General features: G+C 40.0%; 43 protein-coding genes, 1 tRNA gene and 1 other annotated feature (1 of these 45 running past the window's edge). Of the genes, 34 read left to right on the forward strand and 10 right to left on the reverse strand.

The features are described from left to right. The 13 genes from fos to ihfA all read left to right on the forward strand — a co-directional run. A protein-coding gene (gene fos / locus PSF31_RS06450) for a fosfomycin resistance glutathione transferase (RefSeq protein ID WP_096863949.1) crosses the window boundary here: on the forward strand, positions 1-283 show its 3' portion. The gene continues 131 nt to the left of window position 1, outside the view; the window shows 283 of its 414 coding nt (coding positions 132-414); its start codon lies beyond the left edge, outside the window; the stop codon is at positions 281-283. A 103-nt stretch (positions 284-386) separates the two neighbouring features. Continuing rightward, the gene (locus PSF31_RS06455; protein WP_094961745.1) at positions 387-785 is read left to right on the forward strand and encodes a hypothetical protein; all 399 of its coding nucleotides are present in this window, start codon (positions 387-389) and stop codon (positions 783-785) included. 103 nt (positions 786-888) lie between these two features. Next, entirely contained in the window at positions 889-1338 is a 450-nt protein-coding gene (locus PSF31_RS06460; RefSeq protein WP_096863950.1) for a methyltransferase family protein, read from the forward strand. Positions 1339-1423: 85 nt separating this feature from the next. Further along, entirely contained in the window at positions 1424-2011 is a 588-nt protein-coding gene (locus PSF31_RS06465) for a hypothetical protein (protein WP_096863951.1), read from the forward strand. A 256-nt stretch (positions 2012-2267) separates the two neighbouring features. Next, positions 2268-4196, forward strand: coding sequence for a threonine--tRNA ligase (gene thrS, locus PSF31_RS06470; RefSeq protein WP_004910357.1), 1929 nt, complete (start codon positions 2268-2270; stop codon positions 4194-4196). A gap of 3 nt (positions 4197-4199) precedes the next feature. Next, positions 4200-4739, forward strand: coding sequence for a translation initiation factor IF-3 (gene infC, locus PSF31_RS06475; protein WP_096863952.1), 540 nt, complete (start codon positions 4200-4202; stop codon positions 4737-4739). Between the two features lie 346 nt (positions 4740-5085). Further along, positions 5086-5625: a translation initiation factor IF-3 gene (infC, locus tag PSF31_RS06480; RefSeq protein ID WP_071524539.1), complete on the forward strand. Its 540-nt coding sequence runs from the start codon at positions 5086-5088 to the stop codon at positions 5623-5625. A gap of 95 nt (positions 5626-5720) precedes the next feature. Continuing rightward, on the forward strand, positions 5721-5918 hold the full coding sequence (gene rpmI / locus PSF31_RS06485) for a 50S ribosomal protein L35 (protein ID WP_004263702.1): 198 nt from the start codon (positions 5721-5723) through the stop codon (positions 5916-5918). Positions 5919-5964: 46 nt separating this feature from the next. Continuing rightward, entirely contained in the window at positions 5965-6321 is a 357-nt protein-coding gene (gene rplT, locus PSF31_RS06490; protein WP_004263714.1) for a 50S ribosomal protein L20, read from the forward strand. Between the two features lie 89 nt (positions 6322-6410). After that, positions 6411-6540: a sequence feature (Phe leader region), on the forward strand. Further along, a complete protein-coding gene (gene pheM, locus PSF31_RS21090) occupies positions 6417-6461 on the forward strand; it encodes a pheST operon leader peptide PheM (RefSeq protein ID WP_136134757.1) in 45 nt (14 codons plus the stop codon). It overlaps the preceding feature by 45 nt. A gap of 123 nt (positions 6541-6663) precedes the next feature. Further along, positions 6664-7647, forward strand: a complete 984-nt coding sequence (gene pheS / locus PSF31_RS06495; RefSeq protein ID WP_004263717.1) for a phenylalanine--tRNA ligase subunit alpha — start codon at positions 6664-6666, stop codon at positions 7645-7647. Positions 7648-7661: 14 nt separating this feature from the next. Continuing rightward, positions 7662-10049: a phenylalanine--tRNA ligase subunit beta gene (gene pheT, locus PSF31_RS06500; protein WP_096863953.1), complete on the forward strand. Its 2388-nt coding sequence runs from the start codon at positions 7662-7664 to the stop codon at positions 10047-10049. A gap of 4 nt (positions 10050-10053) precedes the next feature. Further along, a complete protein-coding gene (ihfA, locus tag PSF31_RS06505) occupies positions 10054-10350 on the forward strand; it encodes an integration host factor subunit alpha (RefSeq protein WP_004263721.1) in 297 nt (98 codons plus the stop codon). A gap of 52 nt (positions 10351-10402) precedes the next feature. Here ihfA and PSF31_RS06510 read toward each other — a convergent pair whose 3' ends face one another. Next, a complete protein-coding gene (locus PSF31_RS06510) occupies positions 10403-11569 on the reverse strand; it encodes a hypothetical protein (RefSeq protein WP_164560983.1) in 1167 nt (388 codons plus the stop codon). A 108-nt stretch (positions 11570-11677) separates the two neighbouring features. On the opposite strand from PSF31_RS06510, the gene btuC reads away from it, so the two are divergent. The 11 genes from btuC to PSF31_RS06565 all read left to right on the forward strand — a co-directional run bounded on the left by btuC (position 11678) and on the right by PSF31_RS06565 (position 22654). After that, positions 11678-12682 carry a vitamin B12 ABC transporter permease BtuC gene (gene btuC, locus PSF31_RS06515; protein WP_176489292.1) on the forward strand — a complete coding sequence of 335 codons (1005 nt, stop codon included), beginning with the start codon at positions 11678-11680 and terminating at the stop codon, positions 12680-12682. Positions 12683-12684: 2 nt separating this feature from the next. Beyond that, positions 12685-13461 carry a vitamin B12 ABC transporter ATP-binding protein BtuD gene (locus tag PSF31_RS06520; RefSeq protein ID WP_096863956.1) on the forward strand — a complete coding sequence of 259 codons (777 nt, stop codon included), beginning with the start codon at positions 12685-12687 and terminating at the stop codon, positions 13459-13461. 119 nt (positions 13462-13580) lie between these two features. Continuing rightward, positions 13581-14726, forward strand: a complete 1146-nt coding sequence (gene arnB, locus PSF31_RS06525; protein ID WP_096863957.1) for a UDP-4-amino-4-deoxy-L-arabinose aminotransferase — start codon at positions 13581-13583, stop codon at positions 14724-14726. Continuing rightward, positions 14726-15718 carry an undecaprenyl-phosphate 4-deoxy-4-formamido-L-arabinose transferase gene (gene arnC / locus PSF31_RS06530; RefSeq protein ID WP_004263733.1) on the forward strand — a complete coding sequence of 331 codons (993 nt, stop codon included), beginning with the start codon at positions 14726-14728 and terminating at the stop codon, positions 15716-15718. Before arnB ends, arnC begins: the two co-directional genes overlap by 1 nt. Next, a complete protein-coding gene (gene arnA, locus PSF31_RS06535; protein WP_096863958.1) occupies positions 15718-17703 on the forward strand; it encodes a bifunctional UDP-4-amino-4-deoxy-L-arabinose formyltransferase/UDP-glucuronic acid oxidase ArnA in 1986 nt (661 codons plus the stop codon). Before arnC ends, arnA begins: the two co-directional genes overlap by 1 nt. After that, on the forward strand, positions 17703-18596 hold the full coding sequence (arnD, locus tag PSF31_RS06540; protein WP_004263737.1) for a 4-deoxy-4-formamido-L-arabinose-phosphoundecaprenol deformylase: 894 nt from the start codon (positions 17703-17705) through the stop codon (positions 18594-18596). Before arnA ends, arnD begins: the two co-directional genes overlap by 1 nt. A 7-nt stretch (positions 18597-18603) precedes the next feature. Then, positions 18604-20262 carry a lipid IV(A) 4-amino-4-deoxy-L-arabinosyltransferase gene (gene arnT / locus PSF31_RS06545; protein WP_096863959.1) on the forward strand — a complete coding sequence of 553 codons (1659 nt, stop codon included), beginning with the start codon at positions 18604-18606 and terminating at the stop codon, positions 20260-20262. Beyond that, complete coding sequence (gene arnE / locus PSF31_RS06550; RefSeq protein ID WP_004263742.1) at positions 20259-20606, forward strand: 4-amino-4-deoxy-L-arabinose-phosphoundecaprenol flippase subunit ArnE; 348 nt, start codon at positions 20259-20261, stop codon at positions 20604-20606. The genes arnT and arnE overlap by 4 nt, the downstream gene beginning before the upstream one ends. After that, positions 20603-21010, forward strand: a complete 408-nt coding sequence (gene arnF / locus PSF31_RS06555) for a 4-amino-4-deoxy-L-arabinose-phosphoundecaprenol flippase subunit ArnF (protein WP_004263744.1) — start codon at positions 20603-20605, stop codon at positions 21008-21010. The genes arnE and arnF overlap by 4 nt, the downstream gene beginning before the upstream one ends. A gap of 78 nt (positions 21011-21088) precedes the next feature. Continuing rightward, positions 21089-21574, forward strand: coding sequence for a C40 family peptidase (locus PSF31_RS06560; RefSeq protein WP_096863960.1), 486 nt, complete (start codon positions 21089-21091; stop codon positions 21572-21574). 63 nt (positions 21575-21637) lie between these two features. Then, complete coding sequence (locus PSF31_RS06565) at positions 21638-22654, forward strand: lipoate--protein ligase A (RefSeq protein WP_096863961.1); 1017 nt, start codon at positions 21638-21640, stop codon at positions 22652-22654. A gap of 78 nt (positions 22655-22732) precedes the next feature. Here PSF31_RS06565 and PSF31_RS06570 read toward each other — a convergent pair whose 3' ends face one another. From PSF31_RS06570 to ppsR, 5 genes are all read right to left on the reverse strand, one after another. Beyond that, a complete protein-coding gene (locus PSF31_RS06570) occupies positions 22733-23104 on the reverse strand; it encodes a helix-turn-helix domain-containing protein (RefSeq protein WP_004263751.1) in 372 nt (123 codons plus the stop codon). A gap of 630 nt (positions 23105-23734) precedes the next feature. After that, complete coding sequence (locus PSF31_RS06575; protein WP_096863962.1) at positions 23735-24784, reverse strand: hemin-degrading factor; 1050 nt, start codon at positions 24782-24784, stop codon at positions 23735-23737. 115 nt (positions 24785-24899) lie between these two features. Next, a complete protein-coding gene (locus tag PSF31_RS06580) occupies positions 24900-27044 on the reverse strand; it encodes a TonB-dependent receptor domain-containing protein (protein WP_096863963.1) in 2145 nt (714 codons plus the stop codon). A gap of 367 nt (positions 27045-27411) precedes the next feature. Further along, positions 27412-28461: a 3-deoxy-7-phosphoheptulonate synthase gene (locus PSF31_RS06585; RefSeq protein ID WP_096863964.1), complete on the reverse strand. Its 1050-nt coding sequence runs from the start codon at positions 28459-28461 to the stop codon at positions 27412-27414. A 123-nt stretch (positions 28462-28584) separates the two neighbouring features. Continuing rightward, positions 28585-29448 carry a posphoenolpyruvate synthetase regulatory kinase/phosphorylase PpsR gene (ppsR, locus tag PSF31_RS06590; RefSeq protein ID WP_004263762.1) on the reverse strand — a complete coding sequence of 288 codons (864 nt, stop codon included), beginning with the start codon at positions 29446-29448 and terminating at the stop codon, positions 28585-28587. A 261-nt stretch (positions 29449-29709) separates the two neighbouring features. Here ppsR and ppsA point away from each other — a divergent pair, with 261 nt between their 5' ends. Continuing rightward, positions 29710-32088, forward strand: coding sequence for a phosphoenolpyruvate synthase (ppsA, locus tag PSF31_RS06595; RefSeq protein ID WP_096863965.1), 2379 nt, complete (start codon positions 29710-29712; stop codon positions 32086-32088). Between the two features lie 707 nt (positions 32089-32795). Here ppsA and ydiK read toward each other — a convergent pair. Next, positions 32796-33911, reverse strand: a complete 1116-nt coding sequence (ydiK, locus tag PSF31_RS06600; RefSeq protein WP_004263767.1) for an AI-2E family transporter YdiK — start codon at positions 33909-33911, stop codon at positions 32796-32798. Between the two features lie 256 nt (positions 33912-34167). Between ydiK and ydiJ the strand changes: the two genes are divergently transcribed. From ydiJ to PSF31_RS06645, 9 genes are all read left to right on the forward strand, one after another. Continuing rightward, complete coding sequence (gene ydiJ, locus PSF31_RS06605; RefSeq protein WP_096863966.1) at positions 34168-37221, forward strand: D-2-hydroxyglutarate dehydrogenase YdiJ; 3054 nt, start codon at positions 34168-34170, stop codon at positions 37219-37221. Further along, positions 37221-37637, forward strand: a complete 417-nt coding sequence (gene menI / locus PSF31_RS06610; RefSeq protein ID WP_094961759.1) for a 1,4-dihydroxy-2-naphthoyl-CoA hydrolase — start codon at positions 37221-37223, stop codon at positions 37635-37637. Before ydiJ ends, menI begins: the two co-directional genes overlap by 1 nt. A 410-nt stretch (positions 37638-38047) precedes the next feature. Then, complete coding sequence (sufA, locus tag PSF31_RS06615; RefSeq protein WP_096863967.1) at positions 38048-38416, forward strand: Fe-S cluster assembly scaffold SufA; 369 nt, start codon at positions 38048-38050, stop codon at positions 38414-38416. Between the two features lie 16 nt (positions 38417-38432). Beyond that, positions 38433-39932 (forward strand): Fe-S cluster assembly protein SufB, encoded by a 1500-nt coding sequence (gene sufB, locus PSF31_RS06620; protein WP_004263774.1) that lies wholly within the window; start codon positions 38433-38435, stop codon positions 39930-39932. Positions 39933-39977: 45 nt separating this feature from the next. After that, entirely contained in the window at positions 39978-40724 is a 747-nt protein-coding gene (gene sufC / locus PSF31_RS06625; RefSeq protein WP_004263776.1) for a Fe-S cluster assembly ATPase SufC, read from the forward strand. Next, positions 40699-42006, forward strand: coding sequence for a Fe-S cluster assembly protein SufD (gene sufD, locus PSF31_RS06630; protein WP_096863968.1), 1308 nt, complete (start codon positions 40699-40701; stop codon positions 42004-42006). Before sufC ends, sufD begins: the two co-directional genes overlap by 26 nt. A 5-nt stretch (positions 42007-42011) precedes the next feature. Then, positions 42012-43250, forward strand: coding sequence for a cysteine desulfurase SufS (gene sufS, locus PSF31_RS06635; RefSeq protein ID WP_096863969.1), 1239 nt, complete (start codon positions 42012-42014; stop codon positions 43248-43250). Between the two features lie 33 nt (positions 43251-43283). Beyond that, entirely contained in the window at positions 43284-43700 is a 417-nt protein-coding gene (gene sufE, locus PSF31_RS06640) for a cysteine desulfuration protein SufE (protein ID WP_096863970.1), read from the forward strand. Positions 43701-43928: 228 nt separating this feature from the next. Beyond that, on the forward strand, positions 43929-44993 hold the full coding sequence (locus PSF31_RS06645) for a L,D-transpeptidase family protein (RefSeq protein ID WP_096863971.1): 1065 nt from the start codon (positions 43929-43931) through the stop codon (positions 44991-44993). 96 nt (positions 44994-45089) lie between these two features. Here the strand turns inward: PSF31_RS06645 and PSF31_RS06650 are convergent, their stop codons facing one another. The 3 genes from PSF31_RS06650 to PSF31_RS06660 all read right to left on the reverse strand — a co-directional run bounded on the left by PSF31_RS06650 (position 45090) and on the right by PSF31_RS06660 (position 47715). Beyond that, a complete protein-coding gene (locus PSF31_RS06650; RefSeq protein WP_004263789.1) occupies positions 45090-45326 on the reverse strand; it encodes a major outer membrane lipoprotein in 237 nt (78 codons plus the stop codon). Between the two features lie 481 nt (positions 45327-45807). After that, positions 45808-47220 carry a pyruvate kinase PykF gene (gene pykF, locus PSF31_RS06655; protein ID WP_164560984.1) on the reverse strand — a complete coding sequence of 471 codons (1413 nt, stop codon included), beginning with the start codon at positions 47218-47220 and terminating at the stop codon, positions 45808-45810. Between the two features lie 418 nt (positions 47221-47638). Continuing rightward, positions 47639-47715: transfer RNA gene (locus PSF31_RS06660), tRNA-Val, on the reverse strand. Between the last annotated feature and the right edge of the window lie 21 nt (positions 47716-47736).

Raw genomic sequence — 47736 nt, forward strand, 5'->3', positions numbered from 1 at the left:
TTTATGGTTATGTTTATCATTAGATATAACTCGCCAATTTTCGTCCCCAGAAAAAACGGATTACACACACTATGCCTTTAACGTTGATGCGAAAGACTTTCTTATCGTTGTTGATAGGCTAATGCAAGCAAATGTCATTGTCTGGAAAGAAAATAAAAGTGAAGGAGATTCTTTTTACTTTCTTGATCCAGATGGCCACAAATTAGAATTACATGTAGGCGGCTTATTACATCGCTTAAAGAGCTGCCAAGAAAAACCGTATGAAGAAATGAAATTTTATTAAAAAGAGTTATGGATTTCTTTACAAAGGATTTTTAGTTTTAAAAATAGCTTTACGCAGAGTTGGTTATCCTATTTTCAGTTAATTTTGAGTAATAGGAAAAAGAATGAAAAAACTTATAGCGACATTAGCCGGGGCGTCGATGCTATTAGTTTTGGCTGCCGCCATGTTACTAATCGTTTTTCCTCAGCAGTGGAAGCAAAGCATTTATCCGAATATATCCCAAGTCTTACCAACATCGCTCAGTGCTATTTTACCGCAGAGTTTAGCCAGTAATGATATTTGTAATAGTCTAGAGGATAACCTGCAAAGTTTTACTGATTATCTTAAAGTGAATCAGGACATTGTTGATGTAAAGGGAATGAATAGTTTAGATGAACAACTTGCCAATATTCAAACCAGAATTGATTCTATGCCCAGTGATGTACGAAATTTAGTTTGCCAGCAAGAGTATAGTAAATTAGAAGGTTTAAAGAGTGTGTTTTCCTTAACTCCCAATAACTAATTATTTTTGTAGTTAATATCACTCCTCTATATGTTCCTCCACTCAAATTTATATATTCATTTATGGTATGCTAATAGCATCATTTTGGCTTACAGGTAACGCAATGAATATATTTAAATTGCCATTATTGAATTGGTTAGTCGCTAATGGGGTCGCTGTATATTTTCTTTCCAAGCAAGGTCTTTTAGACTGGACGTTTTCTGGTTGGATGGGAATTTTAGGTATATTAATTGCACTGGAGAGTGTGAGTTGGGTCGCGACGAGTCTTTACTACTTTTATAAACATAAAACATCACCAAATCCTACGGTTAAGGCAACGCATTTAGTGACTAACGGGCCTTACCGATTTTCACGTAATCCAATGTATTTAGCTTTTACATCAATGAGCTTGGCTTTAGCTTTCTTTTCACATTCTCCTTATTTTTTGGTCGCAGGGTTAGTATTTTGGCTGATTACTGATTTATACACGATCCCACAGGAAGAACGTTTTTTATCTGCATCATTTAAGAATGAGTGGGAAAAATATAGCAAACAAACGAGACGTTGGTTATAGATTGGTGGAAATGAGACGCTTTATCATTTAATCTGTTTTGTACACTTCAAATTTAGAATTTACGCAAAACATATTTAGGATAATCATGAACTATCAGGTGGCGCCATTTTGGATATATTCCAGTAAACTCGCATGTTTTATAATGTTCAGCGTATTTTTTGCTTTTTTTTCGGTAAGTGGTTTTATACTTTATTTATTTACCATCGGGGTTGTTTGGGCTGTCGTAGTCTCATTTAAAATTCATGGAATGAAGGAAAAAGGAATAGTCTTAAAAAATAGCGATACATCTGATTGGATGGTATATGTGAATGGTATTCCAGTCCAAGAAAGAAGACAAACTCTCTCCAATCCCTGTTTTGCAACGATACAGCATGCGAAGTCATTCTTTAGTATTGCCTTTATTATTCGGGCGTTAATTCAAATTATCTTTTGTATTTATTTACTTTGGCAAATAGAGAAATTAGATAATACTTATGTACTATTACTCTCGTTAATAGCCACTTTCTACATCATTTACTCTTTATGGAAATCAATTCAATCGGTTATTACTCTTCAACAAAATAAGATAATCAGCGAAGAGATAATTGCACCTAGTGGATCCCATTGGTATCGCGTGTTTTTTGAGCAAAAAGAGAAACTATTTCCTGCATTAGATAACTTATTTGCCATTTAATCGGGAAGGTATTGATTTTTCATATGAAGAAGAACAATTAGCGGCATTACGCTATCACCATAAAATAGGTCTGTGTTATCATTAGTAGTTGAGTTACTCACGATGTAACGAAATAGGGTACTTAAATTGCCCATATTTGTGTACATGTCTTGCATTGTGAAGTGAGAAATCGTTAGTAACGTATTGATTTATAACTTTGGAATAATCAAGCAAGTGATCTTTCGTGTGGGTCACCACTGCTGATAAGGATTTTTTAATGCCTGTTATTACTCTTCCTGATGGAAGTCAGCGTCAGTTTGACCACCCCGTTTCTGTGATGGATGTTGCTCGTGACATCGGCGCAGGTTTAGCTAAAGCCTGTATTGCAGGACGAATTAATGGCGAACGTGTCGATGCATGTGAAATAATTGAACATGATGCAAATGTATCCATTATTACGAGTAAAGATGAAGACGGACTCGAAATTATTCGTCACTCTTGTGCTCACCTGTTAGGTCATGCAATTAAACAACTATGGCCAAACACGAAAATGGCGATTGGCCCTACTATCGATAATGGTTTTTACTATGATGTCGATTTAGACCATATGCTGACGCAGGAAGACTTGGAAAAGCTTGAAAAGCGTATGCTTGAGCTTGCCAAAACAGATTATGATGTGGTGAAAAAACGCGTTTCTTGGAGCGAAGCTCGTGAAACTTTCGTTGCCCGTGGCGAAGACTATAAAGTTGAAATTTTAGATCAAAATATTAGCCAAGATGACCGCCCTGGTTTATATCATCACGAAGAATATGTTGATATGTGTCGTGGTCCACATGTACCGAATATGCGTTTTTGCCACCATTTTAAATTACAGAAAGTGGCTGGCGCATACTGGCGTGGTAACAGCGATAACAAAATGCTGCAACGTATTTACGGCACCGCATGGGCCGATAAAAAACAATTAGCGGCCTATTTATTACGTTTAGAAGAAGCAGCTAAGCGTGACCACCGTAAAATTGGTAAACAATTAGATTTATACCATATGCAAGAAGAAGCGCCGGGTATGGCATTCTGGCATAATGACGGTTGGACAATTTTCCGTGAGCTGGAAACTTTTGTACGCACTAAACTGAAAGCTTATAACTATCAAGAAGTTAAAGGCCCGTTCATGATGGATCGCGTGCTGTGGGAAAAAACAGGTCACTGGGATAACTATAAAGACGCGATGTTTACGACTTCTTCTGAAAACCGTGAATATTGTGTGAAACCAATGAACTGCCCAGGTCACGTACAGATTTTCAACCAAGGTTTGAAATCATACCGTGACTTACCATTGCGTATGGCAGAGTTTGGTAGCTGTCACCGTAATGAGCCATCAGGTGCACTGCACGGCTTAATGCGTGTGCGTGGCTTTACTCAAGATGATGCACATATCTTCTGTACTGAAGAGCAAATCTTAAGCGAAGTAACTAGCTGTATTGAAATGATTTATGATGTTTACGCAACTTTCGGTTTCGAAAAGATTGTCGTAAAACTATCAACCCGTCCTGAAAAACGTATCGGTACTGACGAGATGTGGGATAGGGCGGAAGAAGACTTAGCGAATGCACTGAAATCAAAAGGTATTGAGTTTGAATACCAACCAGGTGAAGGCGCATTTTATGGTCCGAAAATCGAGTTTACACTGTACGACTGCCTTGACCGTGCATGGCAATGTGGTACTGTCCAGTTAGACTTCTTCTTACCGGGCCGTTTAACAGCTTCCTATGTAGGGGAAAATAACGAACGTATCGTTCCTGTTATGATCCACCGTGCAGTGTTAGGTTCACTAGAACGCTTTATTGGTATCTTAACAGAAGAGTATGCAGGCTTTTTCCCAACATGGTTAGCACCACAGCAAGTGGTTGTAATGAACATTACTGATAGCCAAGCAGATTATGTTCAAGAATTAGTAAGCAAGCTGCAAAGTGTTGGCATTCGTGCGAAAGCGGACTTACGTAACGAGAAAATCGGCTTTAAGATCCGTGAACACACGCTGCGTCGCGTCCCTTACATGTTAGTATGTGGTGATAAAGAAGTTGAATCAGGTAAAGTTGCTGTACGTACCCGTCGTGGTAAAGACTTAGGCAGCCTTGATGTCAACGAATTCATGACAAAACTGCTTGAAGAGATCCGCAGTCGTCAACTCAATCAGATGGAGGAATAAGGTATTAAAGGCGGAAAAAAACTCCCAACGGCGCGCCCAAATCGTATTAATGATGAAATTCGCGCAACAGAAATCCGTGTCACTGGTTTAGACGGTGAGCAACTTGGTGTAATGAGTGTGCGTGAAGCCCTCTTTAAAGCAGAAGAAGCAGGTGTCGACTTAGTCGAAATCAGCCCAAATGCTGAGCCACCAGTTTGTCGTATCATGGACTACGGTAAATATCTTTATGAGAAAAGCAAATCTCAAAAAGAACAAAAGAAAAAACAAAAAGTTGTTCAAGTGAAGGAAATTAAATTCCGTCCGGGAACAGACGAAGGCGACTACCAAGTTAAACTACGTAGTTTAATTCGCTTTTTGGAAGATGGTGACAAAGCTAAAGTGACACTGCGTTTCCGTGGTCGCGAAATGGCTCACCAACAGATTGGCTTAGAAGTGCTTAACCGCATCAAAGCCGATCTGGATGAACTGGCATCAGTAGAATCATTCCCATCAAGGATTGAAGGACGCCAGATGATCATGGTATTGGCACCAAAGAAAAAATAATTAAGCCAGTATGGTTATAGCGAAGTAATTGCTAGAGTCGAGCAGCGCTCATTTGGGCGCTGCTTCTCTATTTTATTTGTCTTATCTAATGAGTAAAAATAATTGCTTCAATGCTACAAATTTCCCTCAAAATCCAAGTTTTCAAACAGTTCAGTGTGATTTATTGCAAGATTTACTTGAGTAATCCGGCAAGAAGCATTAAAATCCGCGGTCGAATCACTTTGTCAGCGCATAGCGCATAAAGACAAACAAAGAATATCGTACACGCGTCAAGTAGTAACTATTGAGTGACGAGTGTATTTGCTTGAGAGAAGCAAATCTCTTTATCCAATTGGAGGAATGAAGTATTAAAGGCGGAAAAAGAATCCCAACAACACGTCCAAATCGTATCAATGATGAAATTCGTGTTCCAGAGGTCCGTTTAACGGGTTTAGACGGTGAACAGTTAGGCATCATGAGCGCACGCGAAGCGCTTGAAAAAGCTGAAGAAGCAGGTGTAGACCTAGTAGAAATCAGCCCAAATGCTGAACCGCCAGTTTGTCGTATCATGGATTACGGCAAATTCCTTTATGAGAAGAGCAAATCTCAAAAAGAGCAAAAAAAGAAACAAAAAGTTGTTCAGGTGAAGGAAATTAAATTCCGCCCTGGTACAGATGAAGGTGATTATCAGGTCAAACTACGCAACCTGACTCGCTTTCTGGAAGATGGTGATAAAGCTAAAGTTACACTGCGTTTTCGCGGTCGTGAAATGGCTCACCAGCAGATCGGTCTGGAAATGCTTAACCGCATCAAAGCTGATCTGGAAGAACTGGCATCCGTGGAGTCTTTCCCTTCAAGAATTGAAGGGCGTCAGATGATCATGGTGCTGGCACCGAAGAAGAAATAATTAGGCCTGCAAGTAATACTCGTTTATAGCAATATAGATGTTATTCGCCTAATTAATTCGTAGTTAATCACAATGCGAAGTTGGAAATAAAAGAAATGCCAAAGATTAAAACTGTACGTGGCGCAGCAAAGCGCTTTAAAAAAACTGCAGGCGGTGGCTTTAAGCGTAAGCATGCAAACCTTCGTCACATCCTGACTAAAAAGTCAACTAAGCGTAAACGCCATTTACGTCCGAAAGGAATGGTATCTAAGGGCGATCTGGGTCTGGTAGTTGCTTGCCTGCCTTACGCATAAGTAAACAATTTAGTTAATATAAGATAAAGACGATAGGAGATAGCTTATGGCTCGCGCAAAACGTGGTGTAATCGCCCGTGCACGTCACAAAAAAATTCTGAAGCAAGCGAAAGGTTACTATGGTGCACGTTCACGTGTTTACCGCGTAGCATTTCAAGCGGTAATCAAAGCTGGTCAATACGCTTACCGTGACCGCCGTCAACGTAAACGTCAGTTCCGTCAACTGTGGATCGCACGTATCAACGCTGCGGCTCGTCAGAACGGTCTGTCTTACAGCCGCTTCATCAATGGCTTGAAAAAAGCTTCAATTGAAATCGACCGTAAGATCTTAGCAGACATCGCAGTTTTCGATAAAGCAGCATTCACTGCTTTAGTTGAAAAAGCGAAAGGCGCTTTAGCTTAATTGTTTGCTTGGAAAGAGGAGGGAAACTTCCTCTTTTCATTTATAGCTATTTGTGTTAATACTTTAGATACAGTTAGTTATTGAGAGTTTACTACATGCATTCTGTGATTTTTCGTTTCTTTTTTTACTTTAGCACCTGAATTTCGGGGGTTTTTTCGCGTAAATAGAAAAAAGAAATGAAAAGTTACGCTAAAGCCTCCTTAGGGAGGCTTTTTCATTTCTAGTTTTAGATTAAGTACAGTAAAATCAGTTAAGTATTCATTCATTACCAAATAGAATGTGAAGCTTAATATATATAGTGAATAACTAGCAAAAAGACCAAGTGGTCATAAAGGGGAAACAATGCCACATCTCGCTGAGTTGGTTGCACAGGCAAAAGCAGCCATTGAACAGGCCCAAGATGTTGCTACGTTGGAATCAGTGCGTGTTGAATATTTAGGCAAGAGCGGCCATTTCACACTACAGATGAAAACGTTGCGTGATCTGCCTGCTGAGGAACGTCCAGCAGCAGGGGCTGTGATAAATGAAGCTAAAGTACAGGTTCAAGATGCACTGAACGCCCGTAAGGACGCGATGCAAGCTGAAATTCTTAATGCACGTCTAGTATCAGAAAAAATTGATGTGTCATTACCTGGGCGTCGTATGGAAAATGGTGGGTTACACCCAGTGACCCGTACAATTCAGCGAATTGAAGAGTTTTTTGGCGAATTAGGTTTCTCTGTTGAAACTGGTCCAGAAATCGAAGATGACTATCATAACTTTGATGCGTTAAATATACCAGCTCACCATCCCGCGCGTGCTGACCATGATACTTTTTGGTTTGATGCAAAACGCTTACTGCGTACGCAAACATCGGGTGTACAAATCCGTACAATGAATGGCCAACAACCACCGATTCGTATCATTGCTCCTGGTCGTGTATATCGTAATGATTACGACCAAACGCATACACCAATGTTCCATCAAACAGAAGGCCTGATTGTTGATAAAGATATCAGCTTTACCAATCTAAAAGGCACATTGCATGATTTCTTGAATAACTTCTTTGAAGAGGAAGTTCAAGTACGTTTCAGACCATCGTATTTCCCATTCACCGAACCTTCAGCGGAAGTTGATGTTATGGGTAAAAATGGTAAATGGTTAGAAGTATTAGGCTGCGGAATGGTGCATCCAAATGTATTGCGCAATGTAGGTATTGACCCTGAAGTCTACTCTGGATTTGCCTTTGGTATGGGGATGGAGCGCTTAACAATGCTACGCTACGGTGTTTCTGACCTACGTGCATTCTTCGAAAATGATCTTCGTTTCCTCAAACAGTTTAAATAAGGCGGGGTTATCTCATGAAATTCAGTGAACTATGGTTACGCGAATGGGTAAACCCGGCGATCAGTAGTGAAGCATTATCTGACCAAATCACGATGGCGGGTTTGGAAGTTGATGGTGTAGATGCAGTTGCTGGCCAATTTCACGGCGTTGTTGTTGGTGAAGTGGTTGAGTGTGGTCAACACCCAAATGCAGACAAACTGCGCGTTACAAAAGTTAACGTAGGCGGTGAGCGTTTATTAGATATCGTCTGCGGTGCACCAAACTGCCGTCAAGGCCTGAAAGTTGCTGTTGCAACGGTTGGCGCAGTATTACCGGGTGATTTTAAAATTAAAGCGGCAAAACTGCGTGGCGAACCTTCTGAAGGTATGCTGTGTTCTTATTCTGAACTGGGTATTTCTGATGACCACAGTGGCATTATTGAATTGCCACTAGATGCCACTATCGGTACCGATATTCGTGAATATCTAAAACTTGATGATAATGCGATTGAAATCAGCATTACACCTAACCGTGCAGATTGCTTAAGTATTCTTGGGGTTGCACGTGATGTCGCTGTTATTAATAAATTAGCGCTAAATGAGCCTGCTATTAATACAGTATCTGTGACCACAAAAGATACTTTCCCAATTCGAGTAGAAGCACCTAATGCCTGCCCACGTTTCTTAGGTCGTGTGATCAAAAATATTGATGTGTCAGCGCCAACGCCAATGTGGATGAAAGAAAAGTTGCGTCGTGGTGGCGTCCGTTCTATTGACGCGGTTGTGGATATTACCAACTACGTCTTATTAGAATTGGGTCAGCCTCAACACGCTTATGATCTAGACCGTTTAGATGGGGCTATTGTTGCTCGTATGGCAAAAGAAGGGGAGAAACTAGTTCTCCTTGATGGCAGTGAAGCAACGTTAAAATCAGACACATTAGTGATTGCTGATGAATCAAAAGCACTGGGGATTGCAGGTATTTTTGGCGGTGAACACTCAGGTGTTAATACGGAAACCAAAAATATTTTATTAGAGTGTGCATTCTTCGACCCATTATCGATCACAGGTCGTGCACGTAATTACGGTTTGCACACTGATGCATCTCACCGTTTTGAGCGTGGTGTTGACCCTCAATTACAGTTTAAAGCGATTGAACGTGCTACTGCGCTAATTGTTGAGATTTGTGGTGGTGAAGTCGGTGAAATTATTGATGTAACCAGTGAACAGCATTTACCAAAAGCCGCAAATATTAAACTGACACGCAATAAATTAGACCGTTTGGTTGGTCACTTTATTGAAGATGAGTTAGTTACTGATATTTTGACGCGTTTAGGGTGCAAAGTCACGGTTTCTGCTAATACATGGGATGTTGTCGCCCCAAGTTGGCGCTTCGATATGCAAATCGAAGAAGACTTAGTGGAAGAAGTTGCTCGTGTATATGGATATAACAGCATCCCTGATGTGCCATTACGTGCTGATTTGACCATGACTAACCACAAAGAAGCTAACTTACCTTTAAAACGTATTAAAGCAATGTTAGTTGACCGTGGTTACCAAGAAGCAATCACTTATAGTTTTGTTGACCCTAAAGTTCAAGCTTTACTGCATCCACAACAAGACGCGTTGCTTTTACCTAACCCTATTTCTGTTGATATGTCAGCGATGCGTTTATCGTTACTGGCTGGTTTATTAGGAACGGTTGTCTATAATCAAAATCGTCAACAAAATAGAATTCGTTTATTTGAGACAGGTCTGCGCTTTATTCCTGATAATCAAGCAGAATATGGAATTCGCCAAGAACCTATGTTGGCAGGGGTCATTACAGGTAACAGATTTGAAGAACATTGGTCATTAGATAAACAAGTTGTTGACTTCTTTGACTTAAAAGGTGATCTTGAAGCTGTTTTTGAATTGACTGGGAAACTAAATCAAATTACATTTAAATCTGAGGCACATCCTGCATTGCATCCAGGTCAAAGTGCTGGGATTTATCTGGAAAATGAACACATTGGCTTTATTGGTGTAGTTCACCCAGAATTAGAACGCAAACTCGATTTAAATGGTCGTACGGTGGTGTTTGAGGTTCGTAGTGATGCGATAGCACAACGTGTCATCCCTGAAGCTAAGGCGATTTCGCGCTATCCATCGAACCGCCGTGACATCGCTGTTGTCGTGCCAGAAGATGTGGCTGCTGCTGAAGTTTTAGCAGAGTGTAAAAAAGTTGGCATAAATCATATAGTTGGCATAAACTTATTTGATGTGTACTGTGGTGAAGGAATAGCGGATGGCTATAAGAGCCTTGCTATCAGTCTTGTCTTCCAAGATACCCAGCGTACTATGGAAGAAGAAGAGATCACTGCTACCGTTGATCTGTGTATTGCTGCGTTAAAACAGCGATTCCAAGCCTCCTTGAGGGACTAAACCTATGGCGCTTACTAAAGCTGAAATGTCAGAAAATTTGTTTGAAAAACTGGGTGTTAGCAAACGTGATGCTAAAGACCTTGTCGAAACTTTCTTTGAAGAGGTTCGCCTTTCCTTAGAAAATGGTGAGCAAGTAAAATTATCTGGATTCGGTAACTTTGATTTACGTGATAAAAATCAACGTCCCGGACGTAACCCTAAAACTGGGGAAGATATTCCAATTACTGCCCGCCGTGTTGTTACCTTCCGCCCAGGCCAAAAATTAAAAAGCCGTGTAGAAAAAGCAACGCCGAAAGAGTAATTATATCGTTTGATATGAAAAAAGACCGCCTAGGCGGTCTTTTGTTTTTTTGTCACATAAATTGCTTGAGCTCTCTATCTATTAACGTAATAAGAAGTTCATTCGCGGAATTCTTAAAAGCGGTTTCTTTCATTATAACTTTATGTTTTTTCTTTTCACTTAACTTATTGAAATTATTATATTCGGCAGTTGTTCTTCTGGTTGATGACAACCCTCCACCAACAGCTATGGCAATATTCTTTGGTTCCATTTTGTTTTCTTTTGAATGTATCGCGATTTTAACAAACAGCGGCATACAAATTTGTAAATGCAATGGTAGTTTTTGCAGCTCAGGCAATCTTTCATCCGCGTTGTTTTTGGCTATCTGTAAAGTTTTATCTCTCTTGTTTGGAGCCATATTTTTAACATTTTTTTTTGTTTTATTTTCTTTATCTCTCTTGTTTGGAGCCATATTTTTGACATTTTTTTTTGTTTTATTTTCTTTATCGATTGATTTTTCATATTTATTTATTAATTTTTTGAGTTTGTCTTCTTCATTTGAATGCTTGGTTATTATTTTGTTTCGTAACTCTTTAATGGCGCCGGTAAGTTCATTTTGTGTAAAACTATTATCTTCTCTTATTTTTTGACTAAAGCTTGCATTATCAGTTAGTTTTACTAAGAGGTCAGAAATTTTAGAGGTAACACCGTTTATCCTTAAGATACCTTCTTGTTTAATAAATGTTGGGTTACTCAGCAAAGCTAAAATAATCGTATTCATGGAATGAAACTCTGCTTTTTCACCCTCAGATATATCAGGATACTGGTTGATTAATTCAATATTTTTTAAGTAGATCTTGTTGGCTGCACTTGCCCATTCTTCAGTTGGGCACTGAGCTGACAAATCACTCGCTTCAAGTTTATATTGTTTCTGAAACTGTTCCGCATGATTTGGTTCAATAGGTTGATTTACAAAGTTGTTAGTAGGTTGGTTATTGGCAGATGGAGGTAAGACAGTTGTATTTTTAATATATGCGGGGTTATCTATAATCTTAATATTGTCAAACTTATGTTTTACCATAAATTTGAGTTCATGATACAGAGAATCAAGGGACTGCATTACTGTATTTTTAATGGCTTTTAGTGAATGAATAAAAGACGTGTTTTGTCTTTCATCAGATGATTTCGCTTTATTAACGTGTATCTGATTTGTAGACGAATATATTTTAGAACAGTTCATATGTATTACTCCAAAGTAAAAAAACTAAAGAAGTTTAGATTCATTCGTATACTATCTCTTACATAAAAAGCTATAATTCATTAACTTAATGAAAAAACATTTATTATCATGATAGCTAACCAACTTGAGCATTTGAAAAATAAACAAAAGGCAACGGACTTACGTTTGATTGTTATATTGGTTATCAGTCTGTGTATCGTGTCCGTTTTTTACCTTTGTGTTGGGGAAATATGGTATTGGCCGAATCAATGGGTCGGAGAAAGTGCCAAGCTTTTTGTTTGGCAAATTCGTTTTCCACGCCTATTAGCCGTGATAGTTATTGGTGCAGCGTTAGCTGTTACTGGGGCCCTTATGCAAGCTTTATTTGAAAACCCACTAGCTGAGCCTGGGTTATTAGGTGTAAGTAATGGAGCGGGTGTTGCGGTGGTGCTGGCTGTATTGTTGTCTTCAGGCGTGACGCATTATTGGCTATTAAGTATTAGCTCAATTATGGGAGCACTATTTTTTACCTCCATATTGCTCTATTTTGCTCGCCGTAAAAACTTGAATAATTCAAGTTTATTGCTTGTTGGTGTTGCTCTAGGCGTGATTAGTGGTGCCTGTATGACATGGATGGTGTACATGAGCAGCAACCTTGATTTGCGACAGTTACTCTATTGGATGATGGGGAGTTTTAGTGGGGTTGATTGGCGACAATTTGGTCTTGTTATTGGTTGCTTGCCATTTTTAATTTGGGTGCTTTTCCAAGGAAATATACTGAATTACCTTTCATTAGGAACAGTACAAGCTTATCAATTAGGTATATCAATCCATAAATGGCGCGTTATATTGATTATTATTAGCGGTGTATTAATTGGCCTCAGTGTTGCTATTGCGGGGGCGATTAGCTTTATTGGCTTAGTTATTCCTCATATATTGAGATTAAGTGGTTTAACAGATAACCGCGTATTATTGGTTGGTTCTGCAGTGGCTGGGGCATTAGGGTTATTAACAGCAGATATTCTGTCTCGGTTATTAATCGCCAATGCGGAAGTTCCCATTGGTGTTATTACGGCAACCTTAGGGGCCCCGGTATTTATTTTCTTGTTAATCCGTCACCAACAATGGCGGTAGAAATGATGGAAAATAAATTAATTATTGATATTAAAAATATTACCATCGATACACGCTTGGTCAATGTTTCAGCTCAAGTGCTAACTGGTGAACAAATTCATATATTGGGTGCCAATGGGGCCGGGAAAAGTACATTATTAGCTGCGATAAGCGGTTATTTGCCTGTAGGTGGCGATATTTTAATTGGTGGGCGAAGTATACGGCAATATCATATTGCTCAATTGAGCCAACAACGTGCTTATCTTTCACAATTAGTTAGTTACATTCCAATACTCAAAGTTTTTCAATATGTTGGCCTGTTTTCACCTAACACAGTGTTTTCTGCTGGTGTTTTTGAGCGTTTATGTAGCGATTTTCAACTAACATCATTATTAAGTAAACCTATTAACCAACTCTCGGGTGGTGAATGGCAAAGAGTCCGAATTGTAGCAGCATTTTTGCAGGTCTGGGATAAACAGCAATGCGAGGGGAAATTTATATTATTGGATGAGCCGACCAATAATTTAGATATTATTCAGCAAGCAATGCTTGATAAATGGATTAAATATTTTTGTGATTGCTTAGGAACCGTTATAATGAGTGGTCATGATCTTAGCCATTCGTATAAAAATGCATCTTGTATTTGGATGATAAAACAAGGACAGTTAGTCGCAGTAGGGAAACCAGAATGTATAATGACAGAAAAAAATTTATCTGACATATTTATGTCTGAAATTAAGTTAAGCCACAGTGCATCTCACCGGGTGTGGCAGGTTATAAATTTAACGGATAAGCAATAAGGTGTTTTTATCACTTATTTTTGCATGATAATCCCGCAATGTTTGCAGGTGTTGAGGTTCGGTTAAAGTATAATTAACTAGAATATTCTATTCACAATGAAAACTAGGCTATAAACAATATGAGCAATTTCTTACCATTTTCAAAACCGGCAATCGGTGATGAAGAGGTCAAGGCAGTTGAAAAAGTTCTGCGTTCAGGCTGGATAACTACAGGCCCACAGAATCATCAATTAGAAGAAGATTTTTGTAAGCGTTATGGCTGTAAGCATGCGATTGCACTTTCTTCTGCAACAGCGGGGATGCATGTTGTCTTAATGGCATTAGGTATTGGCCCTGGTGATGAAATTATTACACCATCACAAACATGGGTTTCTACGATTAACATGATTGAATTGCTTGGTGCAACCCCTGTGATGATTGATGTTGATCGTGACACATTAATGATCCAACCCGATGCCGTAGAAAAAGCGTTAACAGAAAAAACAAAGGCCATTATCCCAGTTCATTATGCGGGGGCTCCTTGTGATCTTGACGCATTGCGTTTGATTGCTCAAAAAGCCGGTGTAGCTTTAATCGAAGATGCAGCACATGCAGTGGGTACTCGTTATAAAGATGAGTGGATTGGCGAAAAGGGAACGTCTATTTTCTCTTTTCATGCCATCAAAAATGTCACCTGTGCGGAAGGGGGATTAGTCGCAACAGATGATGACAAGCTCGCTCAGCGTGTACGAACGCTTAAGTTTCACGGTCTAGGCGTTGATGCGTTTGATAGACAAATGCAAGGCCGTAAGCCGCAAGCAGAGGTTGTTGAACCCGGTTTTAAATATAATTTGTCGGATATTCATGCCGCGATTGCAGTGGTGCAGTTATCACGAGTAGAGCAATTAAATCAGCGTCGTGCTGAGCTAACTGCTCGTTATCGTGAATTGCTGAAAAACTCTCCTTTGCAAATGTTGAGTGTACCTAGCTACTCACATTTACATGCGAATCATTTATTTATGGTACGTGTCGATAAAGCCGAATGTGGAATTGATCGCGATACATTCATGGAAAAATTGAAAGAGCATGATATTGGAACAGGGTTGCACTTTCGCGCCGCACATACTCAAAAATATTATCGCGAAAAATACCCTGAATTAGTTTTACCTGAATCAACCTGGAATAGCGCCACATTGTGTTCATTACCTTTATTTCCCGATATGACGGATGCAGATGTTGAACGGGTTGTCAAAGCTGTAGAAGCAGTTCTTTTGGAGTCAAAATAGTGTCACACGCAGATGAATTTGATGAGATAAAAAAAGTCTCAGTGGTAATCCCTGTCTATAATGAAGAGCAGAGCTTACCGCAATTACTAGAACGTACTATCAAGTCATGTAAACAATTAACTCAATCTTATGAATTAATTTTAGTTGATGATGGTAGTAGCGATCGTTCAGCGCAAATGCTTACAGAAGCAGCGGAAAATCCAGAAAACCACGTTATTGCAATTATTTTAAACCGTAATTATGGGCAGCATTCTGCTATTATGGCAGGTTTTAACCAAGCGGATGGCGATTTAGTAATTACCTTGGATGCGGATTTGCAAAATCCGCCAGAGGAAATCCCTCGTTTAGTGCAAACAGCGATGCAAGGTTATGATGTAGTTGGTACACGCCGTGCGAATCGCCAAGATTCTTGGTTTCGCAAAACAGCGTCTAAAATGATTAATGCGATGATCACCAAAGCAACAGGCCGCTCTATGGGTGACTATGGCTGTATGTTACGTGCGTATCGCCGTCATATTATTCAAGCTATGTTGCAATGTCATGAAAGAAGTACATTTATTCCTATTTTAGCAAATACATTTGCACGTAGAACCATTGAAATTGATGTAGCGCATGCAGAACGCGAGTTTGGTGATTCTAAATACAGCTTTATGAAGCTGATTAATTTAATGTATGACTTATTAACATGCCTGACTACGGCACCACTGCGTTTATTGAGTGTTGTCGGTAGTATTATCGCCGCTGGCGGTTTTTTATTAGCGGTATTGTTAATTGCATTGCGTTTAATTTTTGGCGCAGAGTGGGCCGCAGATGGCGTATTCACGCTGTTTGCAGTACTCTTTATGTTTATTGGTGCACAGTTTGTTGCCATGGGTTTATTGGGCGAATACATTGGTAGGATCTACAATGATGTGCGCGCGAGACCCCGTTATTTTATTCAAAAAGTCGTTGGAGCAGATGCGAAATCCGACAAAAATCAGGAAGAAGACTAATGAAAGCTATTGTTTTTGCCTATCATGATATTGGCTGCGTAGGGCTAAAAGCGCTTGAAAAAGCAGGTTTTGATATCCAAGCAGTGTTTACCCACACTGATGACCCAAATGAAAACCACTTTTACTCCTCTGTTGCGCGTTTAAGTGCTGACATGGAGCTTCCTGTTTTTGCGCCTGAAAACGTTAATCACCCATTGTGGATTGAACGTATTCGCGAAATGAAACCTGATGTGATTTTCTCCTTCTACTATCGTGATATGTTGAGTGAAGAGCTGTTAGCTATCGCGCCTAAAGGTGCGTTTAATCTACATGGTTCATTACTCCCTAAATATCGCGGTCGTGCGCCTATTAATTGGGCATTATTAAAAGGCGAAAGCGAAACAGGTGTAACCTTACACAAAATGGTAGCTAAAGCCGACGCTGGCGATATCATTGCTCAAGAAAAAGTGGTTATTACCGATACAGACACTAGCCTAACTTTACATGCAAAAGTCCGTGAAGCGGCGGAAGTTTTGCTGGATAAAACACTGCCATTAATCGAAACTGGTAGCTACAAAGCCGTTGCACAAGACGAAAGTCAAGCAACGTACTTTGGTCGTCGTACCGCTGAAGATGGTTTGATTAATTGGAACGACAGTGCAAAAGACGTTAACTGCTTGATTCGTGCAGTGACTGAACCTTACCCAGGTGCGTTTACCTATTTAGGTGCACGCAAAATGGTTATTTGGCGCGCACGCGTTTTAGATGATAACCAAGGTAAACCAGCAGGTACGGTACTTTCGAGTGACCCACTGCGTATCGCTTGTGGTCAAGGTGCTATCGAAGTGATTAGCGGCCAAAGTGAGACGGGTTTATATATGCAAGGTAGCCGCCTTGCTAACGAAATGGGTATCGTGACAGATGTTCGTGTTGGTGCAAAACCAACGGCACAAGTAAAACGTCGTACACGTGTTCTGATCCTTGGTGTTAACGGCTTTATCGGTAACCACTTGACTGAGCGCCTGTTAAAAGACGGTAATTACGATATCTATGGTATGGATATCGGTTCTTCCGCAATTGAACGTTTTATTGGTAACCCACGTTTCCACTTTATTGAAGGTGACGTTAGCATCCATACAGAATGGATTGAATATCACATCAAAAAATGTGACGTTATTCTGCCTTTGGTTGCGATCGCGACGCCAATCGAATATACCCGTAACCCACTGCGTGTTTTCGAGTTAGACTTCGAAGAAAATTTAAAAGTTGTACGTTACTGTGTGAAATACAACAAACGCATCATTTTCCCATCAACTTCTGAAGTTTATGGTATGTGTGATGATAAAGAGTTTGATGAAGATGAATCACGCCTGATCGTAGGTCCAATCAATAAACAACGTTGGATTTACTCAGTATCTAAACAATTACTTGACCGAGTGATTTGGGCATACGGTGCAAAAGAAGGTCTGAAGTTCACCTTATTCCGTCCATTTAACTGGATGGGACCACGTTTAGATAGCTTGAACTCTGCGCGTATTGGTAGTTCTCGTGCAATTACACAGTTGATCTTGAACTTGGTTGAAGGTTCTCCGATTAAACTGGTTGATGGTGGAGCACAAAAACGCTGTTTTACAGATATTAAAGACGGTATTGAAGCACTGTTCCGTATTATCGAAAATAAAGATGGTAAGTGTGACGGCCAAATCATCAATATCGGTAATCCAACGAATGAAGCCAGTATTCGTGAATTAGCGGAAATGTTGCTGGAAAGCTTCGAAAAACACCCACAACGTGGAAAATTCCCTCCATTTGCAGGTTTCCGTGAAATCGAAAGCAGCAGCTATTATGGCCAAGGGTATCAAGACGTTGAACACCGTAAACCAAGTGTTGAAAACGCACGTCGTTTACTGGACTGGGTTCCAACTATCGATATGAAAGATACCATTGAAGAAACATTAGATTTCTTCTTACAAGGTGCTGTTGAAGAGTTAGGTAATAAAGACTAATGAAAAAAGTTGGCTTGAGAATTGATGTGGATACCTACCAAGGTACATTAAAAGGGGTTCCACAGTTACTCAAAGTGCTCAAAGAGCATAATATTCAGGCCAGCTTTTTCTTCAGCGTAGGACCCGATAACATGGGGCGCCATTTATGGCGCCTTTTGCGTCCTAAATTTCTGTGGAAAATGCTTAGGTCTAATGCAGCATCCCTTTATGGGTTAGATATCTTATTAGCGGGCACAGCATGGCCGGGTAAAAAAATTGCTAAGGATTTAGGTTACTTGATGAAACAAACCTTGGATGCTGGTCATGAAGTTGGCTTACATGCATGGGATCATCAAGGCTGGCAGGCTAAGGTTGCGAAATGGAGCAAACCGCAACTGACAGAGCAGGTTAAGCTAGGTGTTGATGCATTGGAGCAAGCTATTGGGCATCGTGTGACTTGTTCAGCCGTCGCTGGTTGGCGAGGCGATGAGCGCGTATTGGAAGTTAAACAAACGTTTAACTTTGACTACAACAGTGATTGCCGTGGTAAATATCCATTTAGGCCAATTTTAGCGGATGGCTCATTAGGGACAGTTCAAATTCCTGTAACACTGCCGACTTACGATGAAGTTGTGGGAACAGTCGTGAGTGATGAGGCATTTAATGATTTTATTCTTCAAGCAATTAAAGAAGATCAAGGCATTCCAGTTTATACTATTCACACTGAAGTGGAAGGGATGTCTAAATCGGAACAATTTTCACAATTATTGGAACGAATTACACAAGAAGATATCCAATTCTGTACATTGAGTGAATTACTGCCAGACGATTTGAATTCATTGCCAAAAGGGCGTGTGGTGAGGGCACCATTCCCTGGGCGTGAAGGCTGGTTAGGCTGCCAAGAAGAGGAATAAGCAACCTATGTTGAATAACCGAGCGAGCAAAATAGGAGCCTCTCTGCTGGCTCTTTTTTTTATCTTAACCTATTTATTGCCGTTGGATAGCCGTTTACTTTGGCAACCAGATGAAACACGATATGCGGAAATTAGCCGTGAAATGTTACAGCGTGGGGATTGGATTGTTCCTTACATGCTGGATGTACGTTATTTCGAAAAACCAGTAGCAGGTTACTGGATAAACAATATTAGCCAAATGATTTTTGGTGAAACTAATTTTGCTGTTCGCTTTGGTTCGGTTTTTTGTATTTTCCTCAGTGCATTACTTGTCTACCGTATGGCAAAAATGATGTGGCGTAATAACCACGTTGCTTATGTTGCTAGCCTCATTTATATCTCAATGTTCTTGGTATTCTCCATCGGAACTTACAGTGTACTCGACCCAATGTTGTCTTTATGGATAGCGGCAAGCATGTTCTGTTGCTTGTGGGCAATGAAATCGAGAGAAGTAAAATCTAAACTAGCGGCATGGCTTTGTCTTGGGCTGGCTTGCGGCATGGCATTTATGACTAAAGGCTTTTTAGCCCTTGCGATCCCCGTGATAGTCATGCTTCCTGTCACAATCTATCAAAAGCGGTTCCTTGAGTTACTTAAGTACGGGCCGCTTGCAATAATTTCGGCGGTTATTATCAGTTTGCCATGGGCTTTGGCGGTTGCAAAACAAGAACCAGACTATTGGCACTATTTCTTTTGGATTGAGCACATTAAGCGTTTCACAGCAGATGATGCGCAGCATATTGCACCGTTTTGGTATTATATTCCAATTATCATTCTTGGCGCTATTCCATGGGCAGGGCTGTTGCCAGGTGCGATAATGAAAGGCTGGAAAGAACGTAAATCTAGCCCCGATATGTTTTTCTTACTGTGCTGGTTTGTTGTTCCTGTTATCTTTTTCAGTATTTCCCGCGGTAAGTTACCAACGTATATGTTACCGTTTATGGCGCCATTGGCATTGCTTATGGCGAAGTATGGGGTTGATTGTGTTCGTAATGGTAAAATGAAAGCATTGAAAGCCAATGGGATCATTAATGTTGTATTAGGGATCGCTGCGGTTATAGCGGTAATTGTCGTGAGCACGGTGATCAAAAAACCGTTATACGAACCTGATGAATGGTCAAAAATGGTGTTAGGTGTCGTTGCATTTTCTATTTGGGCGATTATCGGTTACCTATGTACGGTATTAAATGCTAAATATTGGTTATGGGCAGCCTCGTGCTCTTTGGCCGTGAGTTTGTGTATTGGTAGTGCTCTGCCGAACAACACCATCGATTCTAAATTACCTCAAAACTTTATTCATCAAAATCATGATTTACTGATGAATAGCAAATATTTGATGGCAAGTAATGTTGGGGTCGCAGCAGGCCTTGCGTGGGAAACACAAAATTCCAATATCTATTTATACAATAGTAGTGGAGAGCTAAGTTACGGTTTGGAATACCCAGATAGCCAACATCGCTTAGTTAAACCGGATCAATTTGCACAGTGGCTAGAAAAAGCACGCAAAGAAGGGCAGGTAACTGTTGTCTTTTTATTAGGCCGTAAAGAAGGGTTACCGGATATTCCTAAGCCAGATGAAGTCATTAAAAATTCACGTATGGCGATTGTGGTTTACCATCAACAATGATTGCACAACTACTGCTGTTATTGCTGGTTAGCGTTTTGACCTGCGTTGGGCAAGTGGCTCAAAAGCAAGCCGTCGTCAATTGGCAAAGTAATAAAACCAATAAAACAGCATCAGCCTTTCGGTGGCTGGTGCTGGCGGTTTTTATGCTAGGCCTTGGCATGTTGTTTTGGTTGAAATTATTGGAAACCATGCCGCTGAGTATCGCTTATCCAATGTTAAGTATTAATTTTGTATTAATTACTTTAATTGGCCAGTTTGTTTATAAAGAGCAAACTGGGCTTAACCACTGGTTAGGGGTTGCTGCCATTATGTTTGGTATTTTGCTAATGAGTATCGGCGTATGAACAAGGGTTATTTGTGGGTGATTAGCAGTGCTTTATTAGTCACAGTCGCTCAACTGAGCTTAAAAGCCGGGGTAGTTGAACTACCCTCATTCACACTTGGCTGGCATTGGCTACAATTAGAGTGGTTACTCGCAAATATTACTAGCTTAGGAATTATTTTTTTAGGGTTAGTTTGTTATGCGTTATCGATGTTATGTTGGCTATTAGCTTTAAAACACATAGCATTGAATAAAGCTTATCCGCTTATTAGCTTAAGCTATGTTTTCGTTTATTTATTAGCAGTTTTCTTACCTTGGTTTAATGAACCTGCGACAGGGCTAAAGGCTATTGGAATTGGCTTTATTTTATTAGGGGTATGGCTAATTAGCCGGCCCAATAAATCACCAAGTGATAGAACGGAATAATTTCTTAGTTGCTTATATTATAGTCTTCACGCACTATAATATAAGCAAGTTATCGCAATAAGATAAATAAGGTGCTTTATGGTTATCAAAATACAACACCTACCACTATTATTGTGTTTAGTTTTAATTGGTTGTTCATCGACATCCCTTAAAAGAACACCGCCGCCATTAAAAACACAATTATCAGACCCAATCATGACGATAGCACAATTAAAAGACCAGCTAGAGCAGTGGTATGGTACGCCTTATCATTATGGTGGAATGAATCAGAATGGTGTGGATTGTTCCGGTTTTGTCTATCGCACATTTAACGACCGTTTTGCCATTCAGTTACCTCGAACAACAGTAGATCAAACTCAATTAGGCACACGGATTGATAAATCTGATTTGATGCCAGGGGATTTGGTGTTCTTTAAAACAGGCTCAGGGGAGAATGGATTGCATGTGGGGATTTACGATACCGATAATACATTCATTCACGCATCAACGAGTAAAGGGGTAATTCGTTCATCAATGGATAATGTTTATTGGCGAAAAGTGTTTTGGCAAGCAAGACGTATCTAAATTCACTATTTTATTCAGTGATTATGCTATCTTAAGGGCAAGTTTTGTTTTAAGGATAGCTCAATGTCAACAGTACGTTTACTCATCTCAGAATCCTACGACCCTTGGTTTAACCTTGCGGTTGAAGAAACTATTTTCCGACAAATGCCAACCGACCAACGTGTTATGTTTCTTTGGAGAAATGCGGATACCGTGGTCATAGGGCGCGCTCAGAATCCGTGGAAAGAATGTAATACACGGCGGATGGAAGAAGATAATGTTCGTTTAGCTCGGCGCAGTAGTGGTGGTGGTGCTGTCTTTCATGATCTAGGTAACACTTGTTTCACATTTATGGCGGGAAAGCCAGAATATGATAAAACAGTTTCTACACAAATCATTGTTGATGGATTAGCACAGGTCGGTATCAACGCACAAATTTCAGGTCGCAATGATTTGGTTTTAGATACAGAAAGTGGTCCGCGAAAAATATCCGGTTCTGCATACCGAGAAACGAAAGATAGAGGTTTTCACCATGGAACCTTGCTGATTAATGCAGATTTAAGTCGTTTAGCTAATTACCTGAACCCAGATCCTAAAAAATTACAGGCAAAAGGGATCACGTCAGTGCGTTCTCGTGTAGCTAATTTATCTGAACTTGTTCCTAATATTTCTCATGAAATTGTTTGTGAGGGAATAATTAAAAGCTTTTTTAATTACTTCGGTGAAACGGTCGAAGCGGAGTATATTTCCCCTGAAAAATTACCTGATTTGCCAAATTTTCCAGAAACTTTTGCTAAGCAAAGTAGTTGGGAATGGAATTTTGGGCAAGCACCAGCGTTTACTCACTATTCAGATACACGTTTTTCTTGGGGAGGAATTGAGTTTCATTTTGATATCGAAAAAGGCGTGATAAATCGCTGTCAGTTTTTTACAGATAGCTTAGACCCATCTCCTTTGGAGTGGTTAAGCGAGCAATTGACGGGTAAAACATATCAGACAGAAACAATACGTTCTTTAGGTGAACAAATGGCCGTAAAATGGCCTCAATTGCAGGAGCAGTTAGCTGATTTGGAAAACTGGCTAGTCCATGAATTAAGTTAAAAAAAGAGCCGACATAGTCGGCTCAGACATAGACTTCAAAATTGCAAATAACTAATAGGAAGGGATGTTCTAAAATAATCAGTTATGACAGCTACAAGTCATAAAGCTTTTGCATTCAGGTAATTCACCTGATTGGCGAAATTTTGCAGGCGTTGTATCAAAGTGCTTTTTAAAGATGCGGGTAAATGTCGCCTGTGAACTAAAGCCATATTGCAATGCGATATCAAGAATAGGTAAGTTGCCTTCACGTAATGATTTAGCTGCTTCTAATAAACGACGTTTACGGACGTATTCACCAAGCGTGCAGCCTTTCATTTCTTTGAAAACACGCTGTAAATGCCATTTTGAATAGCCGCTTTTATCGGCAATTGTGTCGATTTTGATGCCTTCATTGCGCTGCAACTGACTTTCAAGCCATTTAACAATATCGTTGACTACACTTTCTGACATATTTACCTCCTACTCAAGTAGGCTATTGTTCATTAATAACTAATAATAACTCACGAAATTAGGGTCTATTCTTCCTGTTTTTCCGATATATCGATAGGCTAAACGTGCGGTTTTTTAATGATAATAACTATCAGTACAATAGATGTTGAAAAAATTAACATTTTAAACATTCAATATTGTATGTTTAAAATTCTTTTAATTCAAGTATCTATGTTGCCATGTCATTTTTTTAGGTAAGAAAAAGAGAAAATTTTCATTATATTCAAAAAAATTGTTCAAGCTATTCGAAATTATTAACCAAGTAAATAATTGAAATATTATTGCTTCATTTATAATCGTATTTCTATAACAATAAACAGGAAATTCCGAGGTAATTGTTATGATTGAAAGTGCTTGTAACTACAGTTTTCGTAGTATGAATAACTAATATATGCGGTAAGTTAAATACTTTATGTGAGAGATGGATGATTATTCTATTTCTATATCAAAAAGTGGCTTGTATCGTTGTTGTGAATTAATGAGGTAAAGGGTCTATGGCAATTTTCATGTCTAATTCAAACCACAATTTCTGATTGAAAAGTATTTAGAAAATTACCATGACAGATTATCTACTTTCTTATTATTCTTTTATTATATGCGAGATATCGAAAGAATTTGCTTGCTCCATTCTATTTGTTCGGGAGTGCCTTCAATACGCTGGCCATACATTTGAATAATTTGGTTACCTTGGGTATCAAAGACCTCAAGACTTGTCACAAAGCCATCTTTAGTTGGCTTACGTGTGACCCAGCACTCAGAAATGCCATTTTCAATGATATGAAGTTTAAAGTTTGTACTTGAAACATTTAACCAATCAGTTTGAGAACTTTCAACAGAGAGTGATGATAGTTCATTTATTTTTCCTGTAAATATTTGCACACACCCACGGTTTCCTACAAAGAGCATAACTTCATTTTTTGCATGGTATGCAAGAGAGAGTAATTCAGATAAAGCCGTAGTAGGGACTTGCCATGCTAATTCTTGGCTAACGACACGAAAAACTTGCTGACGACTTAAATTGTGTTTCTTTAATATACCAAAAAACTGATGAACATTGGTCATCTCACGCCATTGTTGCTCTAATTGAGAGGCGAGTTCTTCGCTAATTTTCTGTTCTGAAAATGGCGAAATTGTTTTAGGTTCGATAGGCGGATTCTCTGATGTGCTGTAGCGCTCTATCATGGCTTGCCAAGCAGCTATATCAGAGTTGTCGGTGGAAAAGACCTTGTGTAACGAATCACCATATTTATCGAAAAATTGAATACTGTGGCGAGTTCCCTCTGGCATTTTTTCTGTGAGTGCAAAAACTGAGCTCCACTGCGCAAAGAACATGCGTAAGTCTAATGCTTTAGGGTTTAGAAATAGCCCACCGTGGTTACTAAATTTGGGGTTATTGTATGCACCCGTTTGAATACTAACAGCGTACTGATTACGAGTGATCCCTATAGCTTTGCCTATTGTGGTTAAATCTTGCAAGATATCAATAGGTTTACTGACCAATCGTTGAACATTATCTTTACCGACACGACAATGAATTAGTTGGGCCTCCGATACGCCAAGTAAGGCCGCTATTTCTTGGGAGTGCTTATCAGAGTGCGTTTTCTTAGCTTGCAGGTAATCATTATAGAGGTTTGAATTCACAAATTTTTCCTTAATAAAATTAAAAGACATAGTGAAAAGTTATCAACTGATTTATTTTTTATACTGCTGATAAATTTAATAAAATCAGTTGATAACATGGTTTTTTACTACTTAACTACCAGTTGTAATTCATGTTGAGATAAAAGTTCCGACCTTCTTGGGGTACACCAGTGGAAGATAGATATGGCTTATCAAATGCATTTTTCATTGTGAGAGTCGAACTTAACCCTTTTATGAATTGATCTGCTTGGTAATTCACATAGAAATCATGAATGCTATAGCCCGCATATTGAATGACTTCTTTATGATAGCGGTCTAATCCTTTATCAGACCTGTGATGCCACTTTTTATATTTATCGTTACCTTGAAGTTGCGTTCTTGCAGAGAATTCCCCTATCCAACCTAGAGTAAAGCCAGTACTAGCAACCGGTACATTGAATCGAGCCGTTAGTGTTTCAGGGCGTATAGATGAAAGAGAATAATGTGAGCCGTCTTCTCTACCTGTGGTTTTATTGTGATTGATATTTAACTCAAACCACCGTGTTCTGTAGCTTATAAAGCTATCGATGCCATAAATGGATGCGCTGGGGATATTGATATAATAAAGTTCATCTGGGAACCATTGGCCATATCTTGGCGTATAAAGACCTTCAAGGGCAATATGGTTTTTAGCTTTGGTCTTAAAGTAGGTTGAACCGAATTGAAGGTCGCTATTATCAATAAATACCCCATCAAAACTGATTTTTATACCTGTTTCGAGGGTTCTATTCGTTTCTGGACGTAAATCAGGCGATGGGCGAAAGTTCGAGGGAGTGCCAAAAAAGGGTATAGTGAAATGGTTTGAATTGTTATAAAGCTCGGACATACGTGGGGTACGGTATGCTTCAGCGTATGATGAGTAAAGATTGAGCCAATGGGTTGGAGTAATACTAACAGCCATACGGGATGACAAGTTGATATGTTTATTTTCAGGGAAATTATTCCTCGATGCACGGTATTGTGTAAAGCGCGTTCCAATTGATAAAGTTAACGGTAATTGATGCAATGTCATGTCATTGGCTAACCAGCCAGACAGGTTATCAAGTTCTGCTGGTGGATAACTTATTGCATACTGATTTGACGTTTGCTTTTGCTGATAATATTCGAAACCACTTTGAATATGATGATTTACCCAGTTATACATAGGTAAAGTGAAGCTATTAGTAAATTTAGTCCCATAGGTATATTGATTTCGCGTTTCAGAGCCATACTCTTTTGGTTTGCTCTTGATCTTAACTGTATCAGTTTGATCTAAATATAAATCTGTATAATAAATATCCCACTGGGCTTGCCAATTTACCTCATTTTTGGGTGTAAAAAATTGGCTAATGGCAACATCTCGCTGATGGCTTTGTCTTTCATGCGGTGTATTTGGATATCTATTTTTTTCTGAAGGTTTAGCGGGTTGTTTTACCCCTAAACTGTTGTTGCGGTATTCTTTTAATTGTAACGTCAAGTTATATGAAGGGTGGGCAAGCCAGCTGCTTTTGAGCATCCAGTTGCTTAGCTGTTCAGTATTATCAACCTCTTCAAACTCGGGTGAGCCGAGTAGGTGCTTTTTACGTTGACTATAGGTAAACAGAGTATCTGTTGATTCAGTTCTGCCTAATAGCGTTGCACCTGCATAGTAACCGTGATCATTACGGTTAATACCGCTAAAGACCTGACCACCGATTTTTTGCCCTGGTTTTAATATGTCAGCTGCATTTATTGTTTTGAATGATACGACTCCGGCTAACGCGCCGCCTCCATGATGTACAGATGATGCGCCTTTATGGACGTAGACTTTTTTTACTAAGGTGGGGTCAATAAATGTAGTTTCATATAAGCCGGAATAAAAGTCTTGGGTGATATTATCAACGGTGACTTTAACACCTCGTGAATCATAACCCCGCATTTGAATGCCCTGGCCATAAGTGCTATTGGAACCAGAAACAAATACCCCAGCTTGGCCTTTTAGTAAATCTAAGGCGGATGTCGCAGATTGATATTCAGGTGCTTTTGCATCAATTACATCGACTTGTTCTGCTACAGCGATATTTTCTAAACTAAGAGGTGAGGTCGAAACGTGAATAATGTCGCGGGTATCCGCTTTGGGAGTCGATAAATTTTCAGCCAAGACGGTGTTGCTAAACCCGGTCATTACAACGGTGGCAGCAATAGCTGAGAGTGATATTTTATGATCTTGATGGATTGATGCAGGCATCGATTTAAACAGCATAGGAAATCCTTTCCTTTGGTTTCAGAATTTGCTGGCTGCCTGGATAAATAATCTGGGTGGCATGCAATAAATATTTATGTAACTCATTTATTTATTAGAACTATTTAGCCCTGTAATGTCGTAGCGAATAATGGGCTAGGCTACAGAAGTTCTAACGGATAAATTAGTTTGTAGTGAGAATTATTATCGTTGGTGTGAGGTGGGTCAAGGATTTTTTGGATTAAAATTCTGCATTTATTTTATTAATTAGATTATTATATTATTTAATCATGCATTAAATGATAATTATTTTTTTTGTAAATATAAAAGCCCTTTAGTTTCTATGTTCACTAAAGGGCTCATAATAAAAAAATTGGAATGATTTGGCTTATTTAAAGCGTGACTCAACAGCTTGAGCAAGAATTTCAATAAGTTGTTCGGTATCTTCCCAGCCAAGACATGGGTCGGTAATAGATTGGCCATAAACTAACGGTTGGTCAGAAACCACTTTTTGTGTGCCTTCAACTAAGAAGCTTTCTGCCATCACTCCACTGATAGCGGTCGAGCCATCTTTTATTTGTTCAGCGATGTCTCGTGCAACTTCGAGTTGGCGACGATGAATTTTTTGGCAATTGCCGTGACTGAAGTCGACCACCAAATGCTCCGGTAATTCGAATTTACGCAGTTTGTCACAGGCTGCAGCTAAGTCACCAGCCGTGTAATTAGGCTGTTTACCGCCACGCATAATTATATGGCCATGGGGGTTACCACTGGTTTGGTAAATGGTCATTTGGCCGTTCTTATCCGGCGATAAAAACATATGCTGCGCCTTTGCAGCTCTTATCGCATCAATAGCAATATTAATATTGCCGTCGGTGCCATTTTTGAAACCTACCGGACAGGACAATGCGGATGCCATTTCACGGTGAATTTGGCTTTCTGTTGTGCGAGCGCCAATTGCTCCCCAACTAATGAGATCGGCAATATATTGGCCCGTGACCATATCAAGGAATTCGGTTGCCGTGGCTAACCCTAATTGGTTAACTTCAATCAATAATTTACGAGCTAACCGGATACCAGTGTTGACTTGGCAAGAATTATCGAGGTTAGGATCAGAAATTAACCCTTTCCAACCAACGACAGTACGTGGTTTTTCAAAGTAAGTTCGCATGACGATTTCTAAATGGTCTTGATGACGCTCTCTTAACACATTTAGTCTTTTAGCGTATTCAATAGCGGCATCAATGTCATGAATGGAACAAGGGCCGATAATGACCAGTAAACGTGGGTCTTGGCCGGATAATATCTGTTCTATGCGTTTTCGTGACGCTGTCACGTTTTCAGCGACTTTTTGGGAAATAGGAAACTCATCAGCAAGAGTTTGTGGGGTAATTAAACTGTCCACTCTCGCAGTACGTAATTCATCAGTTTTGTGCATTTTCTTTCTCAAAGAACTTTAATAGGCGTATGCCCTATAAGTGATTAAGATCACAATAAACGAATATGGCTTAATTTCAACCTCCAACTTAGCAGGAATGAATATTTTTTTTATTTGTATTCATTAAAAGATTCGTCTTTGTAAGCCCATGGTATCAATCACTTTTGCTGAAATTTCTTCAACAGAATAGTTAGTTGTATTTAAGTAGTTGATTTTATTTTGTCTAAATAAAGCTTCCACTTCAGCTATCTCAATACGGCATTGCCTTATGGATGCATAACGGCTATTTTCACGGCGCTCTTCGCGGATAGCTGCTAGCCGTTCAGGGCTAATAGTTAAACCAAACAATTTATGTGTATATGGGCGTAATGCTGCAGGTAATTGTAAATTATCCATATCATCAGCCGTAAATGGGTAATTTGCCGCTTGGATACCAAATTGCATCGCTAAGTAGAGGCTTGTTGGCGTTTTGCCACAACGTGAAACACCAATTAGTATCACTTGAGCTTGGTCTAAATTTCGTAAAGAAATCCCATCGTCGTGAGCCAGTGTGTATTCAATAGCAGCTATACGTGCATCATATTGATTCATATTTTGCATAGATAGGCCATGGGTTCGGTTGAGTTTTGGCTCAGGTTCTAGGCCGACTTCCTTCTGAATTGGGGCGACTAGACTTTGGACGATATCTTGGCAAAAACCTGCACTCTGGGTAATGATTTGCTTAACTTCAGGGGAGATAATCGAATAGAACACTAAAGGACGCAACTGGGTTTCTTCGAAGATAATATCTATTTTTTGCTTAATTTCATGTGCACGAGCTTCGCTTGTTACAAACGGCAGAGTATAAGAAATAAATGACAGAGGAAATTGAGAAAGTACGGCGTGCCCCAAAGTTTCAGCGGTTATCGCTGTTCCATCAGAAATAAAAAAAACAGTACGTTGAACTTGGCTTACCATATTATTCATTGCTCCTAATTCGCTCATCATTATTCGTCTCTATTGTATTTATCACTGGATATTGGGAAATATTATCTTTGTTTAAAGTTTAAAAATTAGTTTATAGGGGAAACTATAGCCATTTTTTGAACGATTTTTAGAACAAAAAAGTTTTCTTCAGTGATGGAACGATTCACCAGTCCATCTTCTCTTAGCGTCTGTGCTAGTCTATTTCACGAGGCGAAATTTCGCCAACGAGATTTTTTACGATTTGTACTCTGTCACTAAATTGCTATAAAAGGATCGCTTTCAATGTCCACAAATGGCCTCACTCCGTGTAATGTACTTTGGTATAACCAATTAGGGATGAATGATGTTGACCGTGTCGGGGGCAAAAATGCTTCTCTCGGTGAAATGATCACTAACTTATCTGATCTGGGAGTATCCGTACCTAACGGTTTCGCGACAACCGCACAGGCGTTTAATGATTTTCTGGAGCAGAGCGGTGTAAATCAACGCATTTATAACCTGCTAGATGAAACGGATATTGATGATGTGAACCAACTGGCTGTAGCAGGTGCTCAGATCCGTCAATGGGTGATTGATACACCATTGACGAAGGAGTTGGAACAAGATATTCGTGATGCTTTCGCACAACTGTCAGAAGGTGAAGCGGAAGCTTCATTTGCTGTCCGCTCATCGGCAACTGCTGAGGACATGCCTGACGCTTCGTTTGCAGGGCAACAGGAAACATTCCTTAACGTTCAAGGAATTGACGCTGTATTAGTTGCGATTAAACACGTTTTTGCTTCATTGTTTAATGACCGTGCGATTTCATATCGTGTTCACCAAGGTTATGATCACCGCGGTGTAGCACTGTCCGCGGGCGTTCAACGCATGGTACGTTCAGATTTAGCCTCATCGGGTGTTATGTTTACGATTGATACTGAATCGGGCTTCGACCAAGTCGTATTTATTACCTCTGCGTATGGTTTAGGTGAGATGGTGGTGCAAGGCGCCGTGAATCCAGACGAGTTTTATGTCCATAAACCAACGTTAGCCAATAACCGTCCTGCAATTGTGCGCCGTACCCTGGGCTCTAAAAAATTACAAATGGTGTACGCCAACAGTAAAGAGCACGGTAAACAAGTACAAATTGAAGATGTGCCAGAAGCACTACGCAATCGTTTCTCTTTAACTGATCTCGAAGTGGAAGAGCTTGCACGCCAAGCTATGCAGATTGAAAAGCACTACGGTCGCCCAATGGATATTGAGTGGGCAAAAGATGGTCATAATGGGCGTTTGTATATTGTCCAAGCAAGGCCAGAAACCGTTCGCTCTAATCAACAAGTGATGGAGCGTTATCAATTAAAACAACAAGGACAAGTTTTAGTTGAAGGACGTGCAATCGGTCATCGTATTGGCTCTGGGGCTGTTAAAGTCATACATAACTTGAGTGAAATGGATAGAATTCAAGTGGGTGATGTACTCGTTACCGATATGACAGACCCTGATTGGGAGCCTATCATGAAAAAAGCCGCTGCGATTGTTACGAATCGTGGTGGACGTACATGCCATGCTGCGATTATCGCGCGTGAATTAGGCATTCCTGCGGTTGTGGGTTGTGGTGATGCGACTGACCGTTTGCAAGAAGGCCAAGAAGTGACAGTTTCTTGTTCAGAAGGTGATACGGGCTTTGTATACGAAGGTAAACTGGCGTTTGAAATTCACAGTTCTGAAGTGAGTGATATGCCAAATCTAGATGTCAAAATCATGATGAATGTCGGTAACCCTGACCGTGCATTTGATTTTGCTTGCTTACCTAATGAAGGCGTGGGTCTAGCTAGACTTGAGTTTATCATCAATCGTATGATTGGTGTTCACCCAAGGGCATTACTGGAATTTGATCAGCAATCTCCTGAGTTACAAGCAGAAATTCGCCAAATGATGGCGGGCTATGATGACCCGATTGAATTTTATGTCGGTAAATTAACTGAAGGGATTTCTACTCTAGCCGCTGCTTTCTGGCCAAAACGCGTTATTGTCCGTTTATCTGACTTCAAGTCTAATGAATATGCCAACTTAGTCGGTGGGGATATTTATGAACCTGAAGAAGAAAATCCAATGTTAGGTTTCCGTGGTGCAGGGCGCTATGTATCTGACAGCTTCCGTGCCTGTTTTGCATTGGAATGCGAAGCGGTTAAACGTGTTCGCAACACTATGGGATTAACGAATGTTGAAGTTATGATCCCATTTGTGCGGACAGTTGCACAAGCTGAGTCTGTAGTTGCTGAGCTGGCTAAACATGATTTGAAACGTGGTGAAAACGGTCTAAAAGTCATTATGATGTGCGAAATTCCATCAAATGCTTTACTGGCAGATCAATTCCTCGAACATTTCGACGGTTTCTCTATCGGTTCGAATGATATGACTCAGTTAACATTAGGTCTTGATAGGGATTCTGGTGTTGTTTCTGAGTTATTTGATGAACGAAACGATGCGGTAAAAGCCATGTTATCTATGGCTATACAGGCTGCAAAACGACAAAACAAATATGTAGGTATTTGTGGTCAAGGGCCATCCGACCATCAAGATTTTGCTCAATGGCTGGTAGATGAAGGTATTGATAGTTTATCTTTGAATCCAGATACCGTGGTACAAACATGGCTGACGATAGCTGAGAATCAATAGTTATCTCGTTTTTTAATCATCAAGGCTGAATGTGAATAACATTCAGCCTTCGCATTTATTTGATTAAAATTACCTATTAAAGAAATTGATTAATACTATTATTAATAGGTTGATAGCAAACAGTTCTAAATAAATATTCATATAATACTTTTTAGGTATAAATAAAAAAAGAATATAATTACTCTTATTTTGTGTATTTAGTTTGGGCAGAAAATATACCTTAAATAGAAATAACGAAATTTATTTAATTATATAACGCTAAAGGAGTATGAAAACTGCTAGTTATGTCAAAAATTGATATTAATCAATAATTATAAAGTGATGTTCTGATTACGATATGAATAATATTCATATTAAATGAAGATAAAAAAAAAGCCTATCATGGGCTGACAGGCAAAGACTACACACAGCAATTCAGTTAAATAAAGCGACGCCTAAAAAGGGAGGGGCATAGCTTTTTATATCCATATGATTCAATAATAGAATATTAAACTATTCATATTATACAATCATTAAGAACACTCTCAATATTAATATTACTCATTGTTACTTAAAGAGAATTAATTCAATAGATTTATGTTAACATAAATTAGACTAAATACTAACGTTAGAATGTTAAATATTGTTTCTAAATATTAATGGAGCAATACTTATTAAGTTAGCAGGCATGTCTTGCTTGAACATGCCTGCTACTAATCAACTACGTACTACTTTTTAATCGAAAACTCTTCTTCTAGAAATTTTTCAGTTTCTGTTAAGTCTTCACTTGGAACTGCAACCTCATTCATCCAAGCTTTTAATAAGCTATATGAAACGGCTAATACAACAGGGCCAATAAACAAACCAATCATGCCAAATGATAAAATTCCACCAATAACACCAACAAGGATCAGAACCATTGGTAAGTCAGCCCCCATTTTAATGAGCCATGGGCGAAGAACGCCATCCATAGTGGCAACAACGGCGGCCCATATAGCAAGAATAATTCCCCATGTCGTATCACCTGTCCAAAATAGCCAAATGACGGATGGCACCATAATGAGTAGAGGCCCCAATTGCGCCACACAGCATATAAACAACAAGACAGTTAAGATGGCCGCATAACCAATACCCGACAAGGCAAGTCCAATTCCTCCGACGATGGCTTGAATTAGCGCGGTGACGACGACACCAAGGGCAACAGCTCGAATAGATTGTGCCGCTAACACGACGGCAGCATCCCCACGGATCCCTGCGAGACGGACCGCAAAGTGACGGATGCTAACCATGACAGATTCGCCTTTAAGGTAGAGCAATCCACTAAATAGCAGCATTAGCATCAAGTGAAAAACAAATCTTCCTGCGCTAATGGCCTGTGTAGCAAACCAGCCAGCAGCTTGGCCAAAATAGGGTTGAATTTTAGCAAGTAAAGCATTCCCCCCACTGGCGACTAAGCTATGCCATGCATAGTAAATTTTCTCACCCACCATTGGAATGGTATTGAGCCATTCTAAATCAGGCAATGTTAGGCTTGACGGCGATTTCGCTAAATCAATAAGTGGTGTGCTATTTTCAATGATACTGCCAATTAGAATACCCAATGGAATAACGAACAGCAGTAATATAAGAAGAACCATCACCAATGTAGCTAACCAGCGCTTATGCCATAAGCGAGCTTCCAGTCTTAATAATAGTGGCCAAGTAGCAATTACCATCATTCCAGCCCATACAAAGCCAAGAATAAATGGATTAAGTACCCAAAAGCAGGCTGCTATCATTAAAACGATGGATAATAGGCCGAAAATAAGTTTGGGAAGATCCAAGCGTTTTTGCGATTTTTCCATTAATGACTGGTCCTTTACAAATGAAAATTCTGTGTCTGTGGCAAATTTTTAGGTGAAAATAACGTAATTTTTTTTCACGGTTAAAAAAAACAATATTGTGATATGGTTCATAATGACAATGTCATCAGCGGCTGTGCTGTCTTTACAGGCTGTGAAGGTAACCCATCATAGACCTAAGACACTATTGTGCAACTTAAAATAAAGATAGTACATAACGAGTAATGCGAACACTAAACAACAAGAGTCATCGTTAATAATGATCCCGCGTATATCAGAAGCTCCTCATCTTAGTCATCTAGTTATTGAGTTCTTGCATGAGCTACAAGAACAGGGTTTTACTGGGGATAACGGCACCAGCTATGCTGAGCGTTTATCCATGGCAACAGATAATAGTATTTACCAACTATTACCCCAAGCGGTTGTATTTCCGCGTTCGAGTGCAGATGTACAAATTATCACTCGGCTTGCGGGGCAAGCGAAATTTCGTGAGCTTAGCTTTACACCTCGAGGTGGTGGGACGGGAACTAATGGGCAATCCTTAACTGAAGGGATTGTTGTGGATATGTCCCGTTATATGAATAGGATTTTAGAAATAAACCCAGAGCAAGGTTGGGTTAAAGTTGAGGCTGGGGTCATCAAAGACCAATTAAATCAATACCTCAAACCTTACGGTTATTTCTTTTCGCCGGAGCTATCTACCAGCAACCGAGCAACATTAGGTGGAATGATCAACACTGACGCATCAGGTCAAGGCTCATTAGTATATGGTAAAACCTCTGATCACGTGTTAGGCGTTAAAGCCATGGTGTTAGGTGGAGAATGCCTAGATACACATGCTATGCCTATCGAACTCGCCCAAACGATTGCGTCAGAAGATTCAACAGTGGGGCGTATATATAAAACAGTATTAGAACGCTGTTTAGAGCAACGTCCATTAATTGAAGAAAAATTTCCCAAGTTAAATCGTTTCCTGACAGGGTATGATTTACGTCATGTATTTAATGATGAACTAACAGAATTTGACCTTACCCGTATCTTGACTGGGTCTGAAGGGTCTTTAGCCTTTATTACCGAGGCGACGCTTGATATCACACCTTTGCCAAAAGTACGCCGCTTAGTAAACGTCAAATATGACTCTTTTGAGTCCGCATTGCGTAATGCACCTTTTATGGTTGATGCAAAAGCCTTGTCCGTTGAAACAGTTGACTCGAAAGTATTGAATTTAGCGCGTGAAGATATTGTTTGGCACTCTGTTAAAGCATTGATTACTGACATTCCAAATAAGGAAATGTTGGGGCTGAATATTGTTGAGTTTAGTGGTGATGATGAAGCGGAAATTAACCAATTAACTGAAAGCCTTTGTCAGCGGCTTGATGAGTTAATGGCGAATAACCAAGCCGGCGTGATTGGTTATCAAACCTGTCATGACCTTGAAGATATTACGCGCATTTATAACATGCGTAAAAAAGCAGTTGGGCTGTTAGGGAACAGCAAGGGGGCTGCAAAGCCAATTCCGTTTGTTGAGGATACTTGTGTTCCTCCTGAGCATCTTGCTGATTATATAGTGGAATTCCGTGCATTATTAGACAGTCACAACTTGAATTATGGCATGTTTGGTCACGTGGACGCAGGGGTATTACATGTCCGTCCTGCGCTTGATATGTGTGATCCGCAGCAAGAAGTATTGATGAAACAAATTTCTGATGAAATTGTGGCATTAACCGCTAAATATGGTGGGCTTTTGTGGGGGGAACATGGTAAAGGTTTCCGCGCGCAATATAGTCCTGAATTTTTTGGCGATGTATTATACGGTGAGCTTCGGAATATTAAAGCGGCATTTGACCCCGATAACCGTTTGAATCCAGGTAAAATTTGCCCACCTGCGGGGTTGGATGCACCGATGAAGCAGGTTGATGACATCAAGCGAGGAACGTATGACCGGCAAATTCCAGTCCAAATGCGCCAAGAGTTCCGTGGTGCTATGGAGTGTAATGGCAATGGGCTGTGTTTCAATTTTGATGTAAAGAGCCCAATGTGCCCATCGATGAAGGTGAGTGGTCAACGAGTCCATTCTCCGAAAGGCCGTGCGACACTTGTTCGTGAATGGTTAAGGTTGCTAGCGGAACAAGGCGTTACACCCGAACACCTTGAAAAAGGAATTACGCACAACCAGCCTTCATTAAGAGGCTTAATCGAGAAAACCCGTAATACTTGGCGTGCGAAGCAAGGGGATTATGATTTTTCTCATGAAGTGAAAGCTTCAATGGCTGGGTGCCTAGCCTGTAAAGCCTGCTCAACACAATGCCCGATTAAAATTGATGTGCCATCATTTAGAGCTAAATTTTTAGCATTGTATCATGGGCGTTATTTGCGACCTATTCGGGACCATATTGTTGCAAACGTCGAAGCGAGTGCACCAATACTTTCCAAGGTACCTAGCGTATTTAATTTCTTTTTACGTCAACCGGTGGTGCAAAAACTGAGCCAACACACCATTGGTATGGTGGATTTACCGTTATTTTCTCAACCCACATTAAAACAAGAACTTTCAGGCCATGCCGCGGTTTCTGTTACGCTTGAACAACTTGAAAGTATGGCGGATTCACAGCGTGAAAAATATGTGCTGGTGGTTCAAGACCCTTTCACTAGCTATTACGATGCCAAAGTGGTGGCAGATTTTGTTCGCTTAATTGAAAAGTTAGGCCTTAAACCTGTATTGTTACCGTTTTCACCGAATGGAAAAGCGCAACACATCAAAGGCTTTTTAGCGAAATTTGCTAAAACAGCTCGCAAGACAGCAGACTTTTTAAATCGAGTGGCAAAATTACAGTTGCCAATGGTCGGTGTTGACCCTGCACTGGTACTTTGTTATCGCGATGAATATCATGAAATTTTAGGCAAAGAACAGTGCCAATTTACGGTGATGTTGGCACATGAGTGGTTAATGACATTGCCTGAACCACACAATGTGCAAGTGGTTTCGACACAACCATGGTATTTTTTCGGTCATTGTACGGAATCAACGGCTTTACCTAATAGTGCGAATCAATGGGCAGCGTTATTTGCTCGCTTTGGGCAAACATTAAATAATGTTAGTGTTGGCTGTTGTGGCATGGCAGGGACTTATGGGCACGAAGTGGCCAATCTTCAAAATTCAAAAGGAATTTATGACTTATCGTGGAAAGGCGCGATGTCTTCTTTGCCAAAAGATCGCTGTTTAAGTTCAGGTTATTCTTGCCGTAGCCAAGTTAAGCGAATGGAAAATGTATCGATAAAACATCCGATTCAAGCCTTGCTGGAGATAGTTTAATGATTTGGAAACGTCAATTTAATTTGCAACAACTCGCTGAAATGTCAAAAACCTGCATGTTAGGGCATCTTGGCATTGAAATCACGGCAATTGGAGATGATTATTTAGAGGGAATAATGCCTGTCGATCATCGTACCAAACAGCCTTTTGGGTTATTGCATGGCGGTGCTTCTGTTGTGTTAGCCGAATCCTTGGGTTCAATTGCGGGTTATATGTGCTCGGAAGGGGAACAAAAGGTGGTCGGGTTGGAAATCAATGCAAATCATGTTCGTGCTGCTCGCTCAGGGGTTGTGAAAGGTATTTGTAAGCCTATTCATTTAGGACGTCGCCAGCAAGTGTGGAATATTGAAATTTTCAATGAACAAGGCAAATTGTGTTGTACTTCTCGCCTGACAACTGCGGTATTATTTGAATAATAACCATTCTACATATAGGGTTTTTTGGCTAATTAAATGCCAGAACACCCTATAAAACCCTTATTTCTGTATGGTTATAAGGCCATTCTTTCTATAAATTCATTTTTTATCAAGTTAATTAAGTTGTATAATAAATGCATCTTTATTAATTTGTGTCATTTAAGTGTATTATTTAGTACAAATTTAAATAAAAAACACAACTCTACTTATTCATTATTTATCAATGGGTTGATCTTATTTTGCTAGGTGCTTGTTTGTTTTTTAACCTGATGATGAGCAAGAAAAGAGCTAAAATAGCTATAACCTCTTAAAACAAATGGTTGAAGTCAATTAGCTAATCATTACCATAGGGTAGGCAGAGTTAATCTCCTGATAACAGGCTGAAAAGCCATAAGAAATGTGGGGTCAATATGACTGACGGTGTAGAGACATTTTCATTTGATGAAAACAATTGGCAGGGAGTTAGCCTGACACAAAGCGCTGCAAAACAAATCAAAAAATTGATGGTGCAAAACCCAAACGCTAAAGGGCTTTCACTTGGCGTAAAACAGTCCGGCTGCGCGGGTTTTGGTTATGTATTTGAAATGATCGAAAACCCAACAGAGCAACACCTGTTATTTGAACTCGATGGTGCACATCTTTATGTGCCAAAAGAAGCAATGCCATTTATTGATGGCACAGTCGTTGATTTTGTCCAAGAAGGGCTGAATCAAATTTTCAAATTCAATAACCCGAAAGCCCAACATGCCTGTGGGTGTGGTGAAAGCTTCGGCGTTTAACATGTGAAGTCAGATTATGTCACAGAGCAATGTAGAAGTTGGCGATGATGTTCAAAGCTGGCTTGATGACCAGCGTTATAAAGAAGGCTTCTTTACCGAAGTCGCGACTGATGAAATGGCGAAAGGCATCAACGAAGATGTGATCCGCGCAATTTCAGCAAAACGTAATGAGCCTGAGTGGATGCTCCAATTCCGTCTTGATGCCTTTAATCACTGGAAAGGCATGGAAGAGCCTCATTGGCTTAAAGCGAATTACCCAAATCTCGATTATCAAGACTATAGCTATTATTCTGCGCCATCTTGTGGCTCATGTGATGATACCTGTGGTTCGCAATCTGGTGCAACCCAAGGCACAGGTGTAGCGGAAACCAATAATTATTTAACGGCTGAAGTTGAAGAAGCTTTTAACCAATTGGGTGTTCCTGTACGTGAAGGGAAGGCTGTTGCGGTTGACGCCATTTTTGACTCGGTCTCGGTATCTACAACTTACCGTGATGACTTAGCCAAACATGGGGTTATTTTTTGTTCGTTCAGTGAGGCTATTCAAGAGTACCCTGAACTGGTGCAGAAATATCTCGGGTCAGTCGTTTCGAGCCATGATAACTTTTTTGCGGCATTAAATGCGGCGGTAGCTTCAGATGGTACGTTTGTGTATGTACCAAAAGGCGTACATTGCCCAATGGAGCTATCAACTTATTTTAGGATCAACGCAGCCAAAACAGGCCAGTTTGAGCGTACGATTTTAATTGCCGATGAAGGTAGCTATGTCAGTTATATCGAAGGGTGTTCTGCGCCTGTTCGTGATAGCTATCAGCTCCATGCGGCGGTTGTTGAAGTGATTATTCATAAAGATGCCGAAGTTAAATATTCGACTGTCCAAAACTGGTTCTCCGGTGGAGATAGCGAAGCCGGTGGGATCCTGAACTTTGTGACTAAGCGTGCATTGTGTGAAGGTGAAAATTCAAAAATGTCATGGACGCAGTCAGAAACTGGCTCTGCCATCACATGGAAATACCCAAGCGTTATCCTTAAAGGGGATAACTCTGTCGGTGAGTTTTTCTCTGTTGCATTAACAAATGGTAATCAGCAAGCAGATACCGGAACGAAAATGATCCATATTGGGAAAAACACCCGTTCAACGATTATTTCTAAAGGTATTTCAGCAGGTAAAAGCCAAAACAGTTATCGCGGTTTAGTGAAAATTTTACCAAGTGCACATAATGCTCGTAACTTTACCCAATGTGACTCTATGTTAATTGGTACACAGTGCGGTGCACATACTTTCCCGTATGTGGAAGTTAAAAATAATACGGCACAGCTCGAACATGAAGCGACAACCTCACGTATTGGAGAAGACCAGTTATTTTACTGTTTACAACGTGGTATCAGCGAAGACGATGCGATATCAATGATTGTAAATGGTTTCTGTAAAGATGTGTTCTCGGAGCTTCCATTAGAATTTGCCGTAGAAGCACAAAAATTACTGGCAATCAGCTTAGAGCACAGTGTTGGTTGATCCTAATCGAGTTTATTTGCGCTAAGGCGCTAAAGGCATGTAAATATGTTAAGTGTTAAAGATTTACACGTGAGTGTAGAAGGTAATGAGATTTTAAAAGGGTTATCTCTGGAAGTAAAACCAGGGGAAGTTCACGCCATCATGGGCCCAAATGGCTCTGGTAAAAGTACATTATCAGCCACACTTGCTGGCCGCGAAGAGTATGAAATTGATAGCGGTGAAGTGACGTTTAAAGGTAAAGACCTGTTTGAGTTAGATCCAGAAGAGCGTGCAGGGGAAGGCGTTTTCCTCGCATTCCAATACCCTGTTGAAATTCCAGGGGTCAGTAACCAATTTTTCTTACAAACCGCCGTTAATGCGGTCAGAGAATATCGCCAGCAAGAAGCATTAGATCGTTTTGATTTCCAAGATTTTATTGAAGATAAAATCAAATTATTAGAAATGCCAGAAGATTTACTTGCTCGTTCTGTTAACGTGGGTTTTTCCGGTGGTGAGAAAAAACGTAACGATATCTTGCAGATGGCAGCTCTAGAGCCTCAATTGTGTATTCTTGATGAAACTGACTCCGGTTTAGATATTGATGCGCTGAAAATTGTGGCTAACGGTGTGAATTCATTACGTTCGCCTGAACGTTCATTTATTATCGTAACCCACTATCAACGCATTTTGGATTATGTAAAGCCTGACTTTGTCCACGTGTTATATCAAGGGAAAATCATCAAATCAGGTGATTTCAGTTTAGCGAAAAAACTGGAGGAGCAGGGTTATGGCTGGCTTATTGACCAACAGTGAAAGAGCACAAAAACGTGCTGAAGTTGCAAAGCTCAATGAGCAAGCAATGTCACGTTTTTCTGAATTGTTTGAGCAACGACACGGTGTGAATTCTCAACATGCTAAAACGCATTGGGAAATGGCAAAACAAGTTGGCTTGCCTGAGTTTCGCCATGAAGATTGGCACTATACACCACTAAATACGGTACTTGAGGCTCAGTATCGTTTTAGTGATAGCGATGTTGAAGCAAAAGACTGTGAAGCATTGGCTCTGCCGATTGACGCCTATCGCCTTGTTTTAATTGATGGGCGCTATAGTTCAGTACTAAGCTCCATTGATATGGGGCCATTCCAAGTGTCTTTGCTTGATAACCAAGACTTGCTTCCTTCGCCTGTAAATAGCGAGATTTTCTTGCATTTAACAGAAAGCTTGGCGGTACAACCGTTAGTTGTTCATCTTGCTGCAAATAAAATAGCAGAGAAACCATTGTATCTGCTGAATATTTCAACGGGTAGCAGCGATAAACAAGCTACGAATATTAGCCAGTATCGCTACCATTTAACGTTAGATGCGAACAGCAAAGCTCAAGTGATTGAGCATTATGTCAGTTTGAATGACCAAATGCACATGACGGGCAGCCGTTTAACGGTTGAAGTCGGTGATAATGCAGATTTTAGTCACTTTAAGTTAAATATTGAAAATGGTCAGGCTCAGCATTTTGCTCACAATGATATTGTTATTGGGCGCGATAGTCGGGTGAAAAGTACGAGCTTTTTACTTGGCGCATTATTAACGCGAAACCATACCAGTGCTCGCCTTGATGGTGAAAATACAGAATTTGAACTTAACAGTTTATTGCTGCCTAAAGGCAATGAAATTGCAGATACTCGTACGTATTTAGAGCACAATAAGGGTTACTGTAATAGCCGCCAACTACATAAAGTCATTGCGATGGATAGCAGTAAAGCTGTCTTTAATGGCATGATTAAAGTAGCGCCGAATGCATTAAAAACAGATGGTCAGATGACTAACAATACGTTGTTGTTAGGTGAAAAAGCTGAAATTGATACTAAACCTCAGCTTGAGATTTATGCGGACGACGTAAAGTGTGGTCACGGTGCAACGGTCGGCCGTATTGATGACGAACAACTGTTTTATCTGCGTTCAAGAGGCATTGAGGGTAAAGCAGCAAAACATATGATTATCATCGCATTTGCTGCAGAACTTACAGAATCTATTGAATCGGAAGAGTTAAAACACGCTGTGATGGCAAACATCCGCCAGCGCTTAGCGGAGGTTTAATCCCCATGCTATTCAATGTCGCTTCAGTCAGGCAGGATTTTCCTGCCTTATCTCAGTTTGTCAATAATCATCCATTAGTCTATTTGGATAGTGCAGCAAGTGCACAAAAGCCTTTTCAAGTCATTGAAAAAGAAAGTGATTTTACGTTGAATCAATATGCTGCGGTTCATCGCGGTATACATACTCTCAGCGCAAATGCTACAACAATGATGGAAGAGGTTCGTCAAAAAGCGGCCGCTTTCATTCACGCAGCTTCAAATGAAGAAATTGTGTTTGTTAAAGGCACAACGGAAGGTATTAACCTAGTAGCAAATAGTTTTGGTCGAAAGTATTTCCATGAAGGGGACAATATTGTCATCACTGAAATGGAACATCATGCGAATATTGTACCTTGGTATATGTTAGCTGAAGAAATTGGTTTTGAAATCCGAGTTATCCCAATTTCTGATGATGGTAGGCTACAGTTAGAGGTATTAAATGATGTCATTGATTCACGTACGCGATTATTGAGCTTTACACATATCTCTAATGTATTGGGAACAGTTAATCCCGTACAGGAGATAATCAAGCAAGCACGAGCAATTGCTGCCTCAAAAGGCGGTGAAATCACGGTATTGGTCGATGGTGCGCAAGGTGCAATGCATCAGCAGGTTGATGTACAAGCCTTAGACTGTGATTTCTATGTGTTTTCAGGTCACAAGCTATATGGCCCGACGGGTATTGGTATCCTTTATGGTAAAAAAGCTATTTTGGATATGATGCCACCATGGGAAGGTGGTGGGGCGATGATCCGCCAAGTCAGCCTGACCAAAGGGATCACTTTTGCTGACGCACCTTGGCGCTTTGAAGCGGGAACACCGAATGTAAGCGCAATTATTGGTTTAGGGGCGGCATTTGATTATTTAAATGCACTAAATTTATCTGATGTATTTGCTCATGAAGCTGAAGTGATGGCTTATGCTTCTAAGAAATTGCAAGAAATACCTTCAGTTATATTATATGGCAATGACCAACGGGAAGGTGTTCTGGCTTTCAATTTAGGCAAGCACCATGCTTATGATGTTGGGTCTTTCCTTGACAGGTATGGCATTGCAATCCGTACTGGGCATCATTGTGCTTTACCATTAATGGAACATTACCAAGTTCCCGCTATGTGCCGCGCTTCTGTAGGGATATACACCACTAAAGAAGAAATCGATTCTTTATGCAATGCGTTACAGCGCATCAAAAAATTGTTAGGCTAAGCACATAAGAAACAGATGGTAAAGGAACTGAGCATGCCCGCATTACCCGATGAAAGTAAGTTATTACGTAATTTCTCTCGCTGTCAGGACTGGGAGGAGCGTTACCTCTATATGATAGAGCTAGGGGGGCGTTTACCTGAACTCTCTGAGGTACAAAGAAGCGATAATAATTTAATCGCTGGATGCCAAAGCCAAGTGTGGATTGATATGCAAAAACAAGCGGACGGTACAATTACGTTTGCAGGTGATAGCGATGCAGCCATCGTTAAAGGGCTAGTTGCAATTGTTATTATTCTTTTTCAAGGTAAAACAGCGCAACAAATATTAGCACTCGATGTGAAGTCATTTTTTGAACAATTAGCATTAGAGCAGCATTTAACACCTTCACGTACTCAAGGTTTGAATGCGATGATCCGCACAATTTTATCGCGAGCGGCACAATTAGTATAATCTTACCGAGGGAGCGTTATGCTCCCTCTCTTATATTTTACTTCTTGGGTATTATTCTTTATCCGAGCAATTCATTAAAGTCATCGTATTTAGTTATCATAAAAAGACTACTTCCATATTAATACTTAATAAAAATATTTATTTAGTATTAAAGATATGAGAGATAGTTGCTATTATGAACAATAATCATTGAATTATTGTAAGAACATTATTTTCCTTGGAGTAGGTATGAAAAGAGTTTTGACGGTGGCAAGTTTGTTTGTCATGAGCGCCTTATTGGCTCCAGCTCAAGCAAAAGAATATCCATTACCTGACAGTAACACTCGACTTATCGGGGAAAATTACACGTATATCGTACCCAATGACGGGCGTCCACTGGAAGCCATTGCCAGTGAGCACCAAATTGGGCTACTAGGCATGCTTGAAGCAAACCCTGGAACGGACCCGTATCTTCCTGAAGCTGGAAAAGAGCTTATCATTCCAGCACAAATGTTGTTACCGTCAACGCCAAGAACCGGAATTGTGATTAACTTAGCAGAGCTGCGTTTATATTATTATCCGGCGAACAGCGAAGAAGTGATTGTTTACCCTATAGGTATTGGCCAATTAGGTCGTGATACACCTGAAATGGTAACTTCAATAAGCCAATCAATTAAAGACCCAACATGGACGCCAACGGCGAACATCCGTAAAAATTATGCTAAAGAAGGTATAACGCTTCCTGCAGTCGTTCCAGCAGGTCCTGAAAACCCAATGGGCTTGTATGCATTACGACTAGCATATGGGCGTGGTGAATATCTGATCCACGGTACTAATGCAGATTTTGGTATTGGTATGCGGGTGAGCTCTGGTTGTATTCGTTTACGTCCTGATGATATTGAAGCGTTATTCAAGACAGTACCAAAAGGAACTCGTGTCCAAGTTATTGATCAGCCTGTAAAATACTCCAAAGAAACTGATGGCAGTTATTACATTGAGGTGCATCAGCCATTATCTCGGACAAGTAATGATGACCCACAAACAATGCCAATCAAACTGACTGACGATTTCAAGCGTTTTCTGGAAAATGAAGGGGTTGATAAGGCTTTAGTAGAAAAAGAGCTAGCAAGGCGTTCTGGGATGCCTGTGCGTGTGAATAATGATCAGGGTAATAGTTCTTCAGACTCTGAAACGCAGCACGAAGGGTTAGTGCCTATTGAACCTTTTACTATTTCACAGCCACAGCCTATCTATGACCATAAAGTCAGCGCAGTGCTTCCTACTAAATATCGCTCTTCCTCTGTAGTTGAATAACTACTCCAAATAATAAGGGCCTATTTTCATAGGCCCTCATAAATACTATTAGCTTCAAAGAAGCGCCGTTTCAACTAGACAACGACCAAATCTAACTTATTTTTTGTAAGTACGAACTTGGTTGTCTAAACGTTGGTTAGCACGTGCTGCTTCTTCTTGAGCTGTCTGTACGTCAGAACGCAGAGACTGAACGTCGTTGCTCAGTTGATCAACTTTACCATTCAGAGTTTGTACGTCTGAAGAGAGTTTTTGCACTTCAGTGCTGTTAGAACAACCCGCTAGTAATGCTGAAGCTAATACGATAGAGCCCAGTACAATTTTAGTACGAATCATTATTTTACCCTCTAGATTGATTTATCTTGAAAATATAAAAAGCAAGTCACCAAACAATAGAGCTAAGACTGTTATTTACAGCTTGCTATATCCCTTTAAAACAACCTAATGAAAATTAGGGTATGGCACTTACTATGTCTTATGCTAGTACTAAATATAAAGTTTTGCTAGAAATACTTTATATTTAGTACTAGGAAAAAGAAGAAAAATTTAAATTAAGATCAATGAAGGTTGTTATTTGACCAATTTGAGTGCGTTTTATGATATTACGCTTAAATAGCAATAAGATATTTACTAGAGAAAATGAAATAAATGAATAGTTACATCAGGGCAGCACTATATGTTAAATTCAAATTAAAAGGCCTGACTCCGATTGAATATCGAAATCAGGCCTTACAAGCCGCTTAACTAAAAGTGTCCAACTTTATGGGTTCACTTCAAGTGATCTCTATCGGCCTTTTAAAAGACAAATAAAATTTAATTACAGCACGTGAACTGAAGAGGTATTGGTTGTACCGCTTTGTACTAACGCACCGGAAACCATCACAACAGCATCACCAGGAACCGCTAATCCACTTTCTAGAGCTGCGAGTTTACCTTCACGATAAAAGTCATCTGTAGATGTAAATCCACCAACTATCATTGGGATCACACCTTTTACTAACAATAACTGACGTGCAGTTTCTTCATTAGTCGTTAACGCGAGGATTGGTGCAGTAGGGAAATATTTACGAACAGACTTAGCAGACTTACCGCCGTAGGTTGCTACAACGATTAGTGGAACATCTAATTTTTCAGACATTTCCACTGCACCACGACATACAGCCTCAGTGACACGTAGGCGTTGGCTTGGTTTTTGATTATCGATACGAGTTTGCATGATGCGGTCAGTACGCTCACAGATAGTCGCCATAATAGTTACGGCTTCTACAGGGTATTTACCTTTCGCACTTTCACCTGAAAGCATAACTGCATCAGTACCATCCAAAATAGCATTGGCTACGTCACCCGCTTCTGCACGAGTAGGGCGTGGGTTTTTGATCATTGAATCTAACATTTGTGTAGCAGTAATCACGACTTTACGCGCAGCAACACATTTTTCAATCATCATTTTTTGGGCGAAAATAACTTCTTCAACCGGGATTTCGACCCCTAAGTCACCGCGAGCAACCATGATGCCGTCAGAGGCTTCTAAAATCTCATCAAAATTATTCAAACCTTCTTGGTTTTCAATTTTAGAAATGATTTGGATGTTCTCACCACCATGTTTTTTCAGGTGAGCTCGAATTTCTTCGACATCTGAGCGTTTACGAATAAATGAAGCAGCAACAAAATCAACACCTTGTTGGCAACCAAAAACTAAATCTTCTTTATCTTTCTCTGCTAATGCAGGTAAGCCAATAGAAACGCCTGGCAGGTTAACCCCTTTTTTCTCTCCGAGGTCACCGTTATTTAAAACTTCACAAACGACTTCAGTTGCAGTGACATTAGTCACTTTCATGCCAATTAAGCCATCATCAACTAATACGGTATTGCCAACTTTTAAATCTGAAGTTAAGCCTGCATAGGTCACGGCAACTTTATCTTTATTGCCTACAACAGAGGTATCGGTAGTAAATGTAAAAGTTTGACCCGCAACGAGAGAAACATCGTTACCACCTTCCAATTTCATGGTGCGAATTTCAGGGCCTTTGGTATCTAGCAGAATAGCTGCTTGTTTGCCGGTTTTGGCACAAACAGAACGAAGGTTTTTGATTCGTTGACCATGTTCTTCATAGTCACCGTGAGAAAAGTTGAGGCGCATGACATTCATGCCAGCATCAAGAAGTTGGGTCAGTTTTTCTTCTGATTCGGTTTTTGGACCGATAGTACAAACAATTTTGGTTTTTTTCATGGCAGTCTATCTAATGTTATAAAGGAAATCGGTATTGTCGCCGATGCTTAGTACATTTTATAAATCGTACGCATGGTAAATTTTGTTGCGCAACTCATTTATAAGAATAGGCGACAGTCTGGTGTTTAATGCATTTTTACACTTAAATTTGTCACATTTTGTTTCTTATTATAGTGTAGATGACAAATTCAATTAAAGCTAACGTATTGATTTACTACTGGTGAAACCTTTCAGCCAACGTGAGTATTATAGACAACAAAAAACTGTGAGACAAATCAAATTTTACTAAATTGAGAGAAGAGACCATTCAGATCAAAAATTCATTTAAAATTAAGGAAGTTAATTTGTTGCGCAACAAATTAAGGGAATAATAATAGACAATCAAGAGAAATTTTAGGTAGCAGGGAGATAAATAAAATGGTGCGTCCGAGTAGACTCGAACTACCGACCCCCACCATGTCAAGGTGGTGCTCTAACCAACTGAGCTACGGACGCACTGGAAAATTTGATTGTGTT

Source organism: Providencia sp. PROV156, from assembly GCF_028480905.1.
Taxonomy (GTDB): Bacteria; Pseudomonadota; Gammaproteobacteria; order Enterobacterales; family Enterobacteriaceae; genus Providencia; species Providencia hangzhouensis.

What these genes read in the sequence shown, in the direction of transcription:
- PSF31_RS06650 (WP_004263789.1), bottom strand. Translation starts at nt 45,326, where the DNA reads ATGATTCGTACTAAAATTGTACTGGGCTCTATCGTATTAGCTTCAGCA.
- sufC (WP_004263776.1), top strand. Translation starts at nt 39,978, where the DNA reads ATGTTAAGTGTTAAAGATTTACACGTGAGTGTAGAAGGTAATGAGATT.
- PSF31_RS06520 (WP_096863956.1), top strand. Translation starts at nt 12,685, where the DNA reads ATGATGGAAAATAAATTAATTATTGATATTAAAAATATTACCATCGAT.
- PSF31_RS06560 (WP_096863960.1), top strand. Translation starts at nt 21,089, where the DNA reads ATGGTTATCAAAATACAACACCTACCACTATTATTGTGTTTAGTTTTA.
- rplT (WP_004263714.1), top strand. Translation starts at nt 5,965, where the DNA reads ATGGCTCGCGCAAAACGTGGTGTAATCGCCCGTGCACGTCACAAAAAA.
- PSF31_RS06585 (WP_096863964.1), bottom strand. Translation starts at nt 28,461, where the DNA reads ATGCACAAAACTGATGAATTACGTACTGCGAGAGTGGACAGTTTAATT.
- PSF31_RS06565 (WP_096863961.1), top strand. Translation starts at nt 21,638, where the DNA reads ATGTCAACAGTACGTTTACTCATCTCAGAATCCTACGACCCTTGGTTT.
- PSF31_RS06465 (WP_096863951.1), top strand. Translation starts at nt 1,424, where the DNA reads ATGAACTATCAGGTGGCGCCATTTTGGATATATTCCAGTAAACTCGCA.
- sufE (WP_096863970.1), top strand. Translation starts at nt 43,284, where the DNA reads ATGCCCGCATTACCCGATGAAAGTAAGTTATTACGTAATTTCTCTCGC.
- sufA (WP_096863967.1), top strand. Translation starts at nt 38,048, where the DNA reads ATGACTGACGGTGTAGAGACATTTTCATTTGATGAAAACAATTGGCAG.
- ydiJ (WP_096863966.1), top strand. Translation starts at nt 34,168, where the DNA reads ATGATCCCGCGTATATCAGAAGCTCCTCATCTTAGTCATCTAGTTATT.
- ppsR (WP_004263762.1), bottom strand. Translation starts at nt 29,448, where the DNA reads ATGATGAGCGAATTAGGAGCAATGAATAATATGGTAAGCCAAGTTCAA.
- thrS (WP_004910357.1), top strand. Translation starts at nt 2,268, where the DNA reads ATGCCTGTTATTACTCTTCCTGATGGAAGTCAGCGTCAGTTTGACCAC.
- ydiK (WP_004263767.1), bottom strand. Translation starts at nt 33,911, where the DNA reads ATGGAAAAATCGCAAAAACGCTTGGATCTTCCCAAACTTATTTTCGGC.
- menI (WP_094961759.1), top strand. Translation starts at nt 37,221, where the DNA reads ATGATTTGGAAACGTCAATTTAATTTGCAACAACTCGCTGAAATGTCA.
- btuC (WP_176489292.1), top strand. Translation starts at nt 11,678, where the DNA reads ATGATAGCTAACCAACTTGAGCATTTGAAAAATAAACAAAAGGCAACG.
- arnD (WP_004263737.1), top strand. Translation starts at nt 17,703, where the DNA reads ATGAAAAAAGTTGGCTTGAGAATTGATGTGGATACCTACCAAGGTACA.
- arnT (WP_096863959.1), top strand. Translation starts at nt 18,604, where the DNA reads ATGTTGAATAACCGAGCGAGCAAAATAGGAGCCTCTCTGCTGGCTCTT.
- sufB (WP_004263774.1), top strand. Translation starts at nt 38,433, where the DNA reads ATGTCACAGAGCAATGTAGAAGTTGGCGATGATGTTCAAAGCTGGCTT.
- ihfA (WP_004263721.1), top strand. Translation starts at nt 10,054, where the DNA reads ATGGCGCTTACTAAAGCTGAAATGTCAGAAAATTTGTTTGAAAAACTG.
- PSF31_RS06645 (WP_096863971.1), top strand. Translation starts at nt 43,929, where the DNA reads ATGAAAAGAGTTTTGACGGTGGCAAGTTTGTTTGTCATGAGCGCCTTA.
- arnF (WP_004263744.1), top strand. Translation starts at nt 20,603, where the DNA reads ATGAACAAGGGTTATTTGTGGGTGATTAGCAGTGCTTTATTAGTCACA.
- pheT (WP_096863953.1), top strand. Translation starts at nt 7,662, where the DNA reads ATGAAATTCAGTGAACTATGGTTACGCGAATGGGTAAACCCGGCGATC.
- PSF31_RS06510 (WP_164560983.1), bottom strand. Translation starts at nt 11,569, where the DNA reads ATGAACTGTTCTAAAATATATTCGTCTACAAATCAGATACACGTTAAT.
- rpmI (WP_004263702.1), top strand. Translation starts at nt 5,721, where the DNA reads ATGCCAAAGATTAAAACTGTACGTGGCGCAGCAAAGCGCTTTAAAAAA.
- arnB (WP_096863957.1), top strand. Translation starts at nt 13,581, where the DNA reads ATGAGCAATTTCTTACCATTTTCAAAACCGGCAATCGGTGATGAAGAG.
- PSF31_RS06460 (WP_096863950.1), top strand. Translation starts at nt 889, where the DNA reads ATGAATATATTTAAATTGCCATTATTGAATTGGTTAGTCGCTAATGGG.
- arnA (WP_096863958.1), top strand. Translation starts at nt 15,718, where the DNA reads ATGAAAGCTATTGTTTTTGCCTATCATGATATTGGCTGCGTAGGGCTA.
- ppsA (WP_096863965.1), top strand. Translation starts at nt 29,710, where the DNA reads ATGTCCACAAATGGCCTCACTCCGTGTAATGTACTTTGGTATAACCAA.
- pheS (WP_004263717.1), top strand. Translation starts at nt 6,664, where the DNA reads ATGCCACATCTCGCTGAGTTGGTTGCACAGGCAAAAGCAGCCATTGAA.
- sufD (WP_096863968.1), top strand. Translation starts at nt 40,699, where the DNA reads ATGGCTGGCTTATTGACCAACAGTGAAAGAGCACAAAAACGTGCTGAA.
- PSF31_RS06570 (WP_004263751.1), bottom strand. Translation starts at nt 23,104, where the DNA reads ATGTCAGAAAGTGTAGTCAACGATATTGTTAAATGGCTTGAAAGTCAG.
- PSF31_RS06580 (WP_096863963.1), bottom strand. Translation starts at nt 27,044, where the DNA reads ATGCTGTTTAAATCGATGCCTGCATCAATCCATCAAGATCATAAAATA.
- pykF (WP_164560984.1), bottom strand. Translation starts at nt 47,220, where the DNA reads ATGAAAAAAACCAAAATTGTTTGTACTATCGGTCCAAAAACCGAATCA.
- PSF31_RS06455 (WP_094961745.1), top strand. Translation starts at nt 387, where the DNA reads ATGAAAAAACTTATAGCGACATTAGCCGGGGCGTCGATGCTATTAGTT.
- sufS (WP_096863969.1), top strand. Translation starts at nt 42,012, where the DNA reads ATGCTATTCAATGTCGCTTCAGTCAGGCAGGATTTTCCTGCCTTATCT.
- arnE (WP_004263742.1), top strand. Translation starts at nt 20,259, where the DNA reads ATGATTGCACAACTACTGCTGTTATTGCTGGTTAGCGTTTTGACCTGC.